This is a genomic window from Devosia aurantiaca, from assembly GCF_011058215.1.
Lineage (GTDB): Bacteria > Pseudomonadota > Alphaproteobacteria > Rhizobiales > Devosiaceae > Devosia > Devosia aurantiaca.
In genome coordinates this window covers 676,953-733,631 of sequence record NZ_JAALFG010000001.1, presented here as the reverse complement: position 1 = coordinate 733,631, position 56,679 = coordinate 676,953, and the positions used below count along the sequence as shown (strand labels likewise).

50 protein-coding genes, 1 tRNA gene and 10 pseudogenes (1 of these 61 cut by a window edge) are annotated in these 56,679 nt (G+C 62.8%); 48 read left to right on the top strand and 13 right to left on the bottom strand.

Annotated features, from left to right (window positions below; translation table 11 throughout):
• Window positions 1-186, top strand: a pseudogene (gene lepA / locus G5575_RS20955) (translation elongation factor 4) (it extends 1,618 nt beyond the left edge of the window).
• Between the two features lie 106 nt (window positions 187-292).
• On the top strand, window positions 293-3,853 hold the full coding sequence (locus G5575_RS03850; RefSeq protein ID WP_207632980.1) for a class I SAM-dependent DNA methyltransferase: 3,561 nt from the start codon (window positions 293-295) through the stop codon (window positions 3,851-3,853).
• 1 nt (window position 3,854) lies between these two features.
• Here the strand turns inward: G5575_RS03850 and G5575_RS03845 are convergent, their stop codons facing one another.
• Window positions 3,855-4,280, bottom strand: coding sequence for a DoxX family membrane protein (locus G5575_RS03845; protein WP_164533163.1), 426 nt, complete (start codon window positions 4,278-4,280; stop codon window positions 3,855-3,857).
• A 122-nt stretch (window positions 4,281-4,402) separates the two neighbouring features.
• Here G5575_RS03845 and G5575_RS03840 point away from each other — a divergent pair, with 122 nt between their 5' ends.
• The 12 genes and pseudogenes from G5575_RS03840 to G5575_RS22080 form a co-directional block, all read left to right on the top strand.
• Window positions 4,403-4,933 carry a hypothetical protein gene (locus G5575_RS03840; RefSeq protein ID WP_164533162.1) on the top strand — a complete coding sequence of 177 codons (531 nt, stop codon included), beginning with the start codon at window positions 4,403-4,405 and terminating at the stop codon, window positions 4,931-4,933.
• 559 nt (window positions 4,934-5,492) lie between these two features.
• Window positions 5,493-5,639: a hypothetical protein gene (locus G5575_RS03835; protein ID WP_164533161.1), complete on the top strand. Its 147-nt coding sequence runs from the start codon at window positions 5,493-5,495 to the stop codon at window positions 5,637-5,639.
• Window positions 5,636-6,178: a DMT family transporter gene (locus G5575_RS03830; protein ID WP_164533160.1), complete on the top strand. Its 543-nt coding sequence runs from the start codon at window positions 5,636-5,638 to the stop codon at window positions 6,176-6,178. The genes G5575_RS03835 and G5575_RS03830 overlap by 4 nt, the downstream gene beginning before the upstream one ends.
• Window positions 6,179-6,299: 121 nt before the next feature.
• Window positions 6,300-6,554, top strand: a complete 255-nt coding sequence (locus tag G5575_RS03825; protein ID WP_164533159.1) for a hypothetical protein — start codon at window positions 6,300-6,302, stop codon at window positions 6,552-6,554.
• A complete protein-coding gene (locus tag G5575_RS21455; RefSeq protein ID WP_164533158.1) occupies window positions 6,551-6,916 on the top strand; it encodes a DUF1236 domain-containing protein in 366 nt (121 codons plus the stop codon). Before G5575_RS03825 ends, G5575_RS21455 begins: the two co-directional genes overlap by 4 nt.
• An 84-nt stretch (window positions 6,917-7,000) precedes the next feature.
• A pseudogene (locus G5575_RS03815) lies at window positions 7,001-7,290 on the top strand (SelT/SelW/SelH family protein).
• Window positions 7,291-7,355: 65 nt separating this feature from the next.
• A complete protein-coding gene (locus G5575_RS03810; RefSeq protein ID WP_164533157.1) occupies window positions 7,356-8,144 on the top strand; it encodes a substrate-binding periplasmic protein in 789 nt (262 codons plus the stop codon).
• A gap of 76 nt (window positions 8,145-8,220) precedes the next feature.
• A complete protein-coding gene (locus tag G5575_RS03805; RefSeq protein ID WP_164533156.1) occupies window positions 8,221-9,039 on the top strand; it encodes an amino acid ABC transporter permease in 819 nt (272 codons plus the stop codon).
• A 54-nt stretch (window positions 9,040-9,093) separates the two neighbouring features.
• Window positions 9,094-9,579 (top strand): annotated as a pseudogene (locus G5575_RS03800) (CreA family protein); the annotation flags it as partial.
• Between the two features lie 203 nt (window positions 9,580-9,782).
• Window positions 9,783-10,417, top strand: a pseudogene (locus G5575_RS03795) (peroxiredoxin).
• A 465-nt stretch (window positions 10,418-10,882) separates the two neighbouring features.
• Window positions 10,883-11,239, top strand: a complete 357-nt coding sequence (locus tag G5575_RS03790; RefSeq protein WP_164533154.1) for a septal ring lytic transglycosylase RlpA family protein — start codon at window positions 10,883-10,885, stop codon at window positions 11,237-11,239.
• 306 nt (window positions 11,240-11,545) lie between these two features.
• Window positions 11,546-12,496: pseudogene (locus G5575_RS22080) on the top strand (MFS transporter); the annotation flags it as partial.
• Here the strand turns inward: G5575_RS22080 and G5575_RS19940 are convergent.
• Entirely contained in the window at window positions 12,436-12,675 is a 240-nt protein-coding gene (locus tag G5575_RS19940; protein WP_235935549.1) for a hypothetical protein, read from the bottom strand. The pseudogene G5575_RS22080 and the gene G5575_RS19940 overlap by 61 nt on opposite strands.
• Window positions 12,676-12,713: 38 nt before the next feature.
• On the opposite strand from G5575_RS19940, the gene G5575_RS03780 reads away from it, so the two are divergent.
• From G5575_RS03780 to G5575_RS03770, 3 genes are read left to right on the top strand one after another with little or no spacing between them, the layout of a single operon-like run.
• Complete coding sequence (locus G5575_RS03780; RefSeq protein WP_164533153.1) at window positions 12,714-13,901, top strand: MFS transporter; 1,188 nt, start codon at window positions 12,714-12,716, stop codon at window positions 13,899-13,901.
• Window positions 13,894-14,358 carry an MmcB family DNA repair protein gene (locus tag G5575_RS03775; RefSeq protein WP_164533152.1) on the top strand — a complete coding sequence of 155 codons (465 nt, stop codon included), beginning with the start codon at window positions 13,894-13,896 and terminating at the stop codon, window positions 14,356-14,358. Before G5575_RS03780 ends, G5575_RS03775 begins: the two co-directional genes overlap by 8 nt.
• Window positions 14,359-14,361: 3 nt before the next feature.
• Window positions 14,362-15,498, top strand: coding sequence for an MFS transporter (locus tag G5575_RS03770; RefSeq protein ID WP_164533151.1), 1,137 nt, complete (start codon window positions 14,362-14,364; stop codon window positions 15,496-15,498).
• Here the strand turns inward: G5575_RS03770 and truB are convergent.
• The 4 genes from truB to G5575_RS03750 all read right to left on the bottom strand — a co-directional run bounded on the left by truB (window position 15,488) and on the right by G5575_RS03750 (window position 18,656).
• Window positions 15,488-16,393, bottom strand: coding sequence for a tRNA pseudouridine(55) synthase TruB (truB, locus tag G5575_RS03765; protein ID WP_328765823.1), 906 nt, complete (start codon window positions 16,391-16,393; stop codon window positions 15,488-15,490). The genes G5575_RS03770 and truB overlap by 11 nt on opposite strands.
• Before the next feature lie 4 nt (window positions 16,394-16,397).
• Entirely contained in the window at window positions 16,398-16,805 is a 408-nt protein-coding gene (gene rbfA / locus G5575_RS03760) for a 30S ribosome-binding factor RbfA (RefSeq protein ID WP_164533149.1), read from the bottom strand.
• A gap of 19 nt (window positions 16,806-16,824) precedes the next feature.
• Window positions 16,825-17,478 (bottom strand): hypothetical protein, encoded by a 654-nt coding sequence (locus G5575_RS03755; RefSeq protein WP_164533148.1) that lies wholly within the window; start codon window positions 17,476-17,478, stop codon window positions 16,825-16,827.
• Window positions 17,479-17,636: 158 nt separating this feature from the next.
• On the bottom strand, window positions 17,637-18,656 hold the full coding sequence (locus G5575_RS03750; protein WP_164533147.1) for a 2-hydroxyacid dehydrogenase: 1,020 nt from the start codon (window positions 18,654-18,656) through the stop codon (window positions 17,637-17,639).
• 156 nt (window positions 18,657-18,812) lie between these two features.
• Between G5575_RS03750 and G5575_RS03745 the strand changes: the two genes are divergently transcribed.
• Complete coding sequence (locus G5575_RS03745) at window positions 18,813-19,316, top strand: SH3 domain-containing protein (protein WP_207632979.1); 504 nt, start codon at window positions 18,813-18,815, stop codon at window positions 19,314-19,316.
• A 153-nt stretch (window positions 19,317-19,469) separates the two neighbouring features.
• Here G5575_RS03745 and G5575_RS03740 read toward each other — a convergent pair whose 3' ends face one another.
• Complete coding sequence (locus tag G5575_RS03740; RefSeq protein WP_164533146.1) at window positions 19,470-22,382, bottom strand: FAD-binding and (Fe-S)-binding domain-containing protein; 2,913 nt, start codon at window positions 22,380-22,382, stop codon at window positions 19,470-19,472.
• Window positions 22,383-22,543: 161 nt separating this feature from the next.
• Between G5575_RS03740 and G5575_RS03735 the strand changes: the two genes are divergently transcribed.
• From G5575_RS03735 to phnN, 3 genes and pseudogenes are all read left to right on the top strand, one after another.
• On the top strand, window positions 22,544-24,799 hold the full coding sequence (locus tag G5575_RS03735; RefSeq protein ID WP_164533145.1) for an ATP-binding cassette domain-containing protein: 2,256 nt from the start codon (window positions 22,544-22,546) through the stop codon (window positions 24,797-24,799).
• Between the two features lie 64 nt (window positions 24,800-24,863).
• A pseudogene (locus tag G5575_RS03730) lies at window positions 24,864-26,011 on the top strand (alpha-D-ribose 1-methylphosphonate 5-triphosphate diphosphatase).
• A complete protein-coding gene (phnN, locus tag G5575_RS03725) occupies window positions 26,008-26,586 on the top strand; it encodes a phosphonate metabolism protein/1,5-bisphosphokinase (PRPP-forming) PhnN (protein WP_164533144.1) in 579 nt (192 codons plus the stop codon). Before G5575_RS03730 ends, phnN begins: the two are co-directional and overlap by 4 nt.
• A gap of 56 nt (window positions 26,587-26,642) precedes the next feature.
• Here the strand turns inward: phnN and phnF are convergent.
• Window positions 26,643-27,269, bottom strand: a pseudogene (gene phnF, locus G5575_RS03720) (phosphonate metabolism transcriptional regulator PhnF); the annotation flags it as partial.
• Between the two features lie 79 nt (window positions 27,270-27,348).
• On the opposite strand from phnF, the gene phnG reads away from it, so the two are divergent.
• The 15 genes and pseudogenes from phnG (at window position 27,349) to G5575_RS03645 (ending at window position 40,963) form a co-directional block, all read left to right on the top strand.
• The gene (gene phnG / locus G5575_RS03715; protein ID WP_164533143.1) at window positions 27,349-27,786 is read left to right on the top strand and encodes a phosphonate C-P lyase system protein PhnG; all 438 of its coding nucleotides are present in this window, start codon (window positions 27,349-27,351) and stop codon (window positions 27,784-27,786) included.
• Window positions 27,786-28,367, top strand: coding sequence for a phosphonate C-P lyase system protein PhnH (gene phnH / locus G5575_RS03710; protein ID WP_164533142.1), 582 nt, complete (start codon window positions 27,786-27,788; stop codon window positions 28,365-28,367). Before phnG ends, phnH begins: the two co-directional genes overlap by 1 nt.
• Window positions 28,367-29,449: a carbon-phosphorus lyase complex subunit PhnI gene (locus G5575_RS03705; protein WP_164533141.1), complete on the top strand. Its 1,083-nt coding sequence runs from the start codon at window positions 28,367-28,369 to the stop codon at window positions 29,447-29,449. Before phnH ends, G5575_RS03705 begins: the two co-directional genes overlap by 1 nt.
• Window positions 29,446-30,321 carry an alpha-D-ribose 1-methylphosphonate 5-phosphate C-P-lyase PhnJ gene (locus G5575_RS03700; RefSeq protein ID WP_164533140.1) on the top strand — a complete coding sequence of 292 codons (876 nt, stop codon included), beginning with the start codon at window positions 29,446-29,448 and terminating at the stop codon, window positions 30,319-30,321. Before G5575_RS03705 ends, G5575_RS03700 begins: the two co-directional genes overlap by 4 nt.
• Window positions 30,318-31,092, top strand: a pseudogene (gene phnK / locus G5575_RS03695) (phosphonate C-P lyase system protein PhnK). The gene G5575_RS03700 and the pseudogene phnK overlap by 4 nt, the downstream one beginning before the upstream one ends.
• 2 nt (window positions 31,093-31,094) lie before the next feature.
• Window positions 31,095-31,784, top strand: coding sequence for a phosphonate C-P lyase system protein PhnL (gene phnL, locus G5575_RS03690; RefSeq protein WP_164533139.1), 690 nt, complete (start codon window positions 31,095-31,097; stop codon window positions 31,782-31,784).
• Window positions 31,781-32,395, top strand: a complete 615-nt coding sequence (locus G5575_RS03685; protein WP_164533138.1) for a DapH/DapD/GlmU-related protein — start codon at window positions 31,781-31,783, stop codon at window positions 32,393-32,395. The genes phnL and G5575_RS03685 overlap by 4 nt, the downstream gene beginning before the upstream one ends.
• 133 nt (window positions 32,396-32,528) lie before the next feature.
• A complete protein-coding gene (phnC, locus tag G5575_RS03680) occupies window positions 32,529-33,404 on the top strand; it encodes a phosphonate ABC transporter ATP-binding protein (protein ID WP_164533137.1) in 876 nt (291 codons plus the stop codon).
• The gene (gene phnD / locus G5575_RS03675) at window positions 33,401-34,303 is read left to right on the top strand and encodes a phosphonate ABC transporter substrate-binding protein (protein WP_164533136.1); all 903 of its coding nucleotides are present in this window, start codon (window positions 33,401-33,403) and stop codon (window positions 34,301-34,303) included. The genes phnC and phnD overlap by 4 nt, the downstream gene beginning before the upstream one ends.
• 229 nt (window positions 34,304-34,532) lie before the next feature.
• Window positions 34,533-35,429, top strand: a complete 897-nt coding sequence (gene phnE / locus G5575_RS03670) for a phosphonate ABC transporter, permease protein PhnE (protein ID WP_164533135.1) — start codon at window positions 34,533-34,535, stop codon at window positions 35,427-35,429.
• Window positions 35,429-36,735: pseudogene (gene phnE, locus G5575_RS03665) on the top strand (phosphonate ABC transporter, permease protein PhnE). The gene phnE (G5575_RS03670) and the pseudogene phnE (G5575_RS03665) overlap by 1 nt, the downstream one beginning before the upstream one ends.
• Before the next feature lie 101 nt (window positions 36,736-36,836).
• The gene (locus tag G5575_RS03660; protein WP_164533134.1) at window positions 36,837-37,937 is read left to right on the top strand and encodes a tetratricopeptide repeat protein; all 1,101 of its coding nucleotides are present in this window, start codon (window positions 36,837-36,839) and stop codon (window positions 37,935-37,937) included.
• 10 nt (window positions 37,938-37,947) lie between these two features.
• Entirely contained in the window at window positions 37,948-39,309 is a 1,362-nt protein-coding gene (locus G5575_RS03655; protein ID WP_164533133.1) for a phospholipase effector Tle1 domain-containing protein, read from the top strand.
• Window positions 39,306-40,016 carry a hypothetical protein gene (locus G5575_RS03650; RefSeq protein WP_164533132.1) on the top strand — a complete coding sequence of 237 codons (711 nt, stop codon included), beginning with the start codon at window positions 39,306-39,308 and terminating at the stop codon, window positions 40,014-40,016. Before G5575_RS03655 ends, G5575_RS03650 begins: the two co-directional genes overlap by 4 nt.
• Window positions 40,017-40,054: 38 nt before the next feature.
• Window positions 40,055-40,963 carry a tetratricopeptide repeat protein gene (locus G5575_RS03645; RefSeq protein ID WP_164533131.1) on the top strand — a complete coding sequence of 303 codons (909 nt, stop codon included), beginning with the start codon at window positions 40,055-40,057 and terminating at the stop codon, window positions 40,961-40,963.
• An 82-nt stretch (window positions 40,964-41,045) separates the two neighbouring features.
• Here G5575_RS03645 and G5575_RS03640 read toward each other — a convergent pair.
• Window positions 41,046-41,125, bottom strand: a tRNA-Gly gene (locus tag G5575_RS03640).
• Between the two features lie 199 nt (window positions 41,126-41,324).
• On the opposite strand from G5575_RS03640, the gene G5575_RS03635 reads away from it, so the two are divergent.
• From G5575_RS03635 to G5575_RS03625, 3 genes are read left to right on the top strand one after another with little or no spacing between them, the layout of a single operon-like run.
• Window positions 41,325-42,281: a thioredoxin family protein gene (locus G5575_RS03635; protein WP_164533130.1), complete on the top strand. Its 957-nt coding sequence runs from the start codon at window positions 41,325-41,327 to the stop codon at window positions 42,279-42,281.
• Window positions 42,282-42,295: 14 nt separating this feature from the next.
• Window positions 42,296-42,964, top strand: coding sequence for an LON peptidase substrate-binding domain-containing protein (locus G5575_RS03630; RefSeq protein ID WP_164533129.1), 669 nt, complete (start codon window positions 42,296-42,298; stop codon window positions 42,962-42,964).
• Window positions 42,964-43,200 carry a Trm112 family protein gene (locus G5575_RS03625; protein ID WP_164533128.1) on the top strand — a complete coding sequence of 79 codons (237 nt, stop codon included), beginning with the start codon at window positions 42,964-42,966 and terminating at the stop codon, window positions 43,198-43,200. Before G5575_RS03630 ends, G5575_RS03625 begins: the two co-directional genes overlap by 1 nt.
• A 135-nt stretch (window positions 43,201-43,335) precedes the next feature.
• On the opposite strand, the gene G5575_RS03620 is transcribed toward G5575_RS03625, so the two are convergent.
• Window positions 43,336-44,550 carry an FAD-dependent monooxygenase gene (locus tag G5575_RS03620; RefSeq protein ID WP_164533127.1) on the bottom strand — a complete coding sequence of 405 codons (1,215 nt, stop codon included), beginning with the start codon at window positions 44,548-44,550 and terminating at the stop codon, window positions 43,336-43,338.
• 268 nt (window positions 44,551-44,818) lie between these two features.
• Here G5575_RS03620 and G5575_RS03615 point away from each other — a divergent pair, with 268 nt between their 5' ends.
• From G5575_RS03615 to G5575_RS03600, 4 genes are all read left to right on the top strand, one after another.
• Entirely contained in the window at window positions 44,819-45,157 is a 339-nt protein-coding gene (locus G5575_RS03615) for a P-II family nitrogen regulator (protein WP_164533126.1), read from the top strand.
• A gap of 23 nt (window positions 45,158-45,180) precedes the next feature.
• Window positions 45,181-46,572 (top strand): ammonium transporter, encoded by a 1,392-nt coding sequence (locus G5575_RS03610; RefSeq protein ID WP_164533125.1) that lies wholly within the window; start codon window positions 45,181-45,183, stop codon window positions 46,570-46,572.
• Window positions 46,573-47,035: 463 nt separating this feature from the next.
• Entirely contained in the window at window positions 47,036-49,609 is a 2,574-nt protein-coding gene (locus G5575_RS03605; RefSeq protein ID WP_235935770.1) for a DNA translocase FtsK, read from the top strand.
• A gap of 167 nt (window positions 49,610-49,776) precedes the next feature.
• Complete coding sequence (locus tag G5575_RS03600) at window positions 49,777-50,406, top strand: LolA family protein (protein WP_164533123.1); 630 nt, start codon at window positions 49,777-49,779, stop codon at window positions 50,404-50,406.
• Between the two features lie 6 nt (window positions 50,407-50,412).
• Here G5575_RS03600 and G5575_RS03595 read toward each other — a convergent pair whose 3' ends face one another.
• Window positions 50,413-51,225, bottom strand: a complete 813-nt coding sequence (locus tag G5575_RS03595) for an undecaprenyl-diphosphate phosphatase (RefSeq protein ID WP_164533122.1) — start codon at window positions 51,223-51,225, stop codon at window positions 50,413-50,415.
• 107 nt (window positions 51,226-51,332) lie between these two features.
• On the opposite strand from G5575_RS03595, the gene G5575_RS03590 reads away from it, so the two are divergent.
• The 4 genes and pseudogenes from G5575_RS03590 (at window position 51,333) to G5575_RS03575 (ending at window position 54,770) form a co-directional block, all read left to right on the top strand.
• Window positions 51,333-52,013 (top strand): glutathione S-transferase family protein, encoded by a 681-nt coding sequence (locus tag G5575_RS03590; protein ID WP_164533121.1) that lies wholly within the window; start codon window positions 51,333-51,335, stop codon window positions 52,011-52,013.
• A gap of 123 nt (window positions 52,014-52,136) precedes the next feature.
• Window positions 52,137-53,260: pseudogene (gene queG, locus G5575_RS03585) on the top strand (tRNA epoxyqueuosine(34) reductase QueG).
• Window positions 53,257-54,120 (top strand): SDR family oxidoreductase, encoded by an 864-nt coding sequence (locus G5575_RS03580; protein WP_164533120.1) that lies wholly within the window; start codon window positions 53,257-53,259, stop codon window positions 54,118-54,120. The pseudogene queG and the gene G5575_RS03580 overlap by 4 nt, the downstream one beginning before the upstream one ends.
• Window positions 54,117-54,770 (top strand): GNAT family N-acetyltransferase, encoded by a 654-nt coding sequence (locus G5575_RS03575; RefSeq protein WP_164533119.1) that lies wholly within the window; start codon window positions 54,117-54,119, stop codon window positions 54,768-54,770. Before G5575_RS03580 ends, G5575_RS03575 begins: the two co-directional genes overlap by 4 nt.
• 8 nt (window positions 54,771-54,778) lie before the next feature.
• On the opposite strand, the gene G5575_RS03570 is transcribed toward G5575_RS03575, so the two are convergent.
• Complete coding sequence (locus tag G5575_RS03570; protein ID WP_164533118.1) at window positions 54,779-55,543, bottom strand: alpha/beta hydrolase; 765 nt, start codon at window positions 55,541-55,543, stop codon at window positions 54,779-54,781.
• A 152-nt stretch (window positions 55,544-55,695) separates the two neighbouring features.
• Between G5575_RS03570 and infC the strand changes: the two genes are divergently transcribed.
• Window positions 55,696-56,232, top strand: a complete 537-nt coding sequence (gene infC / locus G5575_RS03565; protein WP_328765903.1) for a translation initiation factor IF-3 — start codon at window positions 55,696-55,698, stop codon at window positions 56,230-56,232.
• A gap of 59 nt (window positions 56,233-56,291) precedes the next feature.
• On the opposite strand, the gene G5575_RS03560 is transcribed toward infC, so the two are convergent.
• Window positions 56,292-56,489, bottom strand: coding sequence for a hypothetical protein (locus G5575_RS03560; protein WP_164533116.1), 198 nt, complete (start codon window positions 56,487-56,489; stop codon window positions 56,292-56,294).
• Window positions 56,490-56,679 lie beyond the last annotated feature (190 nt).

Genomic DNA, 56,679 nt, shown 5'->3' with positions numbered 1-56,679 from the left:
ATCGCCCGCGAAACCGTCCGCGCCATGCGCAAGGACGTAACGGCCAAGTGCTACGGTGGCGACGCCACCCGCAAGCGCAAGCTCCTGGACAAGCAGAAAAAGGGCAAGGCCAAGATGCGGCAATACGGGAACGTCAATATCCCGCAAGAGGCGTTCATCAAGGCCCTGAAGATGGGTGATGATTGAGCTGTTGTTACCGATCCGTAGCTGATTGCCCGAATCTTACGAAACTTTAGGATAATGTTAACCAGCGCGAACTCACTCTGAGCAGCAGGACTGCTGGGGCAAAGTGTTGACATTGCTTGATAAGCTCATCGCTGAAGCTGCGGCCTCAGGCGGTTCAGAACGAGCGAACTACCAGCTTTTCATCTCTGGTCTTTGCGATGTGCTAGGCGTGCCGGGCCCGGCGATGAGTCAAGAAATCAACGCTCGCAATGACTACGTTTTCGAGCGCAGCCTCGATTATCGCCACCCTGACGGCTCCACCACCAAGCTCTATGTCGACTGTTACAAACGTGGTAGTTTTGTACTCGAAGCCAAACAATCGGCCCGTCGCCAAGCCGACGACGAGCGCCAGACAAGCTTGTTCGGTTCCGAAGCCAACAGCCGAAGAATGGGCCACGCCCGTCGCGGCTCGCGCGGATGGGATCGCGTCATGCGCGCTGCCTACACCCAAGCGGTGGACTACACCCGTCACCTGCCGATTGAACATGGCTATCCACCATTCGTCATCCTCGTGGATGTCGGCCACGTAATTGAGCTTTATGCGGATTTTTCCGGCCAGGGCAAAAACTACGCGCAGTTTCCCGATGCTAAGAACTTCCGCATCTTTATGGAAGACCTGCGAGATCCTGTCATTCAGGCGCGCTTGAAAGCCGTCTGGACCGACCCGCAAAGCCTCGACCCAGCGAAAAAATCTGCGGAAGTCACCCGCGACATTGCCGGGCGCCTCTCAATTATTGCCAAGCGGCTCGAAGGCAAGCATGACCCGAAGGATGTTGCCGAATTCCTGATGCGGTGTCTTTTCACCATGTTCGCCGAGGATGTTGGCCTTTTACCTAAAAAACTAATGGTCGAACTGCTCGAAAAGCTGGTCGACAATCCCACTGCCTTTCCTCCTGCTATGGAGAGTCTTTGGAGGACCATGAACAGCGGCGGCTTCGAGCCCCATTCCATGGCCAGCCTTAAGCATTTCAATGGCGGCCTTTTTGCTCGGCCCAAAGCGCTGCCGCTCGCGCCAGAAGACATTCACGAGCTTCTAGTAGCCGCTCGCATGGACTGGCGTGATGTTGAGCCCGCCATCTTTGGCACTCTGTTAGAACGCGCCCTTGATCCGCGCGAACGCTCCAAGCTGGGTGCGCACTACACGCCCCGCGCTTATGTCGAACGCTTAGTCGTGCCGACGATTATTGAGCCGTTGCGCGCAAATTGGGATAAGGTGCAAGCAACAATCGAGGAAGCCCTCAAGAACGCCGATCTAGCCACCGCCCTGGCCCGTGCCAAGGCTTTCCATCACGAGCTTTGCACGATCCGCGTGCTTGATCCCGCGTGTGGCACGGGCAATTTCCTTTATGTCTCGCTCGAACTGCTCAAGAAGCTAGAGGGCGAAGTACTCGCCGCAATCGAATCGTTAGGAGAAGATCAGTCTCGCCTGATGATGGAGGGCGAAACTGTTTCGCCCCGCCAATTCTACGGTCTCGAACTAAATCCTCGCGCTGTGCCAATAGCCGATTTGGTGCTGTGGATCGGCTATCTCAAATGGCAGCTGCGAACGGCGGGGCCCAACGCTATCTCGGAGCCGGTCCTGCACGCCTATGGCACAATCCGCCAACAAGACGCAATTCTCGCCTATGACAGCAAGGAATTGGTGCGTGACGAGGACGGCGTCCCGGTGACCCGTTGGGACGGCGTGACCTACATGATCCATCCGGTCAGCTTCCAGAAGGTACCAGATCCGGAAGCCCGCATCGAGATTTATAGATATCGCAATCCGCGTCCAGCCCAATGGCCCGAAGCAGAGTTTATCGTCGCCAATCCTCCATTCATTGGCAATAAGCGGATGCGGGATAGGCTAGGTACCGGCTACGTTGATGCCGTCCGCGAAGCCTATGGCGATCTGCCTGGTTCGATAGACTTTGTACTGTACTGGTGGGCGAGAGCAGCGGCTGCCGTTGGGGCCGGCAAAGCAAGAGCTTTAGGTTTTGTCACGACGAATAGCGTCAACCAGTCTCTAAATCGCCCTGTCTTGGCGAGGTACATCGGCGCTCAAAGAGGTGGAATACACCTGACTTACTGCGTGCCAAATCATCCTTGGGTGGATGATACCGAGGGAGCCGCAGTCAGGGTTGCTATGACTGTCGCCGCACCCGGCGACGGCGTAGGAACACTGGAGAAAGTTCTTCAGGAACGCGCTAATTCGGACGGATACTTCGATGTTCTAACCCATGCGTCAGTGGGGCACATATCTGCGGGCCTTCGAATAGGCGCAGCTGTAACTTCATCTGGGACACTCATTCAAAATGATTTAATTGCCCATCAGGGTGTAATCACTGTGGGCTCAGGCTTTCGCCTAAACGCAGTCGCAGTAGCGAATTACCATGATGAAGTTAGAGAGGGCTTGGTGCGCCCCTACAAAATTGGTAGCGATCTCCTTTACGGCTGGGACGAAAAGTACGTTATCGACGCGAACAAGTTCTCAGAAGCCGAATTGGCAAGCAATTATCCAAAGATATACCAGCACCTTTCAGACAATGTTCGCCCTTCCAGAATCGAGAACGCTGACCCTGTTTTCAAGGAGCAATGGTGGCGTTGGGGCCGTCGGCGGCCAGAGCTAATGGATCAAATATCCACCATCAAGCGGTACATTGCCACTTGCCGTACGGCAACACATAGACTGTTCAACTTTGAGCTGAACTCCATTGTGCCTGATGCGAAGATCATTGCCATTGCATCATCCGATGGCGCTTTCTTGTCCAGCCTCAGCTCTAGAGTTCATCTTCTCTGGTCTGAAGATTGGGCAAGGCTAGGTGTGGGTGACGATTCTAATTATAACCACAGCGAATGCTTCACTACGTTTCCGTGGCTTCTCAGAAACGTTGACTTAGTCGACCTCGGCGAACGTCTCGACGCATTCCGCAAGGAGCGCCTTGCTGCGCATGATTTTCTAACCATGACCGGGCTCTACAACGTGCTCGAACGTGTCCGCGAGCTTGACTGGAAAGCCGGCGCCGGCCGTCACAGCGACAGCGCTGCGCAGATCGAGCGGCTATCCGATAAGGAACGCGATATCTATGAGGCTGGGCACATCGCCATACTCAAGGATATTCATGACAAGATCGACACCCTAGTTCTGGCTGCCTACGGCTGGTCCGATCTCGCTCCGCGTCTTGTAGGCCGCCCCGGCGCGACAACGCCCAGCCCTTATAAAACCGATGACCAACTCGCCGCCGAGGAAGAGTTGCTCACCCGTCTCGTCACTCTCAATCAGGAACGCGCCGCTGAGGAAGCGCGCGGTTTGGTCCGATGGCTGCGACCCGACTATCAAATTCCGAAGCTTGGCCACAAAGTTGCGCGACTTGATGGCATCCAGCAGGAAGCCGACATCGCCATTCTGCCGGTCAGCGACAAGCCCAGATGGCCCACCAGCGATACTGAACAGATTAACATCCTTGTCGACCTCCTCCGCAAGGCTCCCTCGCCTGTCCCGTCTGAAATACTTGCCGCCACTTTCGATGGCCGCAACACGACTAAGCGCCGGGACCGCGTCGCCTCGCTGCTCGTAACCCTGACCACTATCGGCCTTGCCCGTTCCGGACGCATGGAAGGCCAAGATCGTTACTTTATCCCTCGATAGGCTAAAACACCCCATCCAAACTCCACTCCCCCGCCCCCACTGCCAGCAACACCAGCATCCCCGCCGCCAGCAGCGTCTCCGGCGCATAGAGCACATATTCCAGCTTGTGCACGCCTTCGCCCTCGGCCTTGGGGATGGCCGTGGTCACCAGCGCGCCGAGCGTGATCACCAGCAGCATAAGGGCGCCAGGAACCGTAAGCAAACCCAGCACCACGAGGACGCCGCCCACCAATTCGGCGGCGGAAAAGACCGGCGTCAGCGCCTTGGGCACGCCGGCCTCGCTCAGCGACCCCGCCATTTTCTCGCGCCGGTCGGGATCGGTGAGCTTGAACCAGCCCGATAGGGCAAACATCAGTCCGATGACGAGGCGAAGGAGCAGCAGGGCAAGGTCGGCGAGGGCGGGCAGACTGATGAGCCAGGCGGGCATGAAAATCTCCGGGAAAAGCCGATAAACAACGCCGCCGCCGCGCCCTCGTTGCCGAACTATGCCGCTTATCCCGCTCCCCATCGCGTCCCCTACACTTTCCGGTTTGATCCCGGGAGATGCCCATGCGCGCAAAACCTTGTTCCACCATCAGCCGCCGCATGGCCGAGCGGCACGAAAACCTCCTGCCAATGCTGCAGGTCTTGGCCCGCAAGCTCCAAAGCATGGCTGCGCGCAGCCCGAACCGGGCGGTGCCCGATGACCTCCGGTCGCAGGCCGAGGCCATGTTGTTCGAGGTAGAGGTGTTTCGCGAGCGGCGTCAGCGTCCTGCCCTGCCGGTCGGGGCGCCTCATTATCGTGGCCTCGCCAGCCAGTTGACCGAAGCGCTGGCGGCGATGATCGCCTTTGAGCAGCGCCATGTGGCATGGAATGCGGCAACCGAAGAGCCGCAATGGAACCTGGCGCCAGGCAAGAAGGATGGCCGGGTCGGCATCATGAAGGTCAAACGCCTTACGCCACGTCCCGGCAGCAAGGCGGCCGCCAGGGCAGATGCCCAGGCAAGGCTCGAAGAGGAGCTTCGGGCCGGCCGCATGCTGCGCATTCGCGCTGCCCTGGTTGACCGTCTCACCAAGTCGCAGCGCACGGATGGGCCCTGACTTGCCCGATTTATCCCCGTCGTTCGAAACTGCGATAGTCTTATCTTTATCAGCCGGGTGATGATGGGGTTGCAACGATCAACCGCCCGGCGACAGTCGGGAGGGGTCTTTATCGTTAAGGATCCTGGGTCCGCGGACGGGGCTGGAGCAACCCACCCCTAAGACGCTGCCTGCCAGAAAACCCGGCGCCCCGAGGCAGTTTCTGTCTCACCTATAAACAAAAACGAGGCGGACGCCGCCTCGGGGCACCATTACGTTCTCCCAACCGGAGGCCGCGGGCCGTCCGGCGCGTCGGCACGTCTGGCGTAATCGCGCGCGCCCCGGTATGGAGAGCCGCCCTCCTTCCGGACCTCCCGCCCATGCCCCGCCTCCAAGGCAACGGCCTGGGGATCGCCTTGATGATCCTCGCCACCGCCTCGTTCACGCTCAACGACAGCTTTCTCAAACTCGCGACCGAAGAAGTGCCGCCGTTCCAGGCCCTCGCCATGCGCGGCCTCGGCTCGACCATTTTAGGCCTCCCCTCCTGTTCGCCCTCGGCTATGGCCGCCAGGCCAGCCAGATGTTCGGGCGCCGCATTGCCCTGCGCAACCTCCTCGAACTCGTCTGCGCCCTCTGCTTCGTGGTCGCCCTCGCCCTCGTTCCCCTCGCCGATCTCACCGCCCTCGGCAAACCTCGCCGCTCCTGCTGCTGCTCGGTGCCGCCGTGATCTTTCGCGAAAAGCTCACCGGCATCCAGATCGCGCTGATTATCCTCGCCTTCACCGGAGCGCTTATGGTGGCGCAACCGGGTGGCAGTGACTTTTCCCCTTATGTGCTCCTGGGCCTTGGCAGTGCCTTCGCCGTCGCCGTCCGCGATCTCGTGGGCCGAGGCATTCATCCAGGGGTTCCAGGCCTCGTCATCGCCGTTGGCGCAGGAGTCATAACCACGGTCGGCGCAGGCCTCGCAGCCCTGATTTTCGAGCAGCTGACCATGCCGTCGCTGGGCACGATCATCTACACAATGGGCTCCGGCGCCTTCCTCGTCGCCGGCCACGTGCTCCTTCTCCGCGCCTACCGCGCCGGCACGATGAGCGCCGTCGCCCCCTTCCTTTACACCGCCACCGTCTGGGCACTCCTGTCCGGCATGCTGATTTTCGGCAGCTTCCCCAATGCCTTGGCGCTCCTCGGCATTGCCGTCATCGCCCTTTCCGGCATCGCCGTCGTCGCCCTCGAGCGCTGGCCGCGCAAGACCGTCGTTTCTCCCTGACCGGAACGTATTGCCTTTCCTCCCGTTCATGTCCCCGAGGGGCGGAAACAGCGCTGCCGACAGGCCGCGCTCCGCAAGCGGGCAGCACCAGAGTGCTTCCGCCGAACAAAGGAATACGACGATGAAGAAGCTTCTTCTGGCCTCCGTGGCCGTTATGTCCCTGGGCCTTGCCGCTCCGGCTTTCGCCCAAGACGCTGATGCCGGCGCTACAGTCGGCGCGACGGGCGGTGGTGCCACCGGTGCCGTAGTCGGCGGTCTACTCGGCGGCCCGATCGGCGCCGTGATCGGCGGCTTTGCCGGTGCCGTGCTTGGTGCCGAAGCCGGCGTTGCCGCTTCGACCATCGAATATGCCGGTGCCAACCCGGTCACCCCGTGACCATTTCTGGCGATGTCGCCGTCGGCTATGTCGTCCCGCAAGACGTAACCATCTACCCGGTCGAAGGCGATGACCAGTATGGCTATATCTACGCCAATGGCCGCGTCTGGATCGTCGACAACAACACCCGCGCGCTGGTTCAGTCGCCGGGCTACCTCGTGTCGCAGAGCTCTGCCGATTTCGCCATTGCCAACCCGATCGACCCGATCGAAGCGCAGGGCGATGTCGTCGTCGGCTATGTGCTGCCGGAAGGCGCCACCATCACGCCGGTGCCAAACGACAGCTATTATGGCTATGTCTACATCAATGGCCGTCCGGCCTTGGTCGACACATCGAGCCGCACCGTCGTCTACTACCAGTAAGCTTCGGCACTTTTAGACTTATGCCGCCCGGACATGTTCCGGGCGGCTTTCGTTTGCGCTAGGGTATCGGCTCAAGGAGCCAGCATGAGCAAACCCAGCATCCGCATCGCCTACTGCACGCAATGCAACTGGATGCTGCGCGCCGCCTGGATGGCGCAGGAACTGCTCTCGACCTTCGGCACTGAATTGGGCGAACTTACCCTGGCGCCGGGAACGGGGGTATTTTCGAGATCCACCTCGATGCCGAGCTGATCTGGGAGCGGAAGCGAGATGGCGGTTTTCCCGATAGCCGGGTGCTCAAGCAAAAGGTGCGCGACCGCATCGACCCGGATCGCGACCTCGGTCACGTCGACCGCGTCAATCTCGATAGCTGAGCCATTTCCAAAGCCGACCGGGTTGGTCTAGTCTTGACCTGAACCGACCTGGGAGACGTCCAAGCATGACTTCAAGAACCCTCCTTCTTTCCGGCGCCGCCCTTTTCTTGGCCGCCCTACCAGCTGCAGCGCAGGAACTGCCCGACCTCGATGGCCGCGTCATTCATGCGGTGACCGAGAACGCTTATTACCCGCTCAACTTTGCCGGGCCGGATGGTCAGGGCATCGGGCTCGAATATGACGTGATCAATGAAGCGGCCAAGCGACTGAACGCCACGGTGGAATGGGATCTCACAGCCTGGGACGTGATGATCGAAAGCGTCCGCTCGGGGCAATTCGACATCGGCGCCGACGGCATCACCATCAGCGCCGAGCGGGCCGAGCAGGTGGACTTCACCGAGCCCTTCATCACCGTCGAGCAGTATTTCCTGGTGCGCGGCGACGAAGATCGCATCACCGGGGCGGAAAGCTTCACCGAAAACACCGATCTGCTGTTCGGCGCCCAGGCCGGCACGTCGGCCTTCTACACGGCCGTCTATGATGTCCTCGATGGCGACGAGGCCAATCCGCGCATCAAGACCTTCGACACGTTCGGCGCATCGGTGCAGGCGCTCAAGGCCGGCGACGTCGACGCGGTGATCGCCGACCAGGCAGCTTCCGCCGGCTATATCGGCGCCGATCCGGGCGCCTTCAAGCAAGTGGGCGAGCCGATCAAGGCCGACCCGCTCGGCTTTATCCTCACACCCGGCTCCGATCTCGTCGAACCCTTCGATGCGGCCCTGGCCGAGATGAAGGCGGATGGCTGGCTCGAGGAGCGCATCAACTACTGGTTCTTCGAATACGGCGAGCAGTAAACCCGCTTTTCCCATCCCTCCCCCAGGGGAGGGATGTTCAAGAACCGCGATGCCGGCCAAGGACAGAACCCGACCAATGCCACGGCCCCACCGCAACCCGTCTCTTCTTGCCCGCCTGCCCTACTGGCTTCTCGCCATCCTGCTGCTTTTCGTGATCGGCCTTTGGGCGATCACGACCAACGACACCTATTCGAGCATCTTCAACACCCTTTCCGGTGGCGTCGTCACCACGCTTTGGGTGACGCTGCTATCCTTCCTCTTTGCCACGCTGCTTGGACTTCTGATCGCCCTGGGGCGCACATCCGGGCATCGGGTCCTGCGCGAGGCCGCGACCTTTTACGTCGAGATCATTCGCGGCGTGCCGATACTTGTCTTCCTCTTCTACATCGCCTTTGTCGCCGCGCCGGCCATGGTCGCCGCCTTTAATTGGCTGGCGGCGCCACTAATTGGGTCAGGCTGGATCGAGCCCGCCACGGTGCGCGGCTTCGACTTCGTCTGGCGCGCCATCTTTGCGCTCACTGTCTGCTATTCGGCCTTCATTGCGGAGATCTTCCGGGCCGGTATCGAAGCGGTCGATCGCGGGCAGATCGAGGCGGCGCGCTCGCTCGGCCTTTCACGCTGGAACTGCTTCCGGCTCGTTGTCTTCCCGCAGGCCTTGCGCACCATCCTGCCCCCACTCGGCAATGACTTCGTTTCTATGGTCAAGGATTCCGCTCTCGTTTCGGCGCTGGGCGTGCAGGACATTACCCAGCTCGGCAAACTTTCGGCCTCGTCAAGCTTTCTCTTCTTCGAGACCTACAATGTCGTGGCGTTCCTTTATCTCACCATGACCATTTCGCTGTCGCTCTTGGTGCGCTGGCTCGAACGCGTCATGGACGCAAGAACCAGCCGATAGCTTGCACCGGCCATGGCCGCGCACCATCTTTCCATCACCCTCTGGAGGACACCAATGCATCCCATCGCCCGCCTTGCCACCGTCGCCGTAGCCGCCATCGCTCTTGCCGCCTGCGGAAACCGCGAGGAGGTCGGGCAAGTTGGGGTGGACTGGACCGGCAACGACATTTCCGTCGAGGCTGTCGCCGATGCCGATGTCCAAGGTGTCGTCTGCCACCTCGCCTTCTTCAATCGCTCATTCATCGACCGCCTGAGCCAGGGCAATTGGTTCGAAGACCCGTCCTATTCGGCTTTGGATTGCTCCGTGGTCGGCCCCGTCACCGTCGGTGACATCCGCACCAGTGCCGGCGGCGAAGAAATTTTCCAGCAGGGTCGCTCGCTGATCTGGAAGTCGCTCCGGGTCACCCGCATCTACGATGCGGCCAACAATTCGCTGATCTATCTCGCCCATGCCCGCGAAATTCAGCAGGGTTCGGGCAAGATGAGCCTTTCGGTCGTGCCGCTGAACGGCCTCGATGTCACCTGGACCAACGGCGCGCCCAATGCGCAGCCCATGCAGGGCTTCGGTCATGGTGCAATAAGCTGCGCAATTGCAGCGGATCGGCAGGAACGGCAAAGCTTTGTCCCTTGTGGCACAAACAAGGCAAAAGCGTTTCGCGCCCGACCGCTTCAAGCGGCGGTGAAGAGCACGATATTCTCTCTTAAAGAAGCGGACCCGCATCGGCGGGCAGAGGAAGGACGATAATGGCAATCCTGATTGGCGATACCGCCCCCGATTTCACCCTCGACTCGACCGAGGGCGAGATCCACTTCCACGATTATATCGATGGCTCTTGGGCAGTGCTGTTCAGCCATCCCAAGAATTTCACGCCGGTCTGCACCACCGAGCTCGGCTATACAGCCAAGCTCAAGCCGGAATTCGAAAAGCGCGGCGTCAAGGTTCTCGGCCTCTCCGTCGACAAGCTCGAAGATCATGGCGGCTGGGCCAGGGACATCGAGGAAACGCAGGGCTCGGCCCTCAACTTTCCGCTCCTTGCCGATACCGAAGGCAAGGTAGCGCGTTTTACGACATGATCCATCCCAATGCCGACAACACGCTGACCGTCCGCTCGGTCTTCGTCATCGGACCGGACAAGAAGGTTAAGCTCAAGATCGAATATCCGGCCTCCACCGGCCGCAACTTCGATGAAGTGCTACGCGTCATCGATAGCCTTCAGCTCACAGCCAAGCACCAGGTCGCCACACCGGTCAACTGGAAGTCAGGCGAGGACGTCATCATCGTTCCCGCCGTATCCAATGAAGCCGCCAAGGCCAAGTACCCGGAAGGCTGGAAGGAACTGAAGCCCTATCTTCGCATTGTGCCTCAACCGCAGGGTTGATCCCTGTGGGCACGGTTTTCTCCCTGACGACTGGGGCGGTAGTTGCGGCTATCGCCCCTCTTTCATGCCCCGCCGCTTATCCTCACCGTGCCAAAACCCGCCACATTCAGGTCAAAAACACCGCTGAGGCATCTCTGCTTCCGGTTTTTTCCACAGACGCACGCAGAAAACCGCGTAAAGTTCCTCTCTTCACGCAGTCGTAATTGCAAGTGCCGCTAACGCAAACCGGTTCTAAAGACCGTTATGTTAGACCACCAAGAAACACTCGAACCGCTGCACGTCGAGATTCATTTTCTTGATCTGCATAGATGCTTCGGCTTCGAAACGTCGGTTTCCCCCAGAAATTCTGCGACAAACCTGCAACACAGCTGCCGTCTGGGGCCGATCTGACCGTTCCGCCCACATTCTGGCCCCTGCCCACCAATAGACCTCGCTCATCGACAACATCAGTGAGCCTTTGGACCATTGACCAATAAAGCTGTTCTCGCCGCCGCATGTGCTGCAGCGCTTCTCGCCTTCTCTCCCGCAGCAGTCTATGCCCAGTGTGGCGGCGCTTCCTGGTACGGCCCCGGTTTTAACGGGAAACGCGCCGCATCAGGTGAGATCTTCAATGAAAATGCCATGACGGCAGCGCATCGCTCGCTTCCCTTCGGCACCAAGGTCGCTGTGACCGACCAGAATACCGGCAAGTCCGTCACCGTCACCATCAACGATCGCGGCCCCTTCCACGGCAAGCGCATCATCGATCTGTCCAAGGGTGCCGCAGCGGCCCTCGGCTTCCAGAACCGCGGCACGACTTCGGTGTGCCTCGCCGAGCAATAAGCATCGCTCAACAAAAGCGAACCGCTTTGGCCGTCCACGAACACCGTGGGCGGCCGTTTTTGCTTTTGCGCTCACATTGCGTCCAAGAACACTCCCACTCAGCCTCCCCTGCAGAAAGGGGAGGAGCCCTGACAGTGCTTGTCCACCATCGAGCCAAGCAATCGATGGAACTCTTCCCCCGCCTTACGGGGGAGGCGGGGTGGGGGTCTTTGCGTCGAGCGTCCGGAAACGATTTAGACCGGCATTTTCAGCCGCACTGAAATCGCATAGCCTGCGCCCCGACTGTCTTTCGAGCCTTTGAGCACCATGCGATTCGGATTTGCACTGCCGCCCCAGATCAAGGTTTTTGGGGCCTTCTTCGTTTACTCCTTCTGCATGGGCTCCATTTTCCCGCGCCTTCCGGCGGTCCAGGAGGCCATGGGCGTGGGCGAAGGCGCGCTGGGTCTGGCGCTGATCGGCTCGGCCATCGGCACGCTGATCTCGCTGACCTTTGCCGGCCATTTTGTCGAAGCCATAGGCTATCGGCGCGTGCTGCTTACCGCCATTCCACTTCTTTCCGTGTTCTACGCGCTGGCGAGCTGGGCGCAGACGCCGCTAATGTTCTTCTTCCTGCTCCTGCCAGTCGGTCTCACCATCGGCTGCATCGAGATCATCATCAATGTCGAGGCAGACCGGGTCGAGCACGCCATCGGCCGCCGCATCATGAGCCGGGCCCATGCCTTCTGGAGCCTCGGTTTTTTCACCGCTGGCATTGTCGGATCCTTTGTCGCGCAAGCCGGCATCGAGGTGCATGTCCACCTCATGATCATGATCCCCTTCGTGATCCTTGCGACCTTGCTTGTCCTCGGCCAGTTCCAGCCTGCTCCGCATCGCGCCGGCGGCAGCACCGACGATGCGCCGCGCTTTGCCCGGCCGACGACGATGATCATGGCGTTGGTTGCCGTCTGCCTGTCCGCCATGCTGATGGAAGGGGCCGGGATCGATTGGTCGGCCATCTATATGCGCAATATCTTCGACGCCACGCCCTTCTGGGCTGGGCTGGCGGTGGCAACCGTCGCCGGTTCGCAGGGCGTCGCGCGCTTCTTTGCCGATGGTTTCGTCGAGCGCTATAGTCCGGTTCTCGTCGCCAGGGTGCTCCTCAGCATCCTGGGCCTCGGCGTGCTGCTCGCCTTTTTCGCACCCGCGGCCTGGGTCGCCTATCTGGGCTTTGCTTTGATCGGCATCGGCTCGAGCGCACTCTTTCCGCTGGCCATGTCTGCCGCCGCGCAGCAGACCGACCGCCCTGCCGCCGTCAATGTTGCAGCGCTTGCGCAGTTTTCTTTACAGCCTTTCTCCTCGGACCGCCGCTCCTGGGCTATATCGGCGAGCATTTCGGCATCCAGTGGGTGTTCGGCGTCGGCTTCCCGCTGGTGTTGCTCGGCTTTGCCACTGCCCATGTTCTCGCGCCCAGGCCCCTGGGCAAGACGGTTACCGCATGATCCAGCCTCAGCACCGCATCTACGCCTCCTTCTTCTTTTTCGCCGTGACCACCGGCGCCCTGATGTCGCGCCTGCCGGACATCCAGGCGCAGCTCTTGTTAAGCGAAGGACAGCTCGGTCTCACCATGATTGGCATGTCCTTGGGCTCGCTGATCTCGCTGACTTTTGGCGCGCCGCTGATCGAACGCTTCGGTTTCCGCACCACGGCATTCTTTACAGTCGTGGGCCCGGCCGTGCTCTTTGCCACCATTCCGTGGCTGCCCGCCGCTCCGGCCATGTTTGCAGTGCTCTTCGTGGTCGGCCTTCTGGCCGGCGCGCTCGAGATCAATCTCAATGTCGAGATCGACCGGCTCGAAATCCAGCATGGCAAGCGCTTCATGAACCGCGCGCATGGCTTTTGGAGCGTCGGCTTCTTTGTGACGGCCCTCTCCGGCGCCGTCGTCCGCCAATCGGGCATCTCCACCGCTGTCCATCTCGGTGCCATCGCGCTGATCGTCACGCTGGTGGCCGGCTACCTCATCTATGGCGCGACCGAAGCGCCCAAGCCCAATCGCGGCCATGACGAAGGGGGCCACCGCATCGCCTTCCCCAACCTCGGTCTCCTGCCGCTTTGCCTTATCGGCTTTGCCGCCTTCCTCGTCGAAGGCGCCGGGATCGATTGGTCGGCGATCTACATGCAGGATGTCTTTTCGGTCGAACCGTTTGTCGGCGGCATGGGCCTCACGCTTTTTGCCTTCTTCATGGCGGTGATGCGCCTTTCTGCCGATCCGATCGTTACCCGCTTCGGACCGCGCAATGTCGCCATGGTGATGCTCGGTTTTGCCAGCCTCGGCGCGCTGCTCGTGGGCGTGGCTCCCTCGCCCGAACTGGCCCTGATTGGCTTTGCGCTCATGGGCGCGGGCTGCTCGGCCGTCTACCCGCTGGCCGTGTCGGCAGCGGCGCAGCGCACCGATCGCCCGGCGGCGGTCAATGTTGCGGCGCTTGGGCAGGTGAGCTTCGTGGTCTTCTTCCTTGCGCCGCCGCTGCTCGGCTTCGTGGCCGAATTCATCCACATCCGCGCCTCATATCTCGTCTGCCTACCCTTGCTGCTGGCCGGCCTCTGGGCCTCGAGCTTCGCGCTGGGCGGCAAGAAGGTTGAGACGCCGCACGGCATGCCGCCCGAGCCGCTTGGGCCCAATGGCTGACGACCTGCCGCCTATCGTCGACCTGCGCCAGTCGGCGACCGCGCTGCGCGTCCAGCGCGGCGTCATGCGTATGCTGCGCGAGCGGCACGACATGGCCTGCTATGCCGAAGTGCCGCTCGCCAATGGCCGCCGTGCCGATGTCCTTGCCGTCGGCCCCAAGGGCGAGATCTGGATCATCGAGATCAAGTCGAGCCTCATCGACTTCCAGGTCGATCGCAAATGGCCCGAATACCGCGAATTCTCCGACAAGTTCTTCTTCGCCAAGCCACCCGAACTCGATGCCGAGATTTTTCCCGAGACCGAAGGCCTGATCGTCGCCGACGGACATGATGGGGCCATCCTGCGAGACAGTCCCGACACGCCCCTGGCTCCGGCGCGGCGCAAGACGCTGATGCTAAAACTTGCGCGCATGGGCGCCGACCGCATCCATGTCCTTATGGACCCGGGACCGCGATAGGCCATGCTCCTTACGCACTGGCGGGTGATCACGCTTTTCCTGACGCATGCGCTCGCCATCGGCGCGGTCCATACCCGTCTCCCCGACCTGCAGCAGATGATGGGCCTCAGCGAAGCCCAACTCGGCCTCGTGCTCATGGGCCAGCCCCTCGGCGGGCTGCCGATGTTCCTGTTCTCGAGCGCCCTAATCGAGCGCTTCGGTCCGCGCCTCGTGGTCCTCACCATGCTGCCCGTAGTGATCGTCAGCTCCGCGCTTATCCCGATCCTCCTCGACCCTCTCGCCATGTTCGCGCTGCTCGCCATCAATGGCGTCGGCTTTTCGCTCAGCAACATTGCCATCAATGTGGAAGCCGACCGCATCGAAGCGGCCAGCGGCGATCGGATCATGAACACCTGCCATGGCGTCTGGAGCATCGGATTTCTGATGACCGCGCTCCTCGGCGTGCTGATGCGCGGCCTCGGCATCTCGCCTGCCGTTCATCTTGGCGTGCTGGTGCCGGTGCTGATCGGGCTCTTGCTGGTCTTGGTCATGCCCATGCCGGCCTCGATTGCACGCAGCCATACCGGCGAGGGCAAGGTGCGAAAGCTGGCCCTGCCCACCATCGCGACCATGGGCCTCGTCGCCTTTGGCCTTGGCGCCGGGATTACCGAAGGCGCATCGCGCGCCTGGTCGATCATCTATCTGCGCGACAATTTCGATGTGGCGCCCTGGATCCAGTCGCTGGCGCTTCCGGCGCTTGTCGCTTCCATGGCGCTTGGCCGGCTGCTTGCAGACCGCTTCCTCGACCGGTTCCGTGCCGATCATTTCGCACGAGCGCTGTCGGCACTGGCAATTGCCGGGCTGGTGCTGGTCGCCCTGGCGCCAGGCGCCTGGGTGGCTGTCTTCGCCTTCGCCCTGGTTGGCCTAGGCATCTGCGTGCTCTATCCGCTGATGCTTTCTGCCGCGGCCCGGCTGGGCGATCGGCCGGCTTCGCAAAACGTGGCGGCGACAACCTTGATCTTCCAGCTGGTCAATCTCGGGGCCCCCGGCCTGATCGGCGCGGTCGCGCAGGGCTTTGGGGTCCGCATCGCCTTTGCCATGCTAATCCCGCTCCTGGTGCTGACCTTCGCCATGGCCGGTCAGCTCAAGCCTAAAGGTTGAACACCCGGCGCGGCTTGAACTGGCCGTATTCCACCGAGCCCGTGGCCAGGACCTTGCCCTTAAAACTTGCCCAGCACTCATCGAGCGCGAGGGGCGCGCCCGCCCCGGTCAGCAGCACGGCATTGCCATGGCTCACCGCCCCGGCCTGGCCGGCATCGAGCCGCAGTTCCGGCAGATCGGCAAAGCCCAGCGCGATCGGCGCGATCAGCGCATCGCGACCGGCACCCTCGACGGCTTCAAGCTCTTCGATCGTGACCGAATTGGCATCGTTGAATGGGCCGACCGCCGCCCGATGCAGGCTCGTGACGTGACCCACCGTGCCCAGCGCCAAGGCGATGTCGCGCGCCAGCGAACGGACATAGGTGCCCTTGCCACAGGTGACCTCCAGGACGCTCTGCTCGGCGCCATGCTCGACCAGCTCAATAGCATCGATGTCGATGGGGCGCTCCGCCAGCTCGACCGTTTCCCCGGCGCGTGCCAGGTCATAGGCGCGCTCGCCATCCACCTTGATCGCCGAAAAGGCGGGCGGGCGCTGCATGATCGTGCCGGTAAACCGCGGCAGCAGGGCTTGGAGAGCCGAACCTTCCGGCCGCACATCGGAAGTCGCGACGACTGCGCCTTCGGCATCGTCGGTCGAAGTGGCACGACCCCAGCCAATGGCGAAACGGTAAATCTTGGTGCCGTCCTGCACTTGCGGCACCGCCTTGGTGGCTTCGCCCAAGGCAATGGGCAAAATTCCCGTCGCCAGCGGGTCGAGCGTACCCGCATGGCCGGCCTTGGCAGCGGAAAACAGCCAGCGCACCTTGCCTACCGCCTGGGTGGAGGTCATGTCATATGGCTTATTGAGCACGACCCATCCAGAGATGGCGCGCTTTTTCGCTTTGAGCTGGTTCACGGCTTCAGTCTTGCTCGCTGTCGTCTTCGTCGAGGTCGCGGCGGACGCGATCGGAGCGCAGCAGCGCATCGATCTTGCCAGCTTCCTCAAAGGTGTCGTCGACGAAGAAACGCACTTCGGGCGCGTATTTCAGATTGATCTGCGGCGCGATTGCACCGCGAATATATTTCTTGTGCCGGTTCAGCGCCTCGACGATTTCCTCGGCATGCTGGCCGCCGAGCGGCATCACATAGGCATTGGCAATCTTGAGATCTGGGGTCATGCGCACTTCGGGCACCGTCACCACGGCGCCGCGCAGGGCTTCGTCCTCGATTTCCCCGCGCGCGAACATCGCTGCCAGAGCATGGCGCACCAGTTCCCCAACGCGAAGCATGCGCTGGCTCGGGCCAGCGGAACTATGGGTCTTTTTCATGGGCAAGCGGAGTATGCCCTTAGGACCCGCGCGTCAATCCGCAGGGCTGAGCGCCGCCTCGGTCTTGAAGCGCGAAACGTGCTGTTCGACATCGCCCGGGCTCACCGGCCATGTGCTGGTATCGGCTGCGTCGAAGGCGTCGCCGCGCCAGCCCTGGTAGACCATGGCCACGCCGCTTTCCGACTTGAAGAAGCTGATGATCATCACCTCGCCCTGCTCGGCATCGGCCGGGTCGAGATAGACTCCGCACACAAAGCCGAGCGGGGAAGATTGTCGCCGTCGTCGGGTTCGAGCTGGAAAACGCCGTGGCTTCCGGCCGGCAGGAGCGGGCATAGACGTCCATCACCGCGGACCGGAACTCGGTCAGTACCGGATTGGCCGAGCGCGTCAGCCGCGCCCCATAATGGGTGGTCCAGAAGGCTTCGCCTTCGCCGCGCGGATAAATCTCGAGATGCGCCTGGTCGCCGATCTCGGTGAAGCGCGTCGACACGAGGTCAGTCCAGTTTTCGGCCGCCTGGTCGATCCAGTCCGGCTTGGGCAGGGAGAGCTTTTGCGCCTGCGCCTCGAGCACGAGGTTATTACCCTCGACCGTGACCGGCATGGTTTGCGCGAGAGCGGGGCTGACAAGAGCCATAGCAGCCAGGACGGGCAGCACGGACTTTACGAACGGCACAAGGGCTCTCCTACCCCACGAATTCCCAAAATCTGTCCAGCAGGCGAAGCCCCGCGCAGGCCGGACAAGGCGACGATTAGGGTTCTGTTAAGAGCGGTGCAAGGGGCGCAAAGCGCCTATCGCGCGATGGCTGCCGCGATGCGGAAAACCGGCAACACTTACGTGCGGGCCGCGCGCGGCGTCGGCGCTTCGGGCAGGAGGCGGTGGGGCGGCTGGTGCCCGTCCATGAAGGTTCGGATGTTGACGATCACCGTTTCGCCCATCTCGATCCGCGCTTCCATCGTCGCCGAAGCCATATGAGCCGTCAGCACGACATGGTTGCTCTCCGCCAGCGCCAGAAGGCGCGGATTGATGCCGGGCCGGTTCTCGAAGACGTCGAGTGCCGCGCCGAAAAGCCTGTCCTGTTCCAGCCGATCGATCAGCGCTTCTTCATCGAGCAGTTCCGGACGGCTGACATTGATCACGTAGGCCCCCGGCTTCATGCGGTCGAGCCGTTCGGCCGAAAGGATGTGGCGCGTGGCGCGGGTCAGCGGCGTGTGAAGCGAGACGATGTCCACCTCGGCCAGCATGGCGTCGAGATCGTCCCAATAGGTTGCCGCCAAGGGTGTCTCCACCGCCAGCGGCCGCTGCGAGCGGGAGAAATAGTGGATGTTGAGCCCAAAGGCGCGCGCCCGCTGCGCCACCGCCGTGCCGATGCGGCCCATGCCGACGATGCCAAGGGCCTTGCCGCGCAGCCGGTGCCCCAGCATCGAGGTCGGCGACCAGCCGGCCCAGGCCCGGTCTTCGAGCAGCATCTGCGTGCCTTCGACCAGCCGCCGCGGCAGCGCCAGGATCAGCGCCATGGCCATGTCGGCGGTGTCTTCGGTCAAGACCGATGGCGTATTGGTCACCGTCAGCCCCGCCGCCCAAGCTGCTTCGAGATCGATATTGTCGACGCCATTGCCGAATTGGGCGATCAGCCGCACACTGGGTGGCAGCCGGCCGATCAGGTCGGCATCGATGCGGTCGGTGATGGTCGAAACCAGCACGTCCTTGCCCGCAAGCCCGTGCAAGATATCGTCGCTGGTCAGCGCTGCATCGGCTTCGTTGACGTCGGTCTCGAACAGCATGGCCATGCGGGCCTCGATGCTTTCGGGCAGCCGCCGCGTGATCAGGATTTTGGGTTTGCTTGCTGCCATGCGCACTGGTCGGTTGGCCACTTGTGAAGAGGCGCCCCGTGCCCCCTTCAGCGACCATTAAGGATCATGGGCTAGTGATAAGGCAATTCCAACCACACTGCAAAGCGATGTTCCGTTTGCCCCTGTCTTGGAGCCGCTCCCGCGCTTTTTCCCCTCGTGCTGCTTGCCCTTGCCAGCATGCTGCCGGCCGCAACCGTCATGGCGCAGGACAATCCGAGCGGCCTGCCGCTGCCGCGTTTCGTCACCACGCGCTCGGCGCCGATCAATGTGCGCGTCGGCCCCGGCACCAAGTACAATATCGCCTGGAATTTCCTTGTTTCCGGCGTGCCGGTCGAGATCGTCCAGGAGTTCGATACCTGGCGCAAGATCCGCGACATGGAAGGCGATGAGGGTTGGGTGCACCAGAGCCTTCTGGCCGGCGCCCGCGCCGGCTATGTCACCGCCGCTTTCGCCAATGGCGAGGTCACCATGCATGTGAGCCGCGCCGAGGACGCCACGGCCCGTGCCCGCCTTGCCGCCGGCGTGCGCGTTGCCGTCAGCGAATGCGACGGCAGCTGGTGCCAAGTCGCTGCCGGCCCACCCGGCGAACGCGCCAGCTTTTCCGGCTGGATCCGCCAGGAAGAGCTTTGGGGCGTTTATCCGGAAGAAGAGTTCGACTGAGACCAGGCTCCACTCGCCCGCCCCCGTGGTTCGAGGCTGCGCTTCGCTTCGCACCTCACCATGAGGGCTACTGGAGTCCTGAGTATTGTGAGTAGCCCTCATCCTGAGGCGCGAAGCGCAGCGTAGCCTCGAAGGACGAGGGCGTGGCACAAACTACCTTGTCGCCCACTCAAGCAAGCTCGCCAGCCCCACAAACGGGATCGCAGCGTGTTCGGTCAGCCCCGAGGCACAGGTCGAAACCGTCGAAACACCAAGCTCGCAGCCTTCAGGGATGTCATTGCCGACCCGGCGCGTCGCATGCGCGTTGAGCTCGGGAATGAACAGCCCCTTGTCACCGGCATAGCCACAGCAGGTCACCGAACTCAGCACCGCAATGCTGTCGGCGCAGGCACGGGCGATCGCCTCGGTGGCCGGTTGCTCCGCCAGCCTTTGCGCCGAGCAATTGTGGTGCACGGCAACGACCGGCAGCTTCTGGGTGACGGTCAGCTTAGGCAGGAGCTCGGCCAAAAACTGAGCTGAATCCGCCACCACGGCATCGCCCGGAAACTCGCGCAGATGCTTGGCGCAGGTCGAGGCGTCGGTGACGACCGGAAGGCGGCCGGCGTAGGACAGCGAAGACAATTCACGCCGCAGCGCGCCGCCAACCGTTGCGGCCTGCTCAGGAAAACCCTTGGACTGGAATGGCTGGCCGCAACATTGCCCGTTGAGCGTTTCGGGAATGACGACGTCGTAGCCCGCGCGTTCCAGCAGCTTAGTCATCGCCTCGGTCGCCGACAGCAAGCCGTGCCGGGTCGTGGGCGCGCCGAACATGCGGCTTGGGCAGGCAGGAAAATAAACAACCGGTGGCCGTTCCGTCTGGGCGATGGGCACAGGAAAGCCGGTCTTGAGCGGATCCTGCCGTGTTTCGCGCGGATGCGGCGCACCCGGCCCATGATGAAGGGCGCGGGAAACGCGCGGCACGCGCTTGTTGGTCAGGCGACGCGCCGCCTCGGTGATCGCCTCCACCGCCGGGGCCGGGATAACGGTGCGCGCCGCATCGGCAATCGCTACGCCGCCGCGCATCATGGTTTCGACGGCGCCGCGGTGATCGGCCACTACGCCCGCCACTGCCCGCGCCGTGCCGCCCCGACGACGAGCGCGTTCGCCCATGATCATGGTGCCGGTTTCGATGCCGACCGGGCAGCGCAGCGAGCACAGATTGCACGCGGCGCAGGTGTCGAGCCCGGCATATTGGAAATCGGCATCGAAGTGCTTGAGGCGCTCCGGATCTTCGCCGGTTGCGCGCAGGCGCTCGCGCTCGCGGGTCACGGCAATGCGCTGGCGCGGGGTCAGCGTCATGTGGTGGCTGGGGCAGGCCGGTTCGCAGAAGCCGCATTCGATGCAAAGGTCGACCAGTTCGTCGGCCGGCGGCATGACCTTTAGATTCTTGATATGGACCTTGGCGTCGTCATTGAGCAGCACGCCCGGATTGAGCAGGCGCTCGGGGTCGAAGATCGCCTTGATGCGGTGCATGATCGCATAGGCTTTTTCGCCCCATTCCCGCTCGACAAAGGGCGCGATGGCGCGGCCGGTGCCATGCTCGGCCTTGAGCGATCCGCCGTAACGCACCGAGACCAGCTCGGAGAGTTCCTGGTTGAGCGCATCGAATTTTTCCGCCGCGCCGTGTTCGGCAAAATTGTCGCTCATCTGGAAATGAAGGTTTCCGGCCAGGGCATGTCCGAAGATGATGGCGTCTTCGTAGCCGTGCCGGTCGAGCAGGTCGCGCATGTCGAGCACGAATTCGGCCAGCCGCTCAATCGGCGCCGCCACGTCCTCGGTCAGCATGCTCGTGCCCTTGGGCCGCGCCGCACCGCCCGAGGTGAAGAAGCCCTTGCGGATATCCCAGAGCGCATGGCTCCGCGCTTCATTGGTGGAAAAATCGATATGCGTGGCGCCGTGCCGCGCCAGGAGCGCAACGGCTTTTTCCGTCTCCACCGCCAGCGTTCGCGCATCGGGGGCGGTGACGTCGATCAGAACGGCCGGGGAATTGTTGGTGAGCCAGGGAAGGAGCGGCGCCATCGGCGGCAGATGTTCTACCGTCGCCAGCGCCCGGCGTTCTATATATTCGGCTGCGGTGACCCCGGTCGTTACCTGCACGCCGCCATTGGCCATCTCGATAATGGCTCGCCCTGCAGATTGCGGATCGGGAAACGGCACCAGGGCCGTTGCCTTGAACGGATGCTCGGGCACGGTGTTGTAGGTCACCTCCGACACAAAGCCGAGCGTGCCCTCCGAGCCCACCATCAGGTGGATCAGGATATCGAGCGGGTCGTGGTAGTCGACCAGGGCGTTGAGCGAATAGCCGACCGTGTTCTTGATCCGGTATTTCTTGCGGATCAGCGCTACGAGGTCAGCATCGGCCACGACGTCGTGATGCAGCTGGTGGATGGCCTCGAGCATGGGCGCATGCGTCACGCGGAAGGCATCGACGCTGGCCGGGTCGCCGGAATCGAGCATGGTCCCGTCGGTCAGAACGATCCGCAGCCGCGCCATGGTATGATAGGTGTTCTGCGCCACGCCACAGCACATGCCTGACGAATTGTTGTTGACCACGCCACCGATCTTGCAGGTGGCCTGCGAAGCCGGGTCCGGCCCGATCTTCTTGTTGAATGGCTTCAGCGAACGGTTGGCTTCCGCAACGATGATCGCCGGCCCTAGCGTGATCTGCTCGGCACCAGGCTGGATCGCAAGCTTGCGCCAGCCATCGCCCAAAACCGCCAGCACGCCATCGGTAACGGCCTGTCCCGAAAGCGAGGTGCCCGCGGCGCGAAACGTCACCGGCAGTCCTTCGGCCCGCGCTGCCTTGAACACGGCGCGCACGTCGTCCTCGGAATTGACGAAGACCACGACGGCTGGCAGCAGCCGATAGGAGCTGGCATCGCCGCTCCAGGCATAGGTCATCAAGGGATCGGTATAGATATTGCCCCGAACCGTGTCGCGCAGGCGCGCGGCAACGCGCTCGCCTGCGGCGAGGAGATCGGGATTTTGGACTTTGGGCTGGACAGAGGAGAGGACGGCTTGCTGCATGCGGGCAGTACTAACATGTTAGCGCGGCTTCATGAAGTCACAACCATGAGCCGCCCTACATGACGAGTGATCCGAGCAGCACTCCTGACACACCCCGTCGAAATCGCTCTGCCATATTCGTTGCGCCGGCATAGGATGCAGGACGGTTTTGGGAGCGGAAGATGCAGGACGACCTTTATGGCGCCATCACCATTCGTGGGGCGCGCGAGAACAACCTCAGGAATGTCTCGCTCGATATTCCCAAGCGCAAGATCACCGTCTTCACCGGCGTTTCGGGCTCGGGCAAGTCCTCGCTCGTCTTCGGCACTATCGCGGCAGAATCGCAGCGGCTGATCAACGAGACCTATCCCGCCTTCGTGCAGCAGTTCATGCCGCGCTATGGCCAGCCCGATGCCGATCAACTGGAAAACATTTCGGCCGCCATCATCGTCGATCAGCAGCGGCTCGGCGGCAATTCGCGCTCCACCGTCGCCACGGTGACGGACACCGCGCAGATGCTGCGGGTGCTGTTTTCGCGCCTGGCCGAACCGAGGCTCGGTGCGCCATCGCTTTATTCCTACAACGACCCGCGCGGCATGTGCCCGGACTGCGAGGGCATTGGCCAGGTCGCGTCGATGGACATGTCGGCGGTGGTCGACGAGAGCAAGTCGCTGAACGAGGGCGCAATCCTCTCCAAAGGCTTTGAGGTCGACAGCTGGTGGTGGTCGATCTACGCGCGCTCGGGCCTCTTCGACCCCAACAAGCCAATCAATCAATACTCGCCCGAGGAACGCGCCAACTTTTTCGATCTCGACGATGGCCGCAAGGTCAAGGTCGACAAGATGAACCTGACCTATGAAGGCCTCGTCCCCAAGCTCAAGCGCTCATTGGGCAGCAAGGACCCGGAAACCGTGCAGCCTCATGTTCGGGCCGAATATGAGCGCGTCTTCACCCGCGCCATCTGCCCGGCTTGCCATGGCACGCGCCTCAACCAGGCGGCGCGGACGAGCCTTATCAACGGCAAGTCGATCGCCGATCTTTCGGCCATGCAGGTTTCCGACCTTGCACTATTCATCCGCTCCATCGAGGCCAGGCAGGTCGGGCCCATGCTCCATGCCCTGGCACTGCGGCTCGAAAACCTCGTCACCATCGGGCTTGGCTATCTGAGCCTCGATCGCGAAAGCTCGACCCTTTCCGGTGGTGAGAGCCAGCGTGTCAAGATGGTCCGCCATCTCGGTTCCTCGCTCACCGACATTACCTATGTCTTCGACGAGCCTTCGGTCGGCCTCCACCCGCACGATGTCGGGCGCCTCGCCGGACTGATGCAGCAGTTGCGCGACAAGGGCAATACGGTGCTGATCGTCGAGCACAAGCCGGACATGATCGCCATTGCCGACCACGTCGTCGACATGGGCCCCTTTGCCGGCTCCAAGGGCGGGGTCGTCGTCTATCAGGGCGACTACAAGGGCCTCCTCGCAGCAGACACGCTCACCGGCAAGCATATGACGCGGCACCAGCCGATCAAGGACAAGGTGCGCCAGCCCAAGGGCGAGGCGCTCCGCATCGAGCATGCCAGGGTCAACAACCTCAAGGACATCTCGGTCTCGATCCCGCGCGGCGTGCTGACCGCGGTCACCGGTGTCGCCGGTTCCGGCAAATCGAGCCTGATCCAGACCTGCCTTCCTTCGGCCTATCCCGACACGATCATCATCGACCAGAACCTCGCCCGCGGCTCGCGCCGCTCCAACACCGCGACCTATACCGGCATCCTCGACAATGTCCGTAAGGCTTTCGCCAAGGCCAACGATGTCGAGGCGTCGCTGTTTTCAGCCAATTCCAAGGGCGCCTGCCCGGACTGCAATGGCTTAGGCGTCATCTATACCGACCTCGCGCATCTCGATCCCACGGTGACCACCTGCGAGACCTGCGAGGGCAAGCGCTTCCTGCCCGAAGTGCTCGAACATACGCTGCGCGGCAAGTCGATCAGCGATGTCTACGAAATGAGCATCGAGGAAGCGGCGCCCTTCTTTACCGAACCCGCCATCGCCAAGATCCTTGGTGGCCTCGTCGATGTCGGGCTCGGCTACCTGACGCTCGGCCAGCCGCTGTCGACGCTCTCCGGTGGCGAGCGGCAGCGCCTGAAGCTTGCCGCCGAGCTCGGCAAGAAGGGCAATATCTACGTTCTCGACGAGCCCACCACCGGCCTTCACATGAACGATGTCGATACCCTGATCGGTCTTTTCGACCGTCTGGTCGACGCCGGTTCAACCGTGATCGTCATCGAGCACAATCTCGATGTGGTGTCGCGCGCCGACTGGGTCATCGATCTCGGACCCGGTGCCGGCAATGAGGGTGGCACGGTGCAGTTCGAAGGACTGCCGGCAGATCTGGCAAAGGCTAACACAACGCTAACCGGTCAGCATCTGGCGGCGCGATAACGTCGTCTTTGTGTCACGGAAGTGAGCTAGGGCAGCCCCGAATTGTTATAAAGGCAGCCCGCTCATGAACGCCCTCGGCCTCGGCGAAACCGTCCTCAACAATGCCCGGATCGTCCTTGCCGACCAGGTTCTCCTCGGCAGCGTCGCGATCAATGGCGGGGTAATCACCGATATCGGCCCCACCAGCGCGCGCGGCCAAAATCTTGATGGCGACTACCTCATTCCAGGCCTTGTCGAGCTGCACACCGATCATCTCGAAACCCACTACGCCCCCGCCCCCGGGTGCGCTGGCATCCGATTGCCGCCGTACAGGCCCATGACGCGCAGATCGCTGCGTCCGGCATCACCACAGTCTTTGACGCCATTCGCGTCGGCATCGACGAACACGCCGATATGGGTGCCGCCGAGCTGCGCATCCTCGCCGACGCCATCACCGCCGGGGTCGAGGCCGGACGCCTGCGCGCCGATCACCTGATCCACCTGCGCTGCGAAGTCTCGGCGCCCGATTGCCTCGAAAGCTTCGAGGCGATCATGGATTACAAGCTGGTGCGGCTTGCCTCGCTCATGGACCATGCCCCCGGCCAGCGGCAGTTTGCGAGCTTTGACGCCTACAAGACCTATTACCAGGGCAAGCTCAAGATGAGCGACGCGGCCCTTGCCGAGTTCACCACCCGCCGCAATGCCGAGTCCCAGGCCTATTCCGACAAGCACCGCAAGGCCTTGGCTACGCTCAGCCACGAGCGCGGCATCGTTCTTGCCAGCCACGACGACGCCACCATTGCCCATGTCGAGGAAGCCATCGCGCTCGGCATCCGCATCGCCGAATTCCCGACAACGCTTGAAGCCGCCAAAGCTTCGCGCGACGCGGGCCTCGCCATCCTCATGGGCGGACCCAATGTCGTGCGCGGCGGCTCCCATTCGGGCAATGTTTCGGCCCGGGATCTTGCAGCGGCGGGGCTCCTCGACATCCTTTCCTCCGACTATATCCCCTTCTCAATGCTGCAATCGGCCTTCTGCCTTGTCGATGAAGTGGCCGGCATCACCTTGCCCGAAGCCATCAGCTTCGTGACCAGGCGTCCCGCCCAGGCCGCTGGCCTTGATGACCGCGGTGAAATTGCCGTGGGCAAGCGGGCCGACCTCGTGCACCTGCGCATTGAAGACGGTATTCCGATCGTGCAGACGGTGTGGCGTGAGGGACGGCGGGTGATATGAGCGGCACTTTCGTTGCCGTTGTCGGACGCAGCGGCGCCGGCAAGGACAGCCTCATCGACTATGCGCGCGAACGGCTCACTCCAGACGAGGCAACCTTCGTGCGCCGCGTCGTCACGCGCGAGGCCGACGCCCAAAGCGAAGACCATGACACAATGGACCGCGCCGCCTTCGCCAAGGCCGCCGAAGCCGGACAATTCGCGCTCGACTGGGAAGCCCATGGCCTTTGCTACGGCCTGCCGCAGTCGCTCGACGACGACCTCGCGGACGGCAAGGTCGTCATCGCCAACCTGTCGCGCGCCGTCATTCCGCAGCTGATGCAGCGCTATCCGAACGCTGTGGTCATCGAGGTCGTGGCCGACCCCGACGTCATTGCACAGCGCCTCGCCGGACGAGGCCGGGAAACCGCGCAATCGATCGGCGAGCGGATGAGCCGCAATGTTTCCGCCCGCCTGCCCACCAGCACCGTGCAGATCGACAATTCCGGCGATCTGGCGCAGGCTGGCGAGCGGTTTCTCGGCCTGTTGCAGGACCTGGTCAGACGACCAGTTCCATCCGCTCGGCAGGGAACCGGCTGAGCGCATAGGAAAGGCCGACCCTCCGGGTCGACGTCCACCGCTTCCGACACCAGAACGATGGCGCCCGGCGCCAGATGGAGCACCTTGGCCTCCTCGGCATCTGCATGGCGGGCCGAAATGCGGGTCGAGGCGCGGGCATAATCGGCGATGCCATAGCTTTCAAAAACCGCGGTGATCGACTGCATCTCCGCCATGCGGCCGGCAAAGTCGGGAAAGCGCCGGTAGTCGAGCCAGGTTGTGGACCGGGAAATCGGTACGGCGTCCGCCAGCGACAGCCCTTCGGTCCGCACCACTTTTGCGCCGATCCTCAGGTCCAGCGCATCGGCGACACGAGCATTGGCACTCTCGAGCCGATCGCCGAGGCTGGTGGATAAAAGGTTTGCGGCCTGTCCCCGAAGCCCCTCGCGAAAGCGCGTGCGCTTGCCGATCGGGTAGCTGAGCCGGCGGGCGGAGCGAACAAAAGTGCCACGCCCCTGCTCCGCATGCACCACGCCCTCCTCCGCCAAGGTGGCCAAGGCGCGGCGCACCGTGTGACGGTTGGCGGAAAACCGCTCCGCCAGAACAGCCTCCGTCGGGAGCCGGTCTCCCGTCACGAGCTTGCCGCCGACGATATCGAGCCGGATGGCATCGGCGATCTGGCGCCAAAGCGCGACGCCGCCCTGCAGGGATGTGGTTTTTGTCATTGCAAATTCACATGAGGGGCGTAGAGCCGGAACAGCGACATTAGTTGTCTAATTTAGTAGACAAGTTAGGGCAAGCGTCATGACTGATCCTCTCCGAAAACGCGCATTGGACGTGCTGGCGGTAGCGCCGGCCAAGGCGCTGGCCGAATGCTGGGAGGCCTTCGAGCCGAAGCCCGAGCACCAGCGCATCCGTGGACCCGAAACCGGCCTCGTCATGGTGCGCGGCCGCGCCGGTGGTGGCGGCGCGCCGTTCAACCTCGGCGAAGCAACAGTCAGCCGCGCCTCGGTGCGCATCGGCACCGGGGAAGTGGGGCACGGCTATCATCTGGGCCGTGACCACGCCAAGGCAGAGGTCATCGCCGTGATCGATGCTCTGCGCCAACGCGACGCGGCCCGTGTCGACGGGGAAATCATCGACCCGCTCGCCGCGCTTATCGCTGAAACCGATACCACGCGCCGCGAGGAAGCGGCGGCGACGCGCGTCGACTTCTTCACCATGGTGCGGGGAGACAATTGATGTTCAATGCCGGCTTTGCCGACCCCGTGCATGACGCGCAGCAGGCATTTCGGGCCATTCTCGATGCGCTGGCTCGCCCCGGGACGACGCATGCCCTGGCGAGCGCCCAGGAAAAGATCGGCACCATTTCGGCCGATCTTTCCAGCGTCATGTTGACCGTGACCGACCATGATACGCCGATCTGGCTGTCGCCCAACCTCTTAAACGACATCACGAGGCAGGCCATCGGCTTTCATGCCGGCGCGCCGATCACCAGCGACCCGGCTCAGGCCATGTTCGCCTTCATCGAGGGCGCGCTGCCAAGCCTCGACCAGTTCAATCTCGGCACGCAGGACTATCCCGATCGCTCGACCACGCTGGTCGTCGCCCTGCCAGCCCTCGAAGGCGGATCCGAATTGATCCTGCGTGGCCCCGGCATCGAGGATCACTGGCATATTTCGCCACAAGGTCTGCCGGACGACTTCGTCACGCAATGGTCGGCCAACCGCGATCTTTTTCCGCGCGGCGTCGACATGCTGCTGGTTAGCGGCGGCAAGGTCATGGGCCTGCCGCGCACGGTCCGGATTGGGGAGGCGCACTAATGTATGTTGCCGTAAAGGGCGGTGAAGCCGCCATTGCCAATGCCCATCGTCTCCTGGCCGACCGTCGCCGCGGCGACCGCTCGGTGCCGGCGCTGCGGCTCGACCAGATCGTCGAGCAGCTCGGCCTCGCCGTCGATCGCGCCATGGGCGAGGGCTCGCTCTATGATCGGGAGCTGGCGGCGCTCGCCATCCTCCAGGCGCGCGGCGACCTGATCGAGGCCATCTTTCTCGTCCGCGCCTACCGCACCACGCTGCCGCGCTTCGGCTATTCCGAACCCATCGATACCGGCACGATGCGGATCGAGCGCCGCGTCTCGGCAACCTTCAAGGACCTGCCCAGCGGACAAATGCTGGGGCCGACCTTCGACTACACCCACCGCCTGCTGGATCCGAGCATTGTCGGTGAAGATGCCGAGGCGCCGGTGCTGCGCGAAGCCGATGCCGTACAGGCGCTGCGCGTTACCGACCTTCTCGGCCGGCAGGGGCTGATGGAGCCCGATGGCGAGACCGACCCGCATCGCCCGGTCGGCGACCTGACGCGCGAGCCGCTCGACTTTCCGCTCGATCGTGACCTGCGGCTGCAGGCCCTTGCCCGTGGCGACGAAGGGTTCTTGCTCGCGCTGGGCTATTCCACCCAGCGCGGCTATGGCCGCACCCATCCCTTTGTCGGCGAAATCCGCATCGGCGAGGTGGATGTCGAGTTCGACATTACAGAACTCGGTTTTGCCGTCAGCCTCGGCCGCATCCGCGTCACCGAATGCCAGATGGTCAACCAGTTTAAGGGTTCGGCCAAGGTGCCGCCGCAGTTCACCCGCGGCTACGGGCTGGTGTTCGGCCAGGCCGAGCGCAAGGCCATGTCCATGTCGCTGGTCGATCGGGCCCTGCGGGCAAAGGAGTTCGGCGAAGACGTGGTCGCGCCGGCGCAGGACGAGGAATTCGTCATCTCGCACTCCGATAACGTTCAGGCCACGGGCTTCGTCGAGCACCTTAAACTTCCGCATTATGTGGATTTCCAGGCCGAGCTCGACCTCATCCGGCGCATGCGCGCCGAACACGACGGCATCCAGGAGGCAGCGGAATGAACGGCGTCGCCAGCTACAACTTCGCCTATCTCGACGAACAGACCAAGCGGATGATCCGCCGCGCCATCCTCAAGGCCGTGGCTATTCCCGGCTACCAGGTCCCCTTCTCCTCTCGCGAAATGCCCATGCCCTATGGCTGGGGCACCGGCGGCGTGCAGGTGACGGCTTCGATCATCGGGCAAAACGACGTGCTCAAGGTCATCGACCAGGGGGCCGACGACACCACCAACGCCGTCTCGATCCGGGCCTTCTTCGCCAAGGTCGCCAATGTCGCAACCACGACGCATACGGCCGACGCCACCATCATCCAGACCCGTCACCGTATCCCCGAGCGTAAGCTCGAAGCCGGCCAGATTCTCGTCTACCAGGTGCCGATCCCCGAACCGCTGCGCTTTCTCGAGCCGCGCGAAACCGAGACGCGCAAAATGCACGCGCTCGAGGAATATGGCCTGATGCATGTCAAACTCTACGAAGACATTGCCCGCCATGGCCGCATCGCCACGACCTATGCCTATCCGGTCAAGGTCGAGGGGCGCTATGTCATGGACCCCTCGCCGACACCCAAATTCGACAATCCCAAGATGCACCGCTCCCAAGCGCTGCAGCTCTTCGGCGCCGGCCGCGAACACCGCATCTATGCCGTGCCGCCCTTCACCGACGTGGTCAGTCTCGATTTCGAGGACCACCCCTTCGAAATCCAGCATTTCGAGGCGCCCTGCGCGCTTTGCGGCGCCGAAGGGGTCTATCTCGATGAGGTGATCCTCGATGACCGGGGCGGGCACATGTTCGTCTGCTCCGACACCGACCACTGCGAAGAACGGCGCCAAGCCGGGCATGTCGGCGACCAAGGAATGCGGGAGGCCGCAGAATGAGCGATCAGCCTCTTCTTCGCGTCGAAAACCTTGCCAAGAATTACGGCACGCGTATCGGCTGCGCCGATGTCAGCTTCGAACTTTGGCCAGGTGAAGTCCTCGCCATTGTCGGGGAATCGGGATCGGGCAAGACAACCCTGCTCAACACGCTCTCGGCGCAACTCGAGCCGAGTTCAGGCCAGGCGCTTTACCGCATTCGGGACGGCAATTTCCGCAACATCTACGACCTCTCGGAAGCCGAGCGCCGCTTCCTGACGCGCACCGACTGGGGCTTCGTGCATCAAAACCCGGCCGATGGGTTGCGCATGACCGTTTCGGCCGGTGCCAATGTCGGCGAGCGGTTGATGGCAGTGGGCGATCGGCACTATGGCCGCATCCGCGACACCGCGCTCGACTGGCTCGGCCGCGTCGAAATTGCGGCCGACCGCATCGACGATCAGCCGCGCTCCTTTTCAGGCGGCATGCGGCAGCGGCTGCAGATCGCGCGCAATCTCGTCACCGGCCCGCGGCTGGTCTTCATGGACGAGCCCACGGGGGCTCGACGTTTCGGTGCAGGCGCGGCTCCTCGATCTCCTGCGTCAGCTCGTCGGTGAACTGGGCCTTGCCGCCATCGTCGTCACCCACGACCTCGCCGTCGCCCGGCTCCTCAGCCACCGCATGATGGTGATGAAAGGCGGTCGCGTGATCGAAGCGGGCCTGACCGACCGCGTGCTCGACGATCCGCGCGAACCCTATACCCAGCTTCTGGTCTCCTCGATTTTGCAGGTGTGACGATGACAGCCCTTCAGGTGCGCGATTTGCGCAAGAGTTTCACCATGCACCTGCGCGGCGGCGTGGTGCTGCCGGTGGTGGAAAACGTCAGCTTTGCCATCGAGGCGGGCGAATGCGTCGTGCTCGGCGGGCCTTCCGGGGCGGGTAAGAGTTCGATCCTCAAGATGGTCTACGGCAATTACGGCGTCGACAGCGGTTCGGTCCTGATCGACGGCATCAACCTCGTCAGTGCCGATCCACGCACCGTCCTGACCCTGCGCCGCGACGCCATAGGCTATGTGTCGCAATTTTTGCGCGCGGTGCCGCGCGTGTCGGCGCTCGATGTGGTGGCCGAGCCGCTGGTGATCCGCGGCGTCGACAAGGCCGAAGCGCAGGCCAAGGCTGGCGAATTGCTCGCGCGACTAAACCTGCCGGAGCGCCTCTGGGCCCTGCCGCCGGCAACCTTCTCGGGTGGCGAACAGCAACGCGTGAACATCGCCCGCGGCTTTATCACCCACCATCCGATTCTGATGCTCGATGAACCCACCGCCTCGCTCGACGCGGCCAACCGCCAGGTTGTGGTCGGAATGATCGCCGAAAAGAAAGCGGCAGGCGTTGCCATGCTGGGCATCTTCCACGACGAGGATGTCCGCACCCAGGTCGCCGACCGCATCATCGACGTCACCGGCTTTGCCCCCAAGGTGGCGGCATGAGCACGCGTCTTTCCAAACAGCCGCTGGTTCACCCGACCGCAACGGTGATCGACTCCACGCTCGGCCGCTATACCGAGATCGGCGAGGGCTCGACCGTGTCCAAGTCCAGCATCGGCGACTATTCCTATTGCGTCGAGAACACGCAGATCGCCTATGCCCGGATCGGCAAGTTCGCCAATATCGCGAGCCACGTCCGCATCTATGCCTCGATGCACCCGATGGAACGCGCTTCGCTCCATCACTTCACCTACCGCTCCGCCTGGTATTTTGAAGACGCCGAGGACGACCAGGAGTTTTTCGATTGGCGTGCCGGCAACGGCATCACCATCGGACACGACACCTGGATCGGTCATGGCGCCGTGGTCATGCCTGGCGTCCGCATCGGCAATGGCGCGATCATCGGCTCCAATGCCGTCGTGACCAAGGATGTCGCCGACTTCGCCATCGCCGTGGGCGTCCCGGCCCGAACCATCAAGCAGCGCTTTTCCGATGACATCACGAGCCGGCTCGACCGGCTGGCGTGGTGGGACTGGACCCACGACAAGCTGCGCCTGGCGCTGCCGGATTTCCGGTCGTTGGGGATCGAGGCATTTCTGGAAAAGTACGAGTAGCGGGTAGGCACCCCCTTCTGTGACAACCGACCGCACACGCGCTGTGCAATGTCATGGAACCGTCACTGCTTCGTAATCGGACCGTTGCGTGATCCCCATAGGTCACTCCCACCAATAAGGCGGGGCGACCCTGATGCTCAAGATTTCGCACGTGACACGACGGTTCGGTGACAAGATCGCCGTCAACGATGTGACGCTCGACATCCCGCAGGGCCAGATGGTCGGCATCATCGGCCGCTCCGGCGCCGGCAAGTCGACGCTTCTGCGCATGATCAACCGGCTCAACGACGTGTCTTCGGGCTATATCGAGTTCGACGGCTCCAAGGTCAGCGCCCTCAAGGGCCAGGCCCTGCGAAACTGGCAGCGCGACTGCGCGATGATCTTTCAGCAGTTCAACCTCGTGCCGCGCCTCGACGTCATTACCAATGTCATGCTGGGCCGCCTCAATGGCCGCAATCCGCTGCTGAACCTCCTCCAGGTCTTTTCCGCCGACGAGCAGCTCGAAGCGCTCAAGGCACTCGAGCGTCTCGATATCGCGCCGACCGCGATGCAATGGGCGCAGACCCTTTCCGGCGGTCAGCAGCAGCGCGTCGCCATCGCCCGCGCCTTGATGCAGCAGCCCAAGATGATCCTTGCCGACGAGCCCATCGCCTCGCTCGATCCGCGCAATGCGCAGATCGTCATGGACAGCCTCCGCGACATCAATGCCGAGGGCATCACCGTCATCACCAACCTCCATACGCTTGATACGGCGCGCGCTTACTGCGAGCGCATCATCGGCATGGCGCAGGGCAAGGTGGTTTTCGACGGCACGCCCGGCGAGCTCACCACCTATGTGGCGCGCTCCATCTATGGCGCCGACGGTTTGAAGGAGGCCTTTTCGGAGGCCATGACCTCGACCGCCATCGCGCCCGTCCAATTCCTGCCGCGCACCCCCACCAACGCCCAGCAGGCTCCTGATCCGGCACAGAACCGGACCCTTCGCGTCACCAAAGGAGATCCTCCGTGATCCGCACTCTGCTTCTGGCCTCCGTGGCCCTGTCGATGTCTTCCGCTGCCTTCGCGCAGGACGTATCCGTGCTCCGCATCGGCCTTGATGGCGGCGAAAACGAAGCCGACCAGCTGCGCCGTTCCGAATGCGTCGCCGAGCCGCTCAAGGCCGCGACCGGCGTTTCGGAAGTCCAGTTCTTCCCCTCGCCCGACTATAACGGCGTGATCCAGGGCCTTCTCGGCGGCACCATCGACATCGCCATCATGGGCGCATCGTCCTATGCCGCGATCTACCTCCAGGACGAAAACGCCGTCGACCCCGTGCTGACCACCCAGCAGGAAGACGGCTCGACCGGCTACCACACGATCATGGTCGCCCGTGCCGACTCGGGCATCACCGATCTCCCTTCCACCGAAGGCAAGACGCTCGGCTTTGCCGATCCGGACTCCACCTCGGGCTATTTGATCCCCTCGGTTGCGCTTCCCACCGAATTGGGCAAGCCGATCGACGAGTTCTACGCCGAAACCGGCTTCGGCGGCGGCCATGAAAACCTCGTCCTCGGCGTTCTCGACGGCCAGTTCGACGTGGGCACGACCTTTGGTTCGGGCCAGGGCGAATTTTCGGAAGGCTACACTTCCGGCAATCTTCGCATCATGGTCGACAAGGGCCTCCTCGACATGGATGACCTCGTCGAAGTCTGGCAGAGCCCGATAATCCCGAACGGCCCGCTGATGGTTTCCAACAAGCTGCCCGCCGACATGAAGGAAAAGGTCACCGCCTTCTTCAAGGGCCTGCCGGAAGCCGATTTCGAGTGCTTCGACGCCTTCACCGCCGGCGGCTACACCAACTTCGTCGATGCCGACCAGACCATGTACCAGACCATCATCGATGCCCGCCGCTCGGTGATCGGCAGCTAAGCAGGCAGCGCGGTTCCATCGCCTCCCTCCCCCTTGAGGGGAGGGAATGAGGGTGGGGGTGGTGCGGTTCGTCACTGATGGACCCCCGCCCCCAACCCCTCCCCTCAAGGGGAGGGGAGCCACAGTTTCGTGGCCTATAGGGAATTAGGCAAATCATGACCGACATCGCCCTGCCCCCTCGCTCTCGCCAGCCGGCGAAACGCTGCTGCGCCATTATCGCAGCCAGGTGATGACGCGGCGGGTCTATACGATCATCGGGGTCGTGGGCGTGCTGGTCGCTCTGGCGCTGGCCATGAACTATGCCAATGCCGCCAATTCGGGCAAGTTCATCGAACGCCTCCCCTATATGTTCGACTTCATCAAGAACTTCGTGCCGCGCGATCCGCTCGAGATCTTTCGCGCCATGTTTGCCCTGGAGTCTCCCTATTTCGACGGCTCGGCGAAGTATGACTATACGTCCAGCCGCGTGTATCTCACCGACAGCCTCTACATCCCCAACTTCATTTATCAGCTGATCGTCACGGTCAATATCGCCGTCGTCTCGACGCTGATCGGCGGCACCATCGCCTTTTTCCTCTGCTTTTTCGCCGCCACCAACCTCGTCGGCGCAGGCGCCGTGCGCTGGTTCGTGCGCCGCATCATGGAAGTTTTGCGCGCTTTTCCAGAGATCGTCATCGCCGGGCTGCTAACGGCGGTGCTCTCGATCGGACCGATCGCAGCCATCGTCGCCGTCTCGCTGCACACTATCGGCGCCTTGGGAAAACTCTTCTTCGAAGTGGTCGAAAATTCCGACATGAAGCCGGACGAAGGCCTCAAGTCTGTCGGCGCCAGCTGGGCCGAGCGGGTGCGCTATGCCATCGTGCCGCAGGTGCTGCCCAATTTCGTGTCCTATGGCCTCCTGCGGCTCGAAGTGAACGTGCGCGCCTCCACCATTATCGGCGCCGTGGGCGGCGGCGGCATCGGCGAAGTGTTCCGTCTCTCCATCGGCCGCGACTATGCCGCCCAGACCTACGCCATCATCATTCTCCTGCTCGTCACCATCATCGCCATCGACCAGATGTCGGGCGCGCTGCGGCGCAAGCTCGTGGGCGATGTGAGCTTTAATCTCGGAAAGGCCAGCGTTTGATGAGCACGATCAGCCAAGCCGAACGCAGCCGCCTCCTCCGGAAATACCCCGAGGTCTTCCAAACCAGCTTCGTCAAGCGCCACGGCCTTGCGCTCGGCGTCGGAACGGCAGTGCTCTACCTCGTATTTTGCTGGTTCTTCTTCAATGTCGGCCCGGCGCTCCAAAACGGCAAATGGGATCGCGCTGCGATCTACGTCCAGGACTGGTATAGCTGGCGCGCCACCCCTCGCTTGCGCTTTGGCGAGGACGGCACCATCACCCCGCAATGGTCGAGCCGCGGGCAATATCCGACCGATCACGCCATCGACTGGCTGGTGCCTAACGACAATGGCCTGACGGCCAGCTTCGGCAGCGACGCCGACCGGCTGGATATCACCACGAGTCAGGTCGACGTCTATTTAGGCGGTGAGGTTTACCCCGTTACCATCACGGCCGATGCGGCGCTGGCGCCGGAAAATACGCCGCCCCAGATCGTCCAGGATGGCAGCAAGGTACTGGTCGACTATGGCTTTGCAGGCCAGGCCGAGATCCGCGACAACCAAGTCTATGTGCAGCGCCGCTTTTTTGGCTGGGCCAATTTTCTTTACGACCCGACCTCGCCGCTGTGGGGCAACGACCTCTTCGACACGATCGGCCTGATCGCCACTGGCCAAGGCCCGCTCGTGCTCAAGGAATGGCTGGGCAACAAGGCCTGGCAGCATGGCGACATCCTCACCAAGCTGATGCAGACGCTGGTCATGGCTTTCGTCGGCACGCTGCTGGCGACGCTCTTTGCCTTCCCGCTCGCGTTTTTGCCGCGCGCACCATCACCCCCAACCGCGCCGCCAACTGGCTGATGAAGCGCTTCTTCGACGTCATCCGCTCGGTCGACATGCTGATCTGGGCGCTGTTCTTCACCCGCGGCTTCGGCCCCGGCCCGATCCCTGGCATTGCCGCAATCTTCTTTACCGATACCGGCGCGCTCGGAAAGGTCTATGCCGAGGCGCTCGAAAATGTCGACGACAAGCAGCGCGAGGGCATGAAATCGGTGGGCGCAAGCCCCATGGCCGTCAACCGCTTCGGCGTCGTGCCGCAGGTGCTGCCGGTCTTTGTCTCGCAATCGCTCTACTTCTGGGAATCCAACACCCGCTCGGCCACGGTGATCGGCGCGGTGGGGGCCGGCGGCATCGGCCTCAAGTTGCTCGAAGCCATGGGCACAAATTCCGATTGGGATAAGGTCGCCTATATGGTGCTACTGATCCTCCTCGTCGTTTTTCTCTTCGACAATATCAGCACCGCCATTCGCCAACGCCTGATCGGCCAGTAGAACGATCAATTTCGCATCGACTACCCCTTTAGGCCGCTTGCCAAGTAAAACCGGGCGCGTTTAAGTCAAGGCGGAGCTTTATGCTCCCCGGGGAAGAAGCGATGACGTTTGTGCGCACGATGCTTGCAGCGACATTTGTTGTTGGAGCCATGTCGGTGCCTGCCTTGGCACAGGAGCAGTCGGCGGCCGAGCTCTGCTCTGAGCGCGTCGGGGAAGGCGTCGAGTTCGACGATATCGAACCGATCGGCGCCATCGAAGCCTGTCTCGATGCGGCCAAGGCGGAACCGGACAATATCGACTTCCGATATGGCCTCGCGCGCGCCTATGACGCTGCGGAAGACTACGAAAAAGCCCATATCCACTATACCGCCGCCATGGATGGTGGCAGCCTCAAGGCACGGGCAGCGCTGGGGCAGCTCTATGAATTTGGCCTTGGCGTCGACATCGACTACGAGCGTGCGGCAGAACTCTATCAGCCGGCGCTTGAGGGCGGCGTGCGCATTGCCATCGAAGGCATGGGCAAGCTCTACGAGACTGGCAACGGCGTGAAGCAGGATTATGCCCGCGCGGCTGAGCTTTACCGACAGGCTTCCGAGGATGGCTCGGATTGGGCGACGGCTTCGCTGGGGTGGCTCACCGAAAATGGCTGGGGCGTTGCGCAGGATGACGTCGAAGCCGTGCGCCTCTACCAGATCGCGGCCGATGCGGGCATCGACTTCGCGCAGAATAATCTGGCGACTTATTACGAAAATGGTCGGGGCGGGCTCGCAAAAGACCCCGAGGAAGCCGTCCGCCTTTACGCCCTGGCGTCGGACCAGGGCATGGCGCTGGCCTCCAACAACCTGGCGCAGCACTATATCCAGGGCACCGGGGTCGAACGGGACCTCGCGAAAGCCGAGGACTATTTCCGCAAGGCCATCAGCGAGGGCCAACCCGCCGATGTCGCCAGCGCGCAAAACAACCTGGCCTGGATGTTTGCGACCGAGGGCGATGACCTCAAGGATGCCGAGGCGCTGTCCCGCGCCGCCGTCGCCGCCGAGCCGGACAAGGCGACCTATCACGATACGCTGGCCTGGGTGTTGCACAAGGATGGGCGCAGCAAGGAAGCGCTTCCCGTGATCAAGAAGGCGATCGAGCTCGATCCAGCGGACGAAACCTTCACCGAGCATCTTGAGGCCATCGAGGCCGCGATCGCAGGCTGAGGCGGCTGACGTGAAACGGCTGGTCTTCTGTTTTGATGGCAGTTGGAACCGGCTGGATGCGCCGCATCCGACCAATGTGCTGCTGACCGCCGAAAGTGTGCTGCCGATGGCCGCAGACGGGGTGACGCAGATCACCTTTTACGACGAAGGCGTGGGCAGCGAACCGGGCGAAGGCCTTGCCGGCGGCGTATTCGGCGCCGGCCTCGTCAAGAATTTGAGCGATGGCTACCGCTTCCTGATCTTCAACTACGCGCCCGGCGACGAAATCTACGTCTTCGGCTTTTCCCGAGGCGCCTATACGGCGCGCTCGTTCGTCGGTCTTCTGGGCACCTGCGGCATTCTCGATCGCCGTCACGCGCGGCGCGCCGACGAGGCGGTGAACCGCTACAAACGGCGCAGCAAGGACGAGGCCTATCTCCAGTCAATGCTCGAGTTTCGCAGCGAATGCGTACCCCAGCTATGCGTCTCGGCTGAAGAGGACGAATGGCGCGCCCAGGCCACAAAAGATTATTCACCCGGCACGCTACCGCTCCTGACGGTCAAGTATCTTGCCGTCTGGGACACGGTGGGGTCGCTCGGCATTCCGCGCTACGTGATCATGGCGGACACCATCAATCGCCAGCATCAATTTCATGATGTGAGCCTGTCGCCCATGGTGCAGCATGCGCGCCACGCGGTCGCGATCGACGAGCACCGGATCGATTTCGAGCCGACGCTCTGGCAGAACCTCGATGCCCTCAACGAGGCGCGCGACGCCGATCCGGCAGCGGTTGACGCGCCCTATCAACAGGTGTGGTTTTGCGGCACGCATGGATCGGTCGGCGGCGGTGGCGCCAAGCGCGGCCTTTCGGACGCGGCGTTGGACTGGATCTGGGACGGCGCTCGGCATGCCGGCCTCGATCTCGACACCGGCCCGGGCTCGCCCCTTCAGAGCATGGCCATGTCGCACCGCGAAAGCCTCAGCAATCAAGCCGACAATGCCGGCTTTTCGGCGCTGCGCTTCGTCATGAACCGCTTGCCCAAAGCGGATCGCAATCCGGGCCCGGCCAGGCTGCACGAGATCAGCCCAAGCGTCTGGCGGCGTTGGCGCGAAAAGCCCGAGAACCTCCCCGAAGGCGCGCCCTACCGGCCCCCGACACTGGAACCGCTCGCAGCAGAACTCGACGCACTCCCTGAGCCGGCAGACGAAGCGCTGACCGGCGCCTCGATCCATATCGTGCGTGAGGGCGAAACCCTCCGCAGCATTGCCTTGGCGACCTATGGCTCAGCCGAGTCCGAGACACTGATTTTTCGCGCCAATGCCAACAAGCTGGCGCGGATGGATGCAATTTACGCGGGGCAGGCCTTGTGGCTGCCGGAGAGAGTGGCATGAGCGACGACAAGCAGGCGGAAACGGGCGCTCCAGCACCGGCAGAAGCGGCGCCGCCAAAGGAGAAGGTGGCGGGCACAAGGCGTTTACAGCGACCGGCCTGGCTCACGCTGCCCACTGTCGAATCCACCTCGAACTCGATGCGCGCCGTGGTGGTCAACCTCGTGCTGCTTGCCATCATCCTCATGGCCGCGCCACTGATCGCGAGCCAGGCGGCGCGCGACCAGATCCTCCTTGAGCCCATCAGCGTCCCCGGCGGCCTCCAGGTCACCGGCCTTACGCCGGAAGTCGCCTCCGCGCGCCTTAATGACGGCTTGCTGCAGATCATCGCCGAGGCAGATAGCGACAAATCCAGCATCAATGCCATTCCCGAAGGCGAGCAGACCACCTTCGACATCCCCGAGTCCGGCATATCGGTCGACGCGCTGGTGAGCTATGCGCGCCAGTTCTTCAACCTCCATGAAACCGTGATCGGCGGCGAATTCCGCTGCGGCGACGCCGAATGCTCGCCCGCAAAAGTCTCCCTGCGCCTGCGCATCAAGGGCAAGGAGCGCAATGTCATCGACCTGCCGCCGATGCGACGATCCACCGAAGCCGAATATTTCCGCACCGCCGGGCTGGAAGTCATGCGCCACCTCGATCCGTTCACCGCACTCGCGGCCGAGGTCGACACCCATCCCTCAATGCCGCAACCATCGCACGGCAACTGATCGCATCGGGACACGAAGACGCCAAATGGGCGCACAATGTGCTGGGAAACGTGCGCCGCAATGCCGAGGAGCCGGAGGATGCGCTGGCCGAATATCGGGCCGCTCTCGATATTGATCCTCGCTTCCCACCGGCACTCGCCAATATGGCAAGCACATTGGCCGAAAACGACCGGTTCGAAGAAGCCGAGCCCTATCTCGTGCGGTTGGCGGCGGTCGATCCGGAAAGTCCGCTGGAAGCGGAGGTCCGCAGCGTCATTGCACGCGCGCGTGGAGATATCGAAGGAGCGCGCGATTTCCTGCTGCTCGCCTCGGACCGCGATCCGCTCAACGCTCGTTACAAGACCAAGGCGGCGTTCATGCTCTTGAGCGAGGACCGAACCGATGAAGCGCTGGAGCTGGCCCTTGCAGCCTTCGCATTGAGCCCCAGCGATCCTCTCCCCCTGGGTTTCCTAGCCGGCTACTATGCCGGGCAGGGTGACTTCGTGGCTCTCGAAAAGCTTTATCGCGACGCGGCCGAATTTGCGCCCGAGAACGACACCTTCCAAGCGCAACACGCCAACCTTCTGATGATAAACGGCAATTACGAAGCCGCCTTGGCGCGGCTCGATCAGGCGCTGCTCGTCAATGAAGGCAATGTCGATTATCGCCTCAGCAGGGCCGACGCGCTAACGGCATTGGGGCGTCACGAAGATGCGCTGATCGACATCGATCTTGCCGCACAACGCGATCCCAGCAATCCAAAGGTCGTCTACGCACGGGCACGCAGCCTCGATTCGCTCGGTCGAAAAGCCGAGGCGATTGCGACCTACGAGCAGTTTCTGGTCATGCAACCGGAAGGACCGGAAGCAGAATTGGCCAACGCTTTTGTGCGGTTCGCCAAGGCCTCTGCGGCGGAGCCGGTTGCCGCAATCCCCACGCCTTCAGAAAAAACCCCAACTGAGGAGTGAAAGGGCAATCGAAGGCCTTGAAAACGACGAAGGGCCAGACTTGGCGTCTGGCCCTTGGATCGTTGTCTTCCCGGAGGAAGATTGGAGCGGGCGATGGGATTCGAACCCACGACCCTAACCTTGGCAAGGTTATGCTATGCTCTACCCCTGAGCTACACCCGCGCTCCGTTGTCTCCGCGCTCCCTTGGAAGTCCGGCGACGCGGGCCTATATGCCTAAACACCGGACCGATTGCAACAGCGTTTTTTGCCCTTGTGACAGTTTGGCAAAACCCTTGTGGAAATGGGGGCTTGCCAGCGCAGCGGTGCCAAGCGCAAAAAGGCCCGGAACGCCTTCTTTGCCCATTCAAAGAGCCAAGCACGATGAGTTTTTCCCTCGATGGCGCCCCCAGCGCTTCCCCTGCCCCGGCCAACCTTATTCGCGAGAGCAGCGATGCCGGCTTCAAGGCCGACGTGATCGACGCCTCGATGGACGCGCCGGTGCTGGTGGATTTCTGGGCGCCCTGGTGCGGCCCGTGCCGGCAGCTGACCCCGGCGATCGAAAAGGTCGTCAAGGAAAAGGCCGGCGCAATCCGCCTGGTCAAGATCAATATCGATGAGCATCCACACTTTGCCGGCCAGCTGGGCGTGCAGTCGATCCCTGCCGTTTTCGCCTTTGCCGGCGGCCGGCCGGTGGACGGCTTCATGGGCGCGATGCCGGAAGGCGAAGTGCGCAAATTCGCCGATCGCGTCATCGCTGCAGCAGGCGCTGACGCTGCCGGCGGCGGGCAAGGGCAGGAGCAGTCGCTCGAAGCCCAGATTGAAGAGGTCATGCAGGTGGCGGCGAAGGCCGTGGCCAGCGGCGATGTCAGCCAGGCGGCACAGATCTACGGCATGGTGCTCCAGCATGTACCCGACCATGCCGAGGCCCTCGTTGGCCTAGCCGGCGTTTATCTTCAGGCCGGCCAGATCGAGCAGGCCCGGGTGACGCTCGACATGGTGCCGGAAGACAAGCGCAGCGGCGCCCCTTATGACGCCGTCGCCAATGCCATCCGCCTCAAGGACGAAGCATCCGGCCTTTCCGAAGCCGCAACGCTTGAAGCCGCCATCGCCGCCAATCCGGACGATCACCAGGCGCGCTTCGATCTGGCCATGGTGCGCAATGCGGAAGGGCAGCACCTCGAAGCGGCCGAAGCTCTGGTGGCCATCATCAAGCGCGACCGCGCCTGGAACGAGGACGGGGCGCGCAAGAAGCTCATCGAATTTTTTGACGCTTGGGGCCCCAAGGACCCGGCAACGCTCAAGGGCCGGCGGATGTTGTCCGCAGCGCTCTTTTCGTAACAATCGAGGCGCCGATGCCCAGACGTCCGACCAGCCCGCAAGACCTGCCGCGTTCCGTGCCGCTCTTTCCCCTGAGCGGCGCGCTGCTGCTGCCGTTTTCGCACCGGCCGCTCAATATCTTTGAGCCGCGCTATATCGAAATGGTAGATGCGGCACTGCGCGGCGACCGGATGATCGGGCTGATCCAGCCCGAGGATACGAGCGAGGAAAGCCCGTCCGGCCGGGCGCCGCTCCAGGATGTGGGCTGCATCGGGCGGCTGACGCATTTCGAGGAGAGCGGCGACGGGCGCTACTTCATCATCCTCGAAGGGGTGACGCGGTTCCGCTTGATGCATGAGCTGACCGTGCAGACGCCCTATCGCCAGGGCGTCATTTCGGGCGACGACTTCGGCCAGGACTTCAAGCGCGACTTCGGCGAGGAGGCGGTGGACCGCGCCCGCTTCGTCAAGATGATGCGCGACTATGCCGAATTTGCCAATATCGAGCTCAACTGGGAAGAGATCGAATCGACCGGCACAGCCGACCTCGTCAATTTCTGCTGCATGGTCTCGCCCTATGGTGCAGTCGAAAAGCAGGCCCTGCTGGAAGCACCGACGCTCGAAGCACGCGCCGAAACCTTGATTGCCATGACCGAATACGAGATCGCCCGCGGCGGTGCCGGCGGTTCGGGCACGCTCAACTGATGAGCGAAGCGCCCAATGCGCTTCGCCATGTCGTCGATGCGCAAACGCTCGAAATGCTGGTCTGCCCGCTGACCAAGACGCGGCTGACGCTGAGCGCCGACAAGACCGAACTGATCTCGGTCGCCGCCCGCCTCGCCTTCCCGATCCAGAAAGGCGTGCCGCTTCTCAGCCTCGACGAAGCACGGGTGGTGGAGCCGGAGGAATTGCGAAAGCAGTCTCATCCACCGAGCAGCTGAACGTCGTGAGACGTCCCCCACCCGACCTCACCCGTAAGTCGGGAGAGGAGTGGCAGTGCATGTCTCGAATTTTCGGCTAGCACCGCACAAACTCCTCCCCCGCCTGACGAGGGAGGGGGTGGGGGCTGCGCTTCGTTAGATCGGCAGCCCACTCAGCAGCTTCGGTCCCCTGCCGCCGACCCCGGATGCCGTTCGAATAAGGAGGTTCTTGACCGGCCCCGTGCGATCGACGAGCCCGAGACCGAAATCGCGAATGGCCCGCACCGGGGCGATGTCGTTGGAGAACAGCCGGTTCATTCCATCAGTCACCACGGCCATAGAGGCAGTGTCGAACTGGCGCCAGCTCTGATAGCGGGCCAGAACATCATCGCCGCCGTGATCGAGGCCGAGCCGCATGGAATCCACGATGACCTCGGCAAGCGCGGCCACATCCTTGAGCCCGAGATTAAGGCCCTGCCCGGCAATGGGGTGAACGACATGGGCCGCGTCGCCGATCAGGGCAAGACGCGGCCCGACAAAGCTTTTGGCGATCTGCAGCCGCAAGGGAAAGCCCATCAGCTTGTCCTCGAGCGTGACGGTCCCAAGGGTCGAGCCCATCACCGCTTCGATTTCAGCCTCAACAGTTTCGGTGTCCATGGCCAGGAAGCGCGGAGCTTCCTGGGAGCTCTCGGTCCAGACCAGCGATGACCTGTTCCCCGTTAGCGGCAGGCTGGCAAAAGGTCCGTTGGGGCGGAAATGCTCGTAGGCGACGCCCGCATGCGGAAGTTCGTGGGCGATTGTGGCAACAAGGCCGGTCTGGCCATAGTCGTGGCCGAAGGTTTCGATGCCGGCCCGTTGCCGCAGCGCGGAGTGCCCGCCATCGGCGGCGATGATCAGCGGCGCCGAAAGCAGACGTCCATCGCTCAGGGTCAAAGTGCCCGTTCCGGACCAGGCAGCGATCTCCGCCGGCGCAATGACGGTGATCAGATCCTGCGCCGCAGCCAGGAGCGCTGAACCGCTGGCCGCATTGGGCACCATATGGGCAAAAGGTTCGCCGGGCGCGACTTCGCCGTCGAACTGCAAAAACAGCGGCCGGGCGAGGTCGCCCTTGCCCGAATCGGTAATGTTCATGGCAAGGATCGGCTGGCTCTGATCCACCATCTCGCCCCAAACCCCTAGCGCTTCGAAAACGCGGCGGACCCCGGCGGCAATGGCCGATGCGCGATTGTCGCGCGGCACGCTCAGCGGCCTTCGATCCACCAATGCCACACGGATGCCCGGTGCCGATTTGGCCAGCGCCAGCGCCATGGTAAGGCCGACCGGACCGGCTCCGACGATGAGGACGTCGTATCGCTGCTGCGCTGCGGACATGGGCTACTCCTTGCTCCGTTCATTTCACAACTGAGCCGCGACAATGCAAGGGCGCGGAGTGCCTCAGTCACCCTGCCCGTAATTTAGGCAATCCGTGCTGGACCAGCACAATGCGTGTGCACAAAATTGCATCACAGTGCCGCCACCAGTTTTCATATTTTCTAACCAACTGATTTCTTTACCCTAATTCTTCTTTTCCAGTTTGGCACGGCGCTTGACTCCTTTTTGGCCATACCAGAATGCGCCGTCCTGGCGCCAAGGGGGACACATGAAACTTGTGGTAGCCATCATCAAGCCATCGCGGCTCGAGGAAGTGCGTCAGGCGCTGAACTCCCTCGATGTCCATGGCATGACCGTGACCGAGGTCAAAGGATACGGCCGGCAGAAGGGCCATTCGGAAATCTATCGCGGCACCGAATATGCCGTGCACTTCCTGCCCAAGCTCAAGGTCGAGATCGCCGTCGATGACGCGCTGGCCGACGCAGTGAGCACCGCCATCCGCGATGCCGCCCAGACCGGCCGCATCGGCGACGGCAAGATTTTCGTGCTCGACCTTCTGGCCGTCACCCGCATCCGCACCGGCGAAACCGGCGCAGCAGCCCTTTAAGCGTCTTCGGGAGAAACAATCAGATGAAGATAGAAAAAATTCTCGGGGGCGCTGCACTGGCCTCCCTTCTGCTGGCCCTGCCAGCCTTTGCCCAGGACGCGGCCCAGCCGCTGGCCGAAGCCGGCGCATCGGTTGCTGAAGCCACGACCGAAGCCGCAGCCGTCGTCGACAAGGGCGACGTCGCCTGGATGCTGGTTTCCACCATGGTCGTCATCGTCATGACCATTCCAGGCCTTGCGCTCTTCTACGGCGGCCTAGTCCGCGCCAAGAACATCCTCTCGGTCCTGACCCAGGTGTTCCTCGGCTTCTCGATGATCTCGATCCTTTGGGTAGCGTACGGCTATTCGCTGGCCTTTGCCGGCCCGACCGAAGGCGGCCTTTCGGCCTTTGTCGGCGACTTCTCCAAATTCTTCCTCAATGGCGTGACGCTCGAATCCACCGCGGCGACTTTCTCGGCCGGTTTCGAACTACCTGAGCTGGTCTTCGTGACCTTCCAGCTGACCTTTGCCTGCATCACCTCGACGCTGATCGTCGGCGGTATTGCAGAGCGCATGAAGCTGGGCGCGCTCCTGGCCTTCCTCGCCATCTGGTTCACCTTCTCCTATATCCCCATGGCCCACATGGTGTGGTCGGGTCCGGGTCTCCTCTTCGGCATGGGCGCCTATGACTTTGCCGGCGGTACCGTTGTTCACATCAATTCGGGCGTTGCAGCCCTTGTCGCTGCCATCGTTCTCGGGCCGCGCCTTGGCTATATGAAGGAGCCGATCGCTCCCCATAACCTCGTCTGGACTTATGCCGGTACCGGCCTTCTGTGGTTCGGCTGGTTCGGCTTCAATGCCGGCTCCAACCTCGAAGCCAACGCCCTGACCGCCGTCGCCCTCATAAACACCGTCCTGGCCCCGGCCGCTGCGGCACTGGCCTGGGTCATCGGCGAAAAGATCACCCGTGGTCATGCCTCCGCCCTTGGTGCCGTTTCCGGCGCCGTTGCCGGCCTCGTCGCCATCACCCCCGCTGCCGGCTTTGCCGGTGTCGGTGGCGCCATCGTCCTCGGCGCCATTGCTGGCGTCGTCTGCCTCTGGGCCGTGGTCAACCTCAAGCCGATGCTCAAGTATGACGACTCGCTCGACGTCTTCGGCATCCACGGCGTGGGCGGCATTGTCGGTGCGCTCGGCACTGCAATCGTCGCAGCACCCGGCCTCGGCGGTTACCCGCTGGGCGACGCGGCTGCCTACTCGATCGGCGGCCAGTTCATGGTGCAGCTGACCGGTGTCGCGATTGCCATCGTCTGGTCCGGCGTCGTGGCGTTCGTCGCCATGTTGATCGTGAAGGCCATCTTTGGCGGCGCCAAGGTTTCGGAAGCCTCCGAATCGGACGGCCTCGATCTCTCGACCCACGGCGAACGCGCCTACAACTGATCTCACTCCGGCAGGTGGCGCATTGTGCCGCCTGCCAAACACGCCGTGCCTGGGGCCCGGCCATTCGAGCGCAGCTCTCATGGCCTTCTCGCCTCAAATTGCTCCACTGGAGCAATTTGCGCCCCGAAAGGGGCGACGGCTCGAAGCGTGCGGCTCATGTCCTCTTGGCCCGCCACAGAGGCTTCCCACTCGCAAACAGCATGGGCCGCACACCTCGATCCGCGATGGTTAGCACGCGATTAACCCTGGCCCGCTAAGGTCAAGCCCATCGGCCCGGTCTGATGGTTTTGGTGGGCCCAAAGAGTTCGCGTACATGCCCAGCCATCCCCTTCCGACGATCGACGATGTCCGCCCCGTGCCGCCCCGCAGCCGGGCCGGTGCAGCCAGCAAGTCCAAGGCCAAGGCTCCGCCTGCGCCCCCACCCGCCATCGCCATCCGCATCCCGCTGCGCATTGCCGGGCTGATGCTGCTGGGCATTTCGGCGGTGATCCTTGCCTCGCTCGCCTCCTGGTCGGTGGATGATCCATCGCTGTCGCTTGCGACCGCCAAGAAAGCCGCCAATTGGCTGGGCTATCCGGGCGCCGTGATCGCCGATCTCGTGTTCCAGTTCCTCGGCCTTGCCGGTCTCGTCATGGTCGTGCCGCTTGCCCTTTGGGGCTGGGCCATGGCCCGCCGTTATCGCCTCACCCACCCTGCCCTGCGGCTGATCGCGTGGCTCGGCGCCGTCGTGCTTGCCGCCGGTGTGTTTTCTTTTATCGCCATGCCCGATAGCTGGCCGCTGCCAACCGGCCTTGGCGGTCTTGCGGGCATGCTCTTCAGCTACCTCGCCGGCATGATCGCCGGCGACCAGCCGCAGGCTGTGACCTCGACCCTGTTCGCCATCATCCTCGCGGCACCCGCCTTGGCCTTGTTCTGGATCGCCATGGGCCTCGGCACCGCCGTTCCGGTTAAGGCCGCGAAGGCCGGCTCCCGCAAGAGCGCTGCAGCCGATCTTGAAGACGAACGCGAACCCAATCCGCTGGTGGAAGTGGCAATGGGCGCCATGGTTCACCTCGGCTATTCCATGCGAACCGCTTTCCGCCGTGCCCGGGCCGAGCATGCCGCACGCCGCCAGGCAGACGATGTCGGCGAGTTCGCCCATACCGAACCGAGCCTTGATCGTGAAGCGCCTGCCGTGGTCGTCGACCGCGAGCTGGTGATGGCCAACCCTCAGCGCCGCATCCATGCGCCGGTGAGCCACGCCGTCGAGCCCAGCTTTGAACCCAGCGCCCGCATTCAGGCGCAGCCAGACTACGACGACACCGCCATCGACTATCCCGATGAGCCCGAAGAAGACGAAGTCCCCTTCGTCGCCGATGTGCCGGTGGTCAACCGCACCCAGCGCGGCGACTCGCGCTTTCATCCCATCGATCCGGCAGCACCGCGCACCGCAGTGGCCGTTGCCGCGCCGGCTCCCCGTCCGGCTCAGGGCCAGCGCCAGTTCCGCGAAGCCCAGCCTTCTCTCCTCGACGAACCCGGCGGTTTCGAGCTGCCGGCGCTGAGCCTTCTTGCCGAACCCAAGCACAAGGGCCCCTCGCCCGAGCATGCCCCCGAGCGTCTCGAGGAAATGGCGCGGCGTTTGGAAGAAGTGCTGGGCGATTTCGGCGTCAAGGGCGACATCATCAATGTCCGTCCCGGCCCCGTCGTCACCCTCTTCGAACTCGAACCGGCTCCCGGCATCAAGTCGAGCCGCGTGATTTCGCTGGCCGACGACATCGCCCGCTCCATGTCGGCAATCTCCGCCCGCGTCGCCGTGGTCCCCGGCCGCAATGCCATCGGCATCGAGCTGCCCAACCAGGTGCGCGACACGGTGTTCTTCCGCGAAATGCTGGCCAGCTCCGACTTCGAGAAGATGAAGGGCAAGCTCCCCATCTGCCTCGGCAAGACCATCGGCGGCGAACCGGTGATAGCCGACCTCGCGCGCATGCCGCACTTGCTGATCGCCGGTACTACTGGCTCGGGCAAGTCGGTGGGTATCAACACCTTCATCCTGTCGCTGCTCTACCAGATGACGCCCGAGCAGTGCCGCATGATCATGATCGATCCCAAGATGCTCGAATTGAGCATCTATGACGGCATTCCGCATCTCCTCACCCCCGTCGTCACCGATCCGCAAAAGGCGGTCGTGGCGCTCAAATGGGCGGTGCGCGAGATGGAAGATCGCTATCGCAAGATGAGCAAGATTGGCGTTCGCAACATCGACGGCTTCAACCAGCGCGTTGCCGAAGCCGCCAAGGAAGGCCGCGTCATCACTCGCACGGTGCAGACCGGTTTCGACCGCGAAACCGGCGAGGCGATCTTTGAGAGCGAAGAGTTCGACCTGCAGCCCCTGCCCTATATCGTCGTCATCGTCGACGAAATGGCGGACCTGATGATGGTGGCCGGCAAGGACATCGAAGGCGCCATCCAGCGCCTCGCACAGATGGCCCGCGCCGCCGGCATCCACATCGTCACTGCCACGCAACGCCCGTCGGTGGACGTCATCACCGGCACGATCAAGGCCAACTTCCCGACCCGTATCTCCTTCATGGTGACGTCCAAGATCGACTCGCGCACCATCCTGGGCGAACAGGGCGCCGAACAGCTCCTGGGCAATGGCGACATGCTCTACATGGCCTCGGGCGGCCGCACCAAGCGCCTCCACGGCGCCTTCGTTTCCGACGCGGAAGTGGAAGCGGTGGTCAACCACCTCAAGTCACAGGGCGCACCCGACTATCTCGACAACATCACCGAGGATGAAGACGAGGACGGCGAGATCACGGCCGACGCCATGGGCGAAAGCGGTGGCGGCTCGGGCGACGAGCTCTACGACAAGGCCGTGCACATCGTTCTTTCGGACAAGAAGGCCTCGACCTCTTATGTGCAGCGACGCCTGGGCGTCGGATACAACAAGGCGGCAACCCTGATTGAGCGCATGGAACGCGAAGGCGTCATCAGCCCGGCCAACCATGCCGGCAAGCGCGAAATCCTCGTCGGCAACAACGCCGACGGCTACTGACGATATCACCCGTCGATTTGAACCGCCGGTGCGAAAGCGCCGGCGGTTTTGTATCGGGATGTCCAATCAGCAGCTGCCGCAACGCGTGATCGGAACTTCCACCTCTTGCCGCAATTACTGCATAGCCTAGGGTCAATAGCGTCACCCTTTCGGAGGAAAGTCTGCCCATGAACCGTCGCCATGCCCTCATGTTCGGCTTCGCTGCCGCCTGTGCCACGACCCTGCCGGCGCTGGCGCTCGATCGGGCGCTGACGCCCGAGGAACAGGCGCTGATCGGCGAGATCAACAGCTACAATTCCTCGATCCGGACCATGGCCGGACGGTTCCTGCAGATCGATACCCAAGGCGGCCGTCAGGAAGGAACTTTCTTTCTCGAGCGCCCCAGCAAGATCGCCTTCCGCTATGCGCCGCCGAGCCGCGAAGAAATCGTCTCGATCGGCCGGGGCTTCTACGTCATCGATCGGCGCGAAGAAACCTATTACGCCTATCCGCAGGACTCGATCCCGCTGCGCCAGTTCTTGGGCGACAACATCGATCTCCTCACTGCCAATGTCGTCAACATCACCAATTCGGACGGCTACATGTCGATCACCGTGGTCGACAACACCGTCGCCGGCACGGTGCAGGTGTCGCTGATCTTTGACACCGAAACCAAGGATCTGGCGCAGTGGACGCTGGTTGAGCCCAGCGGCGCCGAGCTCACCTTCTCGCTTTATGACGTGCAGAAGAATGTCGATATCCCCGACAACTTCTTCACCTTCCCTGCCACCTATTCCGGCCGGGAACCGCCGCGTTAAGAGCGCTCAGCGCCCGAACGCATAGATCGCTACGAGCCCGGCGGCGCCCACCAGGATGCGCCACCAGGCGAAAGGCGCAAAGCCATAGCGGGACACGAAGTTGAGCAAGTAGCGCACGACCAGCGCGCCGACCACGAAGGCCGCCGCAAAGCCGATGGCCACGCTGATCGCGATCGAGCCGTCGATCATGTCGCGGCTCTTGTAGAGATCGTAGCCGAAGGCGCCGACCATGATCGGCAGCGCGATAAAGAAGGTAAATTCTGCAGCCGCGCGCTTCGATGCGCCAAAGAGCATACCACCCACCACGGTCGAGCCGGAGCGCGAAACGCCGGGGATCAGCGAGATCATCTGGAACAAGCCGACGATCAGCGCTAGATGCCAGGGAAACCGGTAGATATCGTCGTACTTCGGCTGGAGCGGCAGGCGATCGACGATCAGCAGGATGACGCCGCCGATCAGCAGGGTCCAGCAGATCAGCGTTGCCGATTCCCAAAGCTCGCCCTGGATATATTCGCGCAGTAGCACGCCGGCGATAACGGCCGGGAAGCAGGCGAGAATGACCGAAAGGGCAAACTGCCAGGCTTCCTTCTTTCCGGTTAGGGCATCGCGGATCAGCAGCCCGATCTTCGCAAAATAGACCGTGACGACGGCCAGGATGGCGCCGAGCTGGATCAGGACGATAAAGGTCGCCGGCTGGGTGAGGCCGAAGAAATGGCCGGCCAGAAGCAGATGGCCCGTTGAGCTTACCGGCAGGAATTCGGTAAGCCCTTCGAGAATTCCGAGGACCAGCGGCACAAAAAGACCTTGATCGGCGTTCATCTGATCCCCTAACTCAACAAAATAGCCGTTGCGGCCAAGCTTCTAGCCCTGTTCGACCAGGGCGCCAAGGCGGGGATTGCGGCCGCGGCACCCTAAAAGAGCGTCCAATGCCAAGCCTTGTGCACTATCCCCTCGATCCTGCGTCCCGGCTGATCCGGCTGATGTGCGCCGAATATGGCGTCCCGCTCGACCTCGATGAGATCAAGCCATGGCTGCGCGAAGAGGCATTGCTGGAGCTCAATCCAGCGGCGACGCTGCCCATCATGTTCACCGAAACGGAAGCGGCGATCATCGGCATCATGGCCAATATCCATGCCGTCGAAGACCTTTATGCCCCCGAGACTGTCGAGGGCCTGCTGCCGGCCGATCCTTTGTCGCGCGCTGAAATGTGGCGGCTGGTGGAATGGGTGCTGGTCAAGCTTAATGACGAGGTGACGCGCTACCTATTCGAGGAAAAGATCGCCAAGCGCGACATTCGCGGCGCGACGCCGGAGCCTTCGGTGCTGCGCGCGGCCAAGGCGAACCTTCAGGAACACCTCCTTTACTTCAACTGGCTCCTCGCCAGCCGCAACTGGCTGGGCGGCGACACGATGAGCCTCGCCGATTTCGCCCTTGCGGCCCACATTTCGACGCTCGACTATATGGGCGACCTCGACTGGTCAAAAATCCCGGGCGAAACGCGCGACTGGTACTCCCGCATCAAGTCGCGGCCGGCCTTCCGGACGCTGCTCAACGACCGCGTGGTAGCCATGCCCCCGAGCCGAGGCTATTCCGATCTCGATTTTTAGGGATTTGCAGCACGAGGAAGTCTTTTAGCAGACCTCATCCTGAGCTTGTCGAAGGACGAGGTCGTGCCCGTGCCTGCATTGTGCCACGACCTCGTGGTTCGACAGGCTCACCATGAGGTCTACTTGAACACGCAAACCGAAAAACTTGTCGCCGAGCTGCGCAGCCGTGCTGCCGCGCTGGGCTTTGACGCTTTCGGAATTGCGACGACCGATGCACGGCCGGATCTGCCAGAAAAACTGCGCCACGCCATCGAACAGGGTTGGCACGCCGAAATGACCTGGATGGCCGAAACCGAGGAACGGCGCGGCGATCCGCGGCGGCTCTGGGAAGAGGCGCGCTCCGCCATCCTCCTCGGCGTCAATTACGGCCCCGATACCAATCCGCTCGACCTGCTGGCCGAAAAAGCATCGGCAACATTTCGGCCTATGCGCGCAATCGCGATTACCATGACATAATCAAGGGCAAGCTCAAGGAATTGGCCGGCCTTCTGGCGCGACGCGGCGGCGCCGATGTCAAAGTGTTTGTGGATACGGCGCCGCTGATGGAAAAGCCGCTGGCCGAGGCGGCAGGCCTTGGCTGGCAGGGCAAGCACTCCGTGCTGGTCAGCCGCGAGTGGGGTTCCTGGTTGTTTTTGGGCGCGATCCTGACCTCGGCGGAACTGCCGGTCGACAAGCCGCATCCGGAAAGCTGCGGCTCCTGCACCCGCTGCCTCGACGTCTGTCCGACCAATGCCTTTCCCGCGCCCTTCCGGCTCGATGCGCGCCGGTGCCTCGCCTATTACAGCGTCGAGCATAAGGGGCCGATCCCGCGCGAATTCCGTCGGCCCATGGGCAACCGCATCTATGGCTGCGACGATTGCCTTGCCGTCTGCCCCTGGAACAAGTTCGCCTCCGTCAGCCGCGAAGCCAAGCTGCGTTCGCGCCCGGAACTGGAGCGGCCGGCCTTAGCAGAGCTGGTGGCGATCGACGATGCTGGGTTCAGAGCCTTGTTTGCCGGCTCGCCGGTCAAGCGCATCGGCCATGAGCGATTCTTGCGCAATGTGCTGATTGGCATCGGCAATTCGGAAAGCGAGATCTTCGTGAACTCCGTCTTGTCGCGGATGGCCGATCCCTCGGCGCTGGTGCGCGGGGCGGCTGTCTGGGCGCTGCGGCGGTTGGATCCCGAGCAGGCCAGCGCCGTGCGGGAGCGGCACCTCGATAACGAAACCGATCCTGCCGTGCGGGACGAGTGGAGCGGAATGGTATGAAGGCGTTCTTTTTCGGGCTGGGCTACTCGTCTCAGCACGCGGTCAAGGCGATGCTGGAGCGCGGCTTTGCCATCGGCGGCACGGTGCGATTGGCGGAGAAGGCCGAACGGCTACAGGCTGAAGGCGTCGATGCCATTGTGTTCGACGGCGAGCGACCCGGATCCGAGGTGGGCGCCGCACTGGAGCACGTGACCCACGTCATCCTCTCCGCCGCGCCCGGTGACGATGGCGATCCCGTCCTGCTGCACCATCGGGCAGAGCTCGATGCGGCACCCAGGCTCGAATGGCTCTGCTATTACTCGACCGTCGGCGTTTATGGCGATTTCGATGGCGCCTGGATCGACGAAACTGTGCCCCTCGTACCGCGCAATATGCGCAGTGACCTCCGCGTTCTCGCCGAACAGGCCTGGCGCGATTATGCGGTGCAGCGCGGCGTGCCTCTCACCATCCTGCGCCTTGCCGGCATTTATGGGCCCGGCCGCTCGACCTTTGACAAGCTGCGCGACGGCACGGCGCGGCGGGTGATCAAGCCGGGCCAGGTGTTCAACCGCATCCATGTCGATGATATTGCCCGTGTAACGGCGCTAGCCGCCGAACGGCGGCTCGATGGCACGTTCAACATGGCTGACGACGAGCCGACGCCGCCGCAGGACGTGATCGCCTATGGCGCCGAAATGATCGGCATGCCGGTGCCGCCCGACCTTCCCTTCGAAACCACCGAGATGTCGCCCATGCAGCGCAGTTTTTACCGCGACAACAAGCGGGTCTCCAACCTCGCGATCAAGCAGGCGCTCGGCATCGAGATGCTTTATCCGAACTACCGCGCGGGCCTGCGGCAAATCCTGGAGAGCGAAGAATGACCGTGCAGCCGGCAAAAGGCGCGCCCGAGCGCGTCGTCCTCGATGGCCGCTATGCGCGCCTCGAGCCGCTGGAACGGCGCCATGCGGCGGACCTCTTCGCGCAGTCTCATGGCGAAGGCGTGCCGGAGCGCTATCGCTGGCTCTACGAATATGCGCCGGACAGCGTCGCCGCGGCCGAAGACTTCGTCGAGCGCGCCAATGCCAGCGGCGATCGTTATGTCGCCGTAGTCGACAAAGCCAGCGGCAGGGCCGTTGGCCGCCAGGCCTGGATGCGGATCTTTCCCGAGCATGCCTCGATTGAGATCGGCGGCATCTATTGGGGACCGGCGATGGCCCGCTCGCGCCTCGCCACCGAAGCGCTGTTTCTTTTCGCCCGCCACGCCTTCGACGACCTCGGCTATCGGCGCTTCGAGTGGAAATGCAACAATCGTAACGACCCCTCCAAGAAGGCCGCCGCCCGCTTCGGCTTCCAGCATGAAGGCCTCTCCCGGCAGGACCGCATCGTCAAAGGCGAAAGCCGCGATACGGCCTGGTTCTCGATCCTCGACAGCGAGTGGCCGTCCCTGCGCGAGGAATACGAACGCTGGTTGCAGCCGGAGAATTTTGGCGATGGTGGAGTAGAGCGCACGAAGTTGAAGGTGCGGGGCTAGGCTCCCGCTCAAACCATAGCCAAAACGGCGGCCCGCAGCCGCTCCAAATCTTCTTCCCGGCTCAGCCGGTGATCGCCATCCGGGATTAGCGTGAACGTCACCGGATCGTGGAGGATGTGGGTCAGGAGCTTGGCCGCGTGCGCATGGGGCACGTCGGGGTCCTTGGCGCCCTGGAGGATATGCACCGGGCAGCCGGTTTCGATAACCTTTCCAAAGAGCAGGTGCTTTGTGCCGTCTTCAACGAGCGCCTGCGTGTAGCGGTAAGGGCCGTCGCCATAGCGGCTCTCCCGCTCGAACCAGCCTTGCCGCTCGAGGTCGCGCGCCTGTTTCTTGGTCATGCGCTCGGGGATCAAGGTGGCGGTGGCATCGGTTGCCGGCGCAATCAGCACCAGGCCTTTGAGCGGCGCGCCTTTGGCCAGTTGTCGCTGCGCCAGGAGCAGTGCCAGCCAGCCGCCCATCGACGACCCGCAGACGATCTGCGGGCCGCTCGTGGTGGCAAAAACAGCCTCCGCCTCCTCGAGCCAGCGGCTGACGGTGCCCTCGTCGAAGCTGCCGCCCGACAGACCATGGCCGGAATAATCGAAGCGCGTCACCTGCAGGCCATGTTCGGCGCCCAATGTGTCCAGCGTCACCGCTTTGATGCCGCTCATGACCGAGCGAAAGCCGCTCAGCCAGAAAAGGCCCGGGGCCCCGCCGGTGCGCTGTTCGACGGCGATGTCACGCTGGTCGGGCCCTGTGCCAACGGCGAGACGAAGAGATTGCGTAAAGCTCATGAGCGAAAACCGCGCCTCATAAGTTAGAAAGTGAGTTTCCCCGGCGCAACAAAGGGAATATCCCTGTCCGGGCCAGTTGACTTTAGCTGCCGCTAACACGATTTTAGCCTCGACTTCACCCCTTTGCTTGAACAACACAAGGATCGCTTGCCATTCGTCGTCCCATGAGACCCGTAGCGCCCCAGAAAGATGGGCCGCTTGCCAATGAGGATATCACCAGCCCTGACGTCCAGCTTATCGATGCCGAAGGTGAAAACCGCGGCATCGTGCGAACGCGCGATGCTTTGGCCGAAGCGCAGGAGGCCGGGCTTGACCTCGTGCTGATCGCTGCCAATTCGCAGCCGCCCGTTGCCAAGATGCTCGATCTTGGCCGCTACAAATACGCGGCACAGAAGAAGGCCGCCGAAACGCGCAAGAAGCAGAAGGTCATCGAAGTCAAGGAAGTTCAGCTGCGGCCGAACATCGATACCCATGACTACGAAACCAAGATGAAGGCTGTGCAACGGTTTTTGGACGATGGCGACCGCGTCAAGGTGACGATGCGTTTCCGTGGCCGCGAAATGGCGCACCAGGATCTGGGCATGCAGCTGCTGCTCAAGGTCAAGGAGCAAACCGAAGCCGTGGCCAAGGTCGAGTCGCAGCCGCGCTCGGAAGGCCGCCAGATGGTCATGGTGCTGGCGCCTAAGTAAGGGCTGCCGGATCTGAGAATTTTGAAAAGCGGGTCGCAAGGCCCGCTTTTTCTTGGTTTCTAGCTGACGACGCGCAGAAGCGGGCGGCGCGACCAGTGGATGAGGCTCACCTCCATCATGCCCTCGCCCGCGCTGCTGGCCACGAGGGCATAGCGAAATCGCTCGGCGATCGGGCGCAATTGTTCGACCGCGGCTGCCGAGACCGTGCGCTGCAAGAGCGGCTCGCCCTGCGCCATCAGCACGCTGAGCGCACCCACTTCGACCCCAGATCGAAATCGGCATTCTGCCCCGGAAAGCGCAGGCGCACCGCGTCCACTATTTCGATTTTGCGCATCGCGAACTCCTTGCTGAGCCGATGTTCGCGCGGTGTGGTGAAAGTTTTCTTAAAAATGACGGGACGGTGACAAAGCCGGTTCCTCATTATTTTCGCGGAACTTGAGAGTCAGG

What these genes read in the sequence shown, in the direction of transcription:
- G5575_RS03845 (WP_164533163.1), bottom strand. Translation starts at nt 4,280, where the DNA reads ATGCCCGCCTGGCTCATCAGTCTGCCCGCCCTCGCCGACCTTGCCCTG.
- G5575_RS03840 (WP_164533162.1), top strand. Translation starts at nt 4,403, where the DNA reads ATGCGCGCAAAACCTTGTTCCACCATCAGCCGCCGCATGGCCGAGCGG.
- G5575_RS03835 (WP_164533161.1), top strand. Translation starts at nt 5,493, where the DNA reads ATGTTCGGGCGCCGCATTGCCCTGCGCAACCTCCTCGAACTCGTCTGC.
- G5575_RS03825 (WP_164533159.1), top strand. Translation starts at nt 6,300, where the DNA reads ATGAAGAAGCTTCTTCTGGCCTCCGTGGCCGTTATGTCCCTGGGCCTT.
- G5575_RS03810 (WP_164533157.1), top strand. Translation starts at nt 7,356, where the DNA reads ATGACTTCAAGAACCCTCCTTCTTTCCGGCGCCGCCCTTTTCTTGGCC.
- G5575_RS03805 (WP_164533156.1), top strand. Translation starts at nt 8,221, where the DNA reads ATGCCACGGCCCCACCGCAACCCGTCTCTTCTTGCCCGCCTGCCCTAC.
- G5575_RS19940 (WP_235935549.1), bottom strand. Translation starts at nt 12,675, where the DNA reads ATGGGCAGTGGCAAAGCCGAGCAACACCAGCGGGAAGCCGACGCCGAA.
- G5575_RS03780 (WP_164533153.1), top strand. Translation starts at nt 12,714, where the DNA reads ATGATCCAGCCTCAGCACCGCATCTACGCCTCCTTCTTCTTTTTCGCC.
- G5575_RS03775 (WP_164533152.1), top strand. Translation starts at nt 13,894, where the DNA reads ATGGCTGACGACCTGCCGCCTATCGTCGACCTGCGCCAGTCGGCGACC.
- G5575_RS03770 (WP_164533151.1), top strand. Translation starts at nt 14,362, where the DNA reads ATGCTCCTTACGCACTGGCGGGTGATCACGCTTTTCCTGACGCATGCG.
- rbfA (WP_164533149.1), bottom strand. Translation starts at nt 16,805, where the DNA reads ATGAAAAAGACCCATAGTTCCGCTGGCCCGAGCCAGCGCATGCTTCGC.
- G5575_RS03750 (WP_164533147.1), bottom strand. Translation starts at nt 18,656, where the DNA reads ATGGCAGCAAGCAAACCCAAAATCCTGATCACGCGGCGGCTGCCCGAA.
- G5575_RS03740 (WP_164533146.1), bottom strand. Translation starts at nt 22,382, where the DNA reads ATGCAGCAAGCCGTCCTCTCCTCTGTCCAGCCCAAAGTCCAAAATCCC.
- G5575_RS03735 (WP_164533145.1), top strand. Translation starts at nt 22,544, where the DNA reads ATGCAGGACGACCTTTATGGCGCCATCACCATTCGTGGGGCGCGCGAG.
- phnN (WP_164533144.1), top strand. Translation starts at nt 26,008, where the DNA reads ATGAGCGGCACTTTCGTTGCCGTTGTCGGACGCAGCGGCGCCGGCAAG.
- phnG (WP_164533143.1), top strand. Translation starts at nt 27,349, where the DNA reads ATGACTGATCCTCTCCGAAAACGCGCATTGGACGTGCTGGCGGTAGCG.
- phnH (WP_164533142.1), top strand. Translation starts at nt 27,786, where the DNA reads ATGTTCAATGCCGGCTTTGCCGACCCCGTGCATGACGCGCAGCAGGCA.
- G5575_RS03705 (WP_164533141.1), top strand. Translation starts at nt 28,367, where the DNA reads ATGTATGTTGCCGTAAAGGGCGGTGAAGCCGCCATTGCCAATGCCCAT.
- G5575_RS03700 (WP_164533140.1), top strand. Translation starts at nt 29,446, where the DNA reads ATGAACGGCGTCGCCAGCTACAACTTCGCCTATCTCGACGAACAGACC.
- phnL (WP_164533139.1), top strand. Translation starts at nt 31,095, where the DNA reads ATGACAGCCCTTCAGGTGCGCGATTTGCGCAAGAGTTTCACCATGCAC.
- G5575_RS03685 (WP_164533138.1), top strand. Translation starts at nt 31,781, where the DNA reads ATGAGCACGCGTCTTTCCAAACAGCCGCTGGTTCACCCGACCGCAACG.
- phnC (WP_164533137.1), top strand. Translation starts at nt 32,529, where the DNA reads ATGCTCAAGATTTCGCACGTGACACGACGGTTCGGTGACAAGATCGCC.
- phnE (WP_164533135.1), top strand. Translation starts at nt 34,533, where the DNA reads ATGACGCGGCGGGTCTATACGATCATCGGGGTCGTGGGCGTGCTGGTC.
- G5575_RS03660 (WP_164533134.1), top strand. Translation starts at nt 36,837, where the DNA reads ATGACGTTTGTGCGCACGATGCTTGCAGCGACATTTGTTGTTGGAGCC.
- G5575_RS03650 (WP_164533132.1), top strand. Translation starts at nt 39,306, where the DNA reads ATGAGCGACGACAAGCAGGCGGAAACGGGCGCTCCAGCACCGGCAGAA.
- G5575_RS03635 (WP_164533130.1), top strand. Translation starts at nt 41,325, where the DNA reads ATGAGTTTTTCCCTCGATGGCGCCCCCAGCGCTTCCCCTGCCCCGGCC.
- G5575_RS03630 (WP_164533129.1), top strand. Translation starts at nt 42,296, where the DNA reads ATGCCCAGACGTCCGACCAGCCCGCAAGACCTGCCGCGTTCCGTGCCG.
- G5575_RS03625 (WP_164533128.1), top strand. Translation starts at nt 42,964, where the DNA reads ATGAGCGAAGCGCCCAATGCGCTTCGCCATGTCGTCGATGCGCAAACG.
- G5575_RS03620 (WP_164533127.1), bottom strand. Translation starts at nt 44,550, where the DNA reads ATGTCCGCAGCGCAGCAGCGATACGACGTCCTCATCGTCGGAGCCGGT.
- G5575_RS03615 (WP_164533126.1), top strand. Translation starts at nt 44,819, where the DNA reads ATGAAACTTGTGGTAGCCATCATCAAGCCATCGCGGCTCGAGGAAGTG.
- G5575_RS03610 (WP_164533125.1), top strand. Translation starts at nt 45,181, where the DNA reads ATGAAGATAGAAAAAATTCTCGGGGGCGCTGCACTGGCCTCCCTTCTG.
- G5575_RS03605 (WP_235935770.1), top strand. Translation starts at nt 47,036, where the DNA reads ATGCTGCTGGGCATTTCGGCGGTGATCCTTGCCTCGCTCGCCTCCTGG.
- G5575_RS03600 (WP_164533123.1), top strand. Translation starts at nt 49,777, where the DNA reads ATGAACCGTCGCCATGCCCTCATGTTCGGCTTCGCTGCCGCCTGTGCC.
- G5575_RS03595 (WP_164533122.1), bottom strand. Translation starts at nt 51,225, where the DNA reads ATGAACGCCGATCAAGGTCTTTTTGTGCCGCTGGTCCTCGGAATTCTC.
- G5575_RS03590 (WP_164533121.1), top strand. Translation starts at nt 51,333, where the DNA reads ATGCCAAGCCTTGTGCACTATCCCCTCGATCCTGCGTCCCGGCTGATC.
- G5575_RS03580 (WP_164533120.1), top strand. Translation starts at nt 53,257, where the DNA reads ATGAAGGCGTTCTTTTTCGGGCTGGGCTACTCGTCTCAGCACGCGGTC.
- G5575_RS03575 (WP_164533119.1), top strand. Translation starts at nt 54,117, where the DNA reads ATGACCGTGCAGCCGGCAAAAGGCGCGCCCGAGCGCGTCGTCCTCGAT.
- G5575_RS03570 (WP_164533118.1), bottom strand. Translation starts at nt 55,543, where the DNA reads ATGAGCTTTACGCAATCTCTTCGTCTCGCCGTTGGCACAGGGCCCGAC.